Annotated in this window: 42 protein-coding genes; 16 read left to right on the top strand and 26 right to left on the bottom strand. The window is 64.3% G+C overall.

The window, feature by feature from the left end:
- Positions 1-147: 147 nt before the first annotated feature.
- The 6 genes from QZY03_RS16785 to QZY03_RS16810 all read right to left on the bottom strand — a co-directional run bounded on the left by QZY03_RS16785 (position 148) and on the right by QZY03_RS16810 (position 5,590).
- Positions 148-1,107, bottom strand: a complete 960-nt coding sequence (locus tag QZY03_RS16785) for a hypothetical protein (RefSeq protein WP_295583044.1) — start codon at positions 1,105-1,107, stop codon at positions 148-150.
- Positions 1,108-1,189: 82 nt separating this feature from the next.
- Positions 1,190-1,939 carry an S-methyl-5'-thioinosine phosphorylase gene (locus tag QZY03_RS16790; protein ID WP_295583045.1) on the bottom strand — a complete coding sequence of 250 codons (750 nt, stop codon included), beginning with the start codon at positions 1,937-1,939 and terminating at the stop codon, positions 1,190-1,192.
- A 242-nt stretch (positions 1,940-2,181) separates the two neighbouring features.
- Positions 2,182-2,625: a hemerythrin domain-containing protein gene (locus QZY03_RS16795; RefSeq protein WP_295583047.1), complete on the bottom strand. Its 444-nt coding sequence runs from the start codon at positions 2,623-2,625 to the stop codon at positions 2,182-2,184.
- 197 nt (positions 2,626-2,822) lie between these two features.
- Positions 2,823-3,374, bottom strand: coding sequence for a hypoxanthine-guanine phosphoribosyltransferase (locus QZY03_RS16800; RefSeq protein WP_295583049.1), 552 nt, complete (start codon positions 3,372-3,374; stop codon positions 2,823-2,825).
- 8 nt (positions 3,375-3,382) lie between these two features.
- Positions 3,383-4,459, bottom strand: coding sequence for a beta-N-acetylhexosaminidase (gene nagZ / locus QZY03_RS16805; protein WP_295583051.1), 1,077 nt, complete (start codon positions 4,457-4,459; stop codon positions 3,383-3,385).
- A gap of 225 nt (positions 4,460-4,684) precedes the next feature.
- Positions 4,685-5,590, bottom strand: coding sequence for a PDZ domain-containing protein (locus QZY03_RS16810; protein WP_295583053.1), 906 nt, complete (start codon positions 5,588-5,590; stop codon positions 4,685-4,687).
- A gap of 259 nt (positions 5,591-5,849) precedes the next feature.
- Here QZY03_RS16810 and ftsH point away from each other — a divergent pair, with 259 nt between their 5' ends.
- From ftsH to QZY03_RS16825, 3 genes are all read left to right on the top strand, one after another.
- Entirely contained in the window at positions 5,850-7,772 is a 1,923-nt protein-coding gene (gene ftsH, locus QZY03_RS16815) for an ATP-dependent zinc metalloprotease FtsH (RefSeq protein ID WP_295583055.1), read from the top strand.
- Positions 7,773-8,089: 317 nt separating this feature from the next.
- The gene (locus tag QZY03_RS16820) at positions 8,090-8,716 is read left to right on the top strand and encodes a PAS domain S-box protein (RefSeq protein WP_295583057.1); all 627 of its coding nucleotides are present in this window, start codon (positions 8,090-8,092) and stop codon (positions 8,714-8,716) included.
- A gap of 141 nt (positions 8,717-8,857) precedes the next feature.
- Positions 8,858-10,507 (top strand): EAL domain-containing protein, encoded by a 1,650-nt coding sequence (locus QZY03_RS16825; RefSeq protein ID WP_295583059.1) that lies wholly within the window; start codon positions 8,858-8,860, stop codon positions 10,505-10,507.
- Positions 10,508-10,567: 60 nt separating this feature from the next.
- On the opposite strand, the gene QZY03_RS16830 is transcribed toward QZY03_RS16825, so the two are convergent.
- Positions 10,568-11,455, bottom strand: a complete 888-nt coding sequence (locus QZY03_RS16830; protein WP_295583061.1) for a hypothetical protein — start codon at positions 11,453-11,455, stop codon at positions 10,568-10,570.
- A gap of 262 nt (positions 11,456-11,717) precedes the next feature.
- On the opposite strand from QZY03_RS16830, the gene QZY03_RS16835 reads away from it, so the two are divergent.
- The 6 genes from QZY03_RS16835 (at position 11,718) to QZY03_RS16860 (ending at position 18,713) form a co-directional block, all read left to right on the top strand.
- Positions 11,718-12,131: a CopG family transcriptional regulator gene (locus QZY03_RS16835; RefSeq protein WP_295583063.1), complete on the top strand. Its 414-nt coding sequence runs from the start codon at positions 11,718-11,720 to the stop codon at positions 12,129-12,131.
- Between the two features lie 21 nt (positions 12,132-12,152).
- The gene (locus tag QZY03_RS16840) at positions 12,153-13,340 is read left to right on the top strand and encodes a PHB depolymerase family esterase (protein WP_295583065.1); all 1,188 of its coding nucleotides are present in this window, start codon (positions 12,153-12,155) and stop codon (positions 13,338-13,340) included.
- Positions 13,341-13,404: 64 nt separating this feature from the next.
- On the top strand, positions 13,405-14,010 hold the full coding sequence (locus QZY03_RS16845; protein WP_295583067.1) for a nucleoside triphosphate pyrophosphatase: 606 nt from the start codon (positions 13,405-13,407) through the stop codon (positions 14,008-14,010).
- 215 nt (positions 14,011-14,225) lie between these two features.
- Positions 14,226-16,112 carry a transglycosylase SLT domain-containing protein gene (locus QZY03_RS16850; protein ID WP_295583069.1) on the top strand — a complete coding sequence of 629 codons (1,887 nt, stop codon included), beginning with the start codon at positions 14,226-14,228 and terminating at the stop codon, positions 16,110-16,112.
- A gap of 639 nt (positions 16,113-16,751) precedes the next feature.
- On the top strand, positions 16,752-17,948 hold the full coding sequence (locus tag QZY03_RS16855; RefSeq protein WP_295583071.1) for a class I SAM-dependent rRNA methyltransferase: 1,197 nt from the start codon (positions 16,752-16,754) through the stop codon (positions 17,946-17,948).
- A gap of 216 nt (positions 17,949-18,164) precedes the next feature.
- The gene (locus QZY03_RS16860) at positions 18,165-18,713 is read left to right on the top strand and encodes a L,D-transpeptidase family protein (RefSeq protein WP_295583073.1); all 549 of its coding nucleotides are present in this window, start codon (positions 18,165-18,167) and stop codon (positions 18,711-18,713) included.
- 571 nt (positions 18,714-19,284) lie between these two features.
- Here QZY03_RS16860 and QZY03_RS16865 read toward each other — a convergent pair.
- The 18 genes from QZY03_RS16865 to QZY03_RS16950 form a co-directional block, all read right to left on the bottom strand.
- The gene (locus QZY03_RS16865; RefSeq protein ID WP_295583075.1) at positions 19,285-20,067 is read right to left on the bottom strand and encodes a hypothetical protein; all 783 of its coding nucleotides are present in this window, start codon (positions 20,065-20,067) and stop codon (positions 19,285-19,287) included.
- Between the two features lie 118 nt (positions 20,068-20,185).
- Positions 20,186-20,980 carry a hypothetical protein gene (locus QZY03_RS16870; protein WP_295583077.1) on the bottom strand — a complete coding sequence of 265 codons (795 nt, stop codon included), beginning with the start codon at positions 20,978-20,980 and terminating at the stop codon, positions 20,186-20,188.
- Between the two features lie 81 nt (positions 20,981-21,061).
- Positions 21,062-22,483: a DUF1254 domain-containing protein gene (locus QZY03_RS16875; RefSeq protein WP_295583079.1), complete on the bottom strand. Its 1,422-nt coding sequence runs from the start codon at positions 22,481-22,483 to the stop codon at positions 21,062-21,064.
- Complete coding sequence (locus tag QZY03_RS16880) at positions 22,484-23,719, bottom strand: DUF1254 domain-containing protein (RefSeq protein WP_295583081.1); 1,236 nt, start codon at positions 23,717-23,719, stop codon at positions 22,484-22,486. It lies immediately after the preceding gene.
- 113 nt (positions 23,720-23,832) lie between these two features.
- A complete protein-coding gene (locus tag QZY03_RS16885; protein ID WP_295583083.1) occupies positions 23,833-24,018 on the bottom strand; it encodes a hypothetical protein in 186 nt (61 codons plus the stop codon).
- A gap of 42 nt (positions 24,019-24,060) precedes the next feature.
- Positions 24,061-24,396 carry a hypothetical protein gene (locus QZY03_RS16890; RefSeq protein WP_295583085.1) on the bottom strand — a complete coding sequence of 112 codons (336 nt, stop codon included), beginning with the start codon at positions 24,394-24,396 and terminating at the stop codon, positions 24,061-24,063.
- Positions 24,397-24,595: 199 nt separating this feature from the next.
- Positions 24,596-24,949, bottom strand: coding sequence for a hypothetical protein (locus tag QZY03_RS16895; RefSeq protein WP_295583086.1), 354 nt, complete (start codon positions 24,947-24,949; stop codon positions 24,596-24,598).
- Between the two features lie 166 nt (positions 24,950-25,115).
- Positions 25,116-25,658 carry a hypothetical protein gene (locus QZY03_RS16900; RefSeq protein WP_295583088.1) on the bottom strand — a complete coding sequence of 181 codons (543 nt, stop codon included), beginning with the start codon at positions 25,656-25,658 and terminating at the stop codon, positions 25,116-25,118.
- Positions 25,659-25,766: 108 nt separating this feature from the next.
- A complete protein-coding gene (locus QZY03_RS16905) occupies positions 25,767-25,955 on the bottom strand; it encodes a hypothetical protein (RefSeq protein ID WP_295583090.1) in 189 nt (62 codons plus the stop codon).
- A 289-nt stretch (positions 25,956-26,244) separates the two neighbouring features.
- Positions 26,245-28,746 carry a mechanosensitive ion channel domain-containing protein gene (locus QZY03_RS16910; RefSeq protein ID WP_295583092.1) on the bottom strand — a complete coding sequence of 834 codons (2,502 nt, stop codon included), beginning with the start codon at positions 28,744-28,746 and terminating at the stop codon, positions 26,245-26,247.
- A 10-nt stretch (positions 28,747-28,756) separates the two neighbouring features.
- The gene (locus tag QZY03_RS16915) at positions 28,757-29,824 is read right to left on the bottom strand and encodes an AraC family transcriptional regulator (RefSeq protein ID WP_295583094.1); all 1,068 of its coding nucleotides are present in this window, start codon (positions 29,822-29,824) and stop codon (positions 28,757-28,759) included.
- 176 nt (positions 29,825-30,000) lie between these two features.
- Positions 30,001-30,252 carry a hypothetical protein gene (locus tag QZY03_RS16920; protein WP_295583096.1) on the bottom strand — a complete coding sequence of 84 codons (252 nt, stop codon included), beginning with the start codon at positions 30,250-30,252 and terminating at the stop codon, positions 30,001-30,003.
- 89 nt (positions 30,253-30,341) lie between these two features.
- Positions 30,342-30,731, bottom strand: a complete 390-nt coding sequence (locus QZY03_RS16925) for a hypothetical protein (RefSeq protein WP_295583097.1) — start codon at positions 30,729-30,731, stop codon at positions 30,342-30,344.
- A 527-nt stretch (positions 30,732-31,258) separates the two neighbouring features.
- Positions 31,259-31,960, bottom strand: a complete 702-nt coding sequence (locus tag QZY03_RS16930; RefSeq protein ID WP_295583100.1) for an HAD family hydrolase — start codon at positions 31,958-31,960, stop codon at positions 31,259-31,261.
- 177 nt (positions 31,961-32,137) lie between these two features.
- Positions 32,138-33,352, bottom strand: coding sequence for an acetate/propionate family kinase (locus tag QZY03_RS16935; RefSeq protein WP_295583101.1), 1,215 nt, complete (start codon positions 33,350-33,352; stop codon positions 32,138-32,140).
- A 315-nt stretch (positions 33,353-33,667) separates the two neighbouring features.
- Positions 33,668-35,827, bottom strand: a complete 2,160-nt coding sequence (pta, locus tag QZY03_RS16940) for a phosphate acetyltransferase (protein WP_295583103.1) — start codon at positions 35,825-35,827, stop codon at positions 33,668-33,670.
- 360 nt (positions 35,828-36,187) lie between these two features.
- A complete protein-coding gene (locus QZY03_RS16945; RefSeq protein ID WP_295583105.1) occupies positions 36,188-36,676 on the bottom strand; it encodes a DUF2442 domain-containing protein in 489 nt (162 codons plus the stop codon).
- 134 nt (positions 36,677-36,810) lie between these two features.
- Complete coding sequence (locus QZY03_RS16950) at positions 36,811-39,309, bottom strand: SUMF1/EgtB/PvdO family nonheme iron enzyme (RefSeq protein ID WP_295583107.1); 2,499 nt, start codon at positions 39,307-39,309, stop codon at positions 36,811-36,813.
- A gap of 280 nt (positions 39,310-39,589) precedes the next feature.
- Between QZY03_RS16950 and QZY03_RS16955 the strand changes: the two genes are divergently transcribed.
- From QZY03_RS16955 to QZY03_RS16985, 7 genes are all read left to right on the top strand, one after another.
- Complete coding sequence (locus QZY03_RS16955; RefSeq protein ID WP_295583109.1) at positions 39,590-40,768, top strand: aspartate aminotransferase family protein; 1,179 nt, start codon at positions 39,590-39,592, stop codon at positions 40,766-40,768.
- A gap of 64 nt (positions 40,769-40,832) precedes the next feature.
- Positions 40,833-41,759, top strand: coding sequence for an ornithine carbamoyltransferase (argF, locus tag QZY03_RS16960; protein ID WP_295583111.1), 927 nt, complete (start codon positions 40,833-40,835; stop codon positions 41,757-41,759).
- Positions 41,760-41,834: 75 nt separating this feature from the next.
- On the top strand, positions 41,835-42,515 hold the full coding sequence (locus tag QZY03_RS16965; protein ID WP_295583113.1) for a TIGR04211 family SH3 domain-containing protein: 681 nt from the start codon (positions 41,835-41,837) through the stop codon (positions 42,513-42,515).
- 779 nt (positions 42,516-43,294) lie between these two features.
- Positions 43,295-44,647, top strand: a complete 1,353-nt coding sequence (locus tag QZY03_RS16970) for a DNA cytosine methyltransferase (RefSeq protein WP_295583115.1) — start codon at positions 43,295-43,297, stop codon at positions 44,645-44,647.
- A gap of 117 nt (positions 44,648-44,764) precedes the next feature.
- Positions 44,765-45,622, top strand: a complete 858-nt coding sequence (locus QZY03_RS16975) for a hypothetical protein (protein WP_295583116.1) — start codon at positions 44,765-44,767, stop codon at positions 45,620-45,622.
- Between the two features lie 411 nt (positions 45,623-46,033).
- Positions 46,034-46,345 (top strand): hypothetical protein, encoded by a 312-nt coding sequence (locus QZY03_RS16980; RefSeq protein WP_295583118.1) that lies wholly within the window; start codon positions 46,034-46,036, stop codon positions 46,343-46,345.
- Between the two features lie 71 nt (positions 46,346-46,416).
- Positions 46,417-46,977 (top strand): Uma2 family endonuclease, encoded by a 561-nt coding sequence (locus QZY03_RS16985; protein WP_295583120.1) that lies wholly within the window; start codon positions 46,417-46,419, stop codon positions 46,975-46,977.
- Positions 46,978-47,205: 228 nt separating this feature from the next.
- Here QZY03_RS16985 and QZY03_RS16990 read toward each other — a convergent pair.
- Positions 47,206-48,079, bottom strand: an 874-nt coding sequence (locus tag QZY03_RS16990; RefSeq protein WP_295583122.1) for a U32 family peptidase C-terminal domain-containing protein, incomplete at its 5' end; no start/stop codon positions are given.

Here is a 48,079-nt window from a genome sequence, read left to right on the forward strand (position 1 = left end):
AAAACGACAACGATTACGACAACGACAACGACAACGACAACGACAACGACAACGACAACGACAACGACAACGACAACGACAACGACAACGACAACGACAACGACAACGACCGAGACGCCGAAGGCGCTCCCTAATGTGATCGACTGCTCAGCGCGACGGCACGTAGGGCGCGGGCCCATAGCCCGGCGGGTACCCCGGATAGCCATAGGGCGGTGCCGGCGGGCCCCAATAACCCCAGGGTGTCGGCACCGCCATCGGCGGGGCCTGAGGTCCGCGCGCGGGAGCCGCAGGCGGGCGCGGGCGCGACGCCGTGGCCCGCTCCGGCGCAGGCCCGGAAGGGGCTTGCGCCGCGGGCGCGGGGACAAGCACCGGCGCCGCGGGCGCTGGGGGCGCCGCGGAGACCACCCCGGAGACCGGAGGGGCCGTCGGCACGGCGGCAGGCATATCCTGGGGCACCGCGACCTGAGGCTGCATGTCCTGAGGCTCCCCAACCTGAGGCTCCGCAACCTGGGGCTCCGCGACCCGGGGCTCCGGCACCTGGGTGATGCCGGGCGCGTCGGCGAGGGGCTGGTCCGCAGTGAACGCTGGTTCGGCTGCCGGCTGAGGCGGCAAGAGCACATCGAACCCGGTCATTGCATCGACATCAGCATCAGCATCAGCATCAGCATCAGCATCAGCATCAGCATCAGCATCAGCCGGAACCTGCGGCTCTGGAACAGAACGGCCGCTCATCAGGGTATTGGCGAAGGCCGCCGATTCCGCCGCCGCCACCGGAGCCGGAGCCGGAGCCGGAGCCGGAGCCGCGACCGGCGCTTGCACCACGGTCGGCGGCGGGACCGGGACCGGCAGGGCGACGGACGCGGGACCCGCGGTCGGTGCCGCAGTCTCGACCGCGCGGCCACCGACGATCTGAGGCGGGGCCGACACCACCGCCGACGGGGCCGTCGCTTCAGGGGGCGTCGGAGTCGTGCGCGGATGCAAGGCGCCGACCTCGGTCTCAGGACGCTTGATCGACCCCAGGTAGAGCACGCCAAACACCAGTACCAACAACCACAGCATCAGCCTGGCCCACCAGCCGAGACCCACAACCGCGGCAGACTTCGTCATAATTCGGTGCCTATAAGATAAAAGATGATGACAGCATTGAAGACGGACAAAGGTTCAGAGGGCGCGGCACGGGTGCGCGGCCTCAGGGCGCGCCGGAACCGGCCGCAAGGGCCGCCAGGATCGGCCCCGACCGCTCGGCACAGAAGCCAAGATGCCCTTCGATCTCGGTCATGGTGATCGCTCCCTCCCCCTTGCCCGCGGCCCAGTTAACCACGAACGCGAGACTCGCGTAACACAGACCCAGCTCGCGGGCCAGAGCGGCTTCGGGCATCCCGGTCATACCCACCAGATCACAGCCGTCACGCTCCATCCGCGTGATCTCAGCCGCCGTCTCCAGGCGCGGCCCCTGGGTCACACCGTAGGTCGCATCATCGATCGCGGCAACCCCGGCGACCGCGCAAGCGTGCAACAGGTCCATGCGCAACTCCGGGCAATAGGGATCGGTGAAATCCACGTGAGTCACCGCGACCGCGTCGTCATCATGAAAACTCTGGTCGCGGCCATGGGTGTAATCGATCACTTGATCGGGGACCGCAAAGACCCGCGGACCGAAACGCGCGGTGATTCCGCCGACAGCCGCCAGACCGAGCACGCGCTGCGCACCGCCGACGTGTAGCGCCCACAGGTTGGCCCGATAGTTGATTCGATGCGGCGGCAACCGGTGACCCTCGCCGTGCCGGGGCAGGAACAAGACCCAATGGCCAGCGAGGCGACCGTACACGAGAGGCACAGAGATGGCGCCGAAGGGGGTGTCGAGCGGTTTCACCTCGACAACCTGAAGGCCGGGCAGGCGCTGAAAACCCGAACCCCCAATGATCGCGAGCAGACCCATCAAAACCTCTGGAACGTCACCTGGACAGGAAGGCGAGAGTCTACCTCAGAGACCGCGGAAGCAAAAAAAACCGGCGCCGCCACGAGCATGGGGCGTCGGCACGGTTTATACCCGTCGTTGTTGGTTTCTCGTTTTTCGTAACCCGATGCGTGATGGACAGTAACGAGAAACCGAAAACCCAAAACCGTTCCGTCTAACTGGCGCCGCCGTCGGTCGAACCGCGCGTCGGCAGTCCGAGCGGTCTAGATGCGCGTCTCCTGGAACATCCCGATCTCGACCAGCTTCGGAAAAAGCACCCGCTCCTCACGATCGAGACGCTGCCCGACCATGTCGAAAACCTCATGGGTCTCGGTCAGAAAGTCTTCGTTGAACGTGTAGTCGCAGTTCTTGAGCCAATGCTTGTGATAATCGTCGAAGGTTTTGCGCAACGGCCGCTCACCGCTGATGAACCCCCAAGCGATCGACTTGACCTTGGGATCTTCATGGATCAGCAGGCTGGGGTAGAGTCCGCGATCCTCTTCGGCCAGGTGTCTACGCACTTTTTCGCCGAGATCACAGAGCAACTCAAACGCGGTCTTGGCATTCGGGCGGATGCGCAGTTGATCCTTGGTCAAGATCGAACGCAGATCATCAATCATCTGCCGGAGTTCCGCATGCGTGCTGCGATAACCGTCTAGTGTATACATGAGCCATCCTCCTCGTTATTACTTCGCGAGCGTAAGGGGAAGACACTGCGCTTCCGCGACACCCACGACTCGGCACGTTTTCGAAGCGGTGCCGAACAAAGGTCGGAGCACGCGCGAACGTGTTGGCTAAGAAATACCGCAAAATTGCCCTGGAGTCAAAAAGGCCCTATTTATATCAGAGTTTTATCGAATACCAATCAACAGTCCTCGACGGCCACGGCGAAGACGCCAGGGACGTTTCGAAAGTAGTTCTTGTAGTCCAAACCGTAGCCGAAGAGGTAGCGGTCGGGAACCTGGACACCCACGAAATCGGCTTCACAGACATGGGGCCGCCGCTTCTCCACCAGAACCGCGACGTGTATTCCAGCGGCTCCGTCGTCACGGCAGGCCCGCACGATCGCCTCTAGGGTAACGCCCTCGTCCAGGATATCGTCCACGATCAGCACCTGTTCCCCGCGGATGGCTTCCGTCGGGCGGTAGTGCCAGACCAACTCGCCGCCGCTGGTCGCTCCCCGGTAGCGGCCAACGTGGACGTGACCCAGCCGCAACTGGAAATTCAGCCGGGGCAGCAGCAGGCCGGTGGCGATGACGCCCCCGCTCATGACACAGAGCACCAGGGGGTCGGTCCCGGCCAAGCGCTCGCTGATGGCCTCGGCCATGCGGTCGATCGCCTGCTCCATGGCGTCCTGGGTGATCAGGCACTCGGCACGGTCGGCCACCGCCGTGTAAGTCTCAGGGGAAAGTTTCATAGGTCGATTCACGTTGATGATGGTGGGCGGGTGGGGTCGTCGAGCGCCAGATCGAGGGTCGCCAGGTCCTCCAACAGGGCGACCTGACGCACACCCGCCTGCCAGCGCGGCGCTTCGTGCAATCGCGCGGGTTCGGGGTCACCGCGTCCGTGCATCCTCAACAGGCGTAACTGGCCGGCAGGATCGTGGTGTTCGCGAAACGCTTGGACGATCGCGAGCGCGGCCGGACGATTGTTGCAGATCAGCAGCATGTCACAGCCGGCGCGCGCGGCCGCCTGGGCGCGTTCCACATAGCCGCCGCCGACATCGGCCGCGGCCATATTGAGGTCATCGCTGAAGATGACGCCCGCAAAACCGAGACGTCCACGCAACAGGTCGCGCAACCAAACCGCGGAGAATCCGGCGGGCTCTGCCGCCACGCGGGGGTAAATGACGTGAGCCGGCATCACCGCCTCCAAGCCGTGCTCGATCAGTCGCGCAAAGGGGATAAGGTCATCGGCCAGGAGGTCAGCCAGATCGCGCTCGTCAAGCGGCAGCGCGGTGTGGGAGTCAGCCGCCACCCCGCCGTGCCCAGGAAAGTGCTTGCCCACCGCCGCCATCCCGGCCTGGCGGACCCCGGAGGTCCAGGCCGTGGCCAAGTCGACGACCTGGGTCACCCGCGCACCGAAGCCGCGGTCACCGATCACCTGACTGATCCCCCGATCCAGGTCCAAGACCGGGGCGAAGCTGAAGTCCACTCCCGCCGCCCGTAACTCGGCCGCCATCAACCAGGCCACGTCGGCGCAGGCCGCACAGGCACGCCGCGGGTCGGCGGCATAGAGTGCGCCAAAACGCCCCGCCGCCGGCAGCCGGGTGAAGCCGTCGCGAAAGCGCTGGACCCGCCCGCCCTCCTGATCCACGCCGACCAGCAGGCGCGGTTCCCGCAGGGCATGGATCGCCGCGGTCAAACGCCCCAACTGCTCAGGCGAGGCGTAGTTGCGGGAAAACAGGATGACACCGCCCACGGCCGGGTGACGCAGCAACTCGCGATCCTCGGCGGTCAACTCCGGACCGGCCAAATCCACCATGATCGGACCCAGTGACATCGCTATGCCTCCTGGGCGCAGCACGCGGCCCGACGCGAACCCATCGGGACGATGTCAATCGGGGTCTCGATCGGGGCGTAGACACTGGACTCTGGCATCGGTTGGCTCGCGGCGCGGGGCCGGGGACGATCGCCCGGCGCAAGATCACTTTTTTAACACAGGGCGCTGACCTGGGCCAGCACCCGCAAGTCTGAGCGCCGCATTGCGCCCCGGTTGACCGCCACGTCACGGCAACGGCTCGGCCCGCGTCATGTCGAGCCGGATACCCAGGGGTCCGCGCGGTACCCAGGCCTCGACGATCCCGCGGCCGCGCCGCACCCGCACCGGGACCAATTCTCCGGATTCTCCCTGGGTGGTGCCATCGCGCAGTGCGTCGGCGGCGTACATCCGCTCGCCGGCATAGGATTCAATCAGATCTCCCGCCTGGAGTCCGGCCGCCTCGGCCGCCGAGCCCGGAATCACCGCGGCAACCGCGACCCGGTTGTCCTCACCCGTCAGATACAGATAACGGTCATAGGCAAGGTCGCCGATCTCCTCGCGCAACGGTCGCGGCTCCCCGCCGAGCTGACCCGACGCCTCGCGATAGCGGTCAGTGCCGATCCAGCCTTCGCGCACCGCCCGATCGCGCAGGGCCAGCCGCTCCAGCTCCAATCGCGCTTCCTGCCAGATGATGTCCTCCGCAAGCCCGGCGTCGACCCCGGCCGCAACCAGTGCGCTACGCCGCTCATCGGGGGTTCGCGGCGCGGTCGGGCGGTCCATGCCCGGGTCGCCCGCCGCGATCCGGCCTGCCAGCGTCTGCTCGACCTGGACCAACCGCGCCTGAAGGTCAGCCAGACGCGCCTCGGCGTCGCGCCAGGCGGCAAGCAAGGTCGCGACCCGCGGATCTGCCGTCGGCTCCGGCGCCGCGGCCACGACTGGAGCTGACGGCACGACCGGCGCAGACACGGCCGTGACCTTCATCACCGGTACAGACGCGGGTAGTGCCGACACCGCGGGGGTGCTTTCGGCGGCGGTTGTGCCTGATCGCAAGGCAGGCACCTCGGCGGAGGCGAGTAATCGGCCGTAACCCAAGGCACCGATGAGGGTCCCAGCGACAAATCCCAGGGCAGTGAGAGTCCAAGTGGGTTTCATTAGCTTCTACTTTAGGTCAGTATTGCGGTTCTGAGACGGTACTTCGATAGTCTGAGAGTGTGTCCGCGACCCTTCGGACAACAGGGTGCGGGCGGACGTTCCTTTCTGATCTGTCGGGTCTTTGCGGGCATGACTGTCGCCTAGGCGATCGGTTGGGTTTTCGCCACGTTGCCCCGATGTAGATTGCAAGGCAACTTCACCACGCTTACAACAAAACGGCGCGCCGATTCAGCGCACCGAGTGAGGATCGAGACAGGACATGAATGCGAAATACTTCAACATTTTGCTCTGGGTCGGTGTATCCCTGTGGTTAGTAATGATGTTCAACGGGATGAGCGCGCCCAGTCAGATCGAGGCACGGAACCTGAGCTACAGTCAGTTTCTGAGCGAGGTGTCCGATGGTGCGATCCAAGAAGTACGCATCCAGGATCAAACCATCAAGGGCACCCGCACCGATGGCTCGCGCTTCGAGACCTTCAACCCCGATGACCCCGGCCTGGTCGCCGATCTCCTGAAAAACGGCGTGGTGATTCATGCCGAACCCCCGGCGCAACCCAGTGTCATGGTCCAGATGCTGGTCGCCTGGCTGCCCTTCCTGCTGCTGGTCGGCGTCTGGATTTGGTTCATGCGCCGCAACTCCGGCGGCGGCGGCCCCGGCGGGATCTTCAGCTTCGGCAAGAGTCGCGCCCGTCAGCACGCGGAAGGCGACGTCAAGGTGACCCTGCGCGATGTCGCCGGGGTCGAGGAGGCCAAGGAAGAGGTCGGCGAACTGGTCGACTTCCTGCGGAACCCGCAGAAGTTCTCGAGCCTTGGCGGGCACATCCCGCGCGGCGTGCTGATGGTCGGCCCCCCCGGTACCGGTAAGACCCTGCTGGCGCGCGCGATTGCCGGCGAAGCCAAGGTGCCGTTTTTCAGCATTTCCGGCTCCGACTTCGTTGAAATGTTCGTCGGCGTCGGCGCCTCGCGCGTCCGCGACCTGTTCGAGCAGGCCAAGAAAAGCGCGCCCTGCATCATTTTCATTGATGAAATCGACGCGGTCGGCCGCCGCCGCGGCGCCGGCCTGGGCGGTGGGCACGACGAGCGCGAGCAGACCCTTAACCAACTGCTGGTGGAAATGGACGGTTTCGCTGGCAATGAGGGCATCATCGTCATCGCCGCCACCAACCGGGCGGACGTGCTCGATCCGGCGCTGCTGCGGCCCGGTCGTTTCGACCGCCAGGTGGTCGTCGGTCTGCCGGATCTGGCCGGACGCACCGCGATCCTGGAGGTGCACATGCGCAAGGTACCCCTGGCCGAGGACGTGGTCGCCCGCACCATCGCCCGCGGCACGCCCGGCTTCTCCGGCGCCGACCTGGCCAATCTGGTCAACGAGGCCGCCCTGTTCGCCGCGCGCGCCGGGCTCACCGCCGTGAACATGCAGATGTTCGAGAAGGCCAAGGACAAAATCATGATGGGCGCGGAACGGCGCAGCATGGTGATGTCCGAGACCGAGAAGAAGCTGACCGCCTATCACGAGGCCGGTCATGCCATCGTCGGCCGGCTGGTGCCCGAACATGACCCGGTGCATAAGGTCAGCATCATCCCGCGCGGCCGGGCGCTCGGTGTCACCCTCTTCCTGCCGGAGCGCGATCGCTACAGCATGAGCAAGCGCCAACTGGAGAGCCAGATCTCCAGCCTGTTCGGCGGGCGCCTGGCGGAGGAGCTGATCTTTGGGCCCGAGCATGTCACCACCGGGGCGTCCAACGACATCGAACGCGCCACCGCGATTGCCCGCAAGATGGTGACCCGCTTCGGGCTCTCCGACAACCTGGGGCCGCTGGCCTATGCGGACGAGGAGGGCGAGGTGTTCCTCGGCCATTCGGTGACGCAGCAGCGTCAGATTTCCGCGGATACAGCCCAGTCCATCGACCAGGAGGTGCGGATCATCATCGACCGCAACTACCGGCGTGCGCAGGACCTGCTCAACGCGAACATGGACAAACTCCACGCCATGGCCGACGCCCTGCTGCGTTTCGAGACCATCGACCGGGATCAGATCGACGACATCATGTCCGGCCGGCCGGCCCGCGAACCGGTCGAGGACACCGGACCCACACCCCCGCCCCGCGGCAGCAACCCGGCCACCGGCGGCAAGCCGCTGCCGGAGCCGCCGATCGCCGGACCCAGCGTGCGGGGGATTTAACCGCAGACCGCCGGGGTCCGATCACCCCGGCCCGACCGCGCGCAGCAATCACTAGGGCCGCTCATGCGGCCCTTTTTTCTGTGGCGCGAACGCATCGCACTCACCCACCGACCTCGGGGGCAACGCCACACCTGAAGAAGGGCCACGGCGCCCGCCCCCGTCACACGGCACATCACGTCAGCCACACACGGACAGACTGCCGGCCCCGGCTGACACGCGCGACATCACCCCATTACCCGATACAATGAGGATTCACGCTCGGCAGGCGACCGCCGCTGAGCCTTCTCGGCCCTACGCGCAGCACGCACATCATCAACATGACCGCAGTCCGTACGCGTCGATCCTGGTCCGCGCCCACCCTGGTCCACGCGGTCCTCGTCCTCGCCTGTGCCTGGTGGGTCTGGCTACCCGGGCCGGTGCGCGGGGAGACCGCGACAGCCGCCGACCGCGCCACCGCCGCTGAGACACCCGCGCCGCGCACGGCCGGCGGACCCATCGCCATCCATGGACGCTCGGACGACCCGCGACCACGATCAATGTTCGCGGCCGCGCTCGCGGCCAACCTGATCCTGACGGCCATCGTCCTGGCCGGATATCAGCGGCACCTGCGTCACACCCGCGCCAACCTGCGGACCGCCACAGCCAGCGCCGAGGCGTTGGAACAGCAACTACGGCAAGGACTCGAATCGCTGGGCGAGGCCCAAGAGACCTTTTGGCGTCTGACCGATGCGACCCAGGGCGCGATCATCGTCACCGACGGCGAGGGGCGCGTCACCTACTGGAATACGACGGCCGAGCGGCTGTTCGGCTACAGCGCCACCGAGGCCTTGGGCAGCGTGATCCACGACCGGCTCGCCCCCCCGGAAAACCCGCACCGACGCGCTAACCGACGGCACCCACTTTTTCTCCAACGAAGAAGGTCCGAGCGGCGACCGCTCCCATGAGATCGAGGCCCTGCACCGGGACGGCCGACACATTCCGGTCGAGATTTCCGTTGCGTCCATCGCGCACGACGGCCGCTGGGGGCCATCAGCATCCTGCGTGACTGCTCCGCGCGACGCCTGGCACAGAACCAGATGCAGCGCATGCAGTCGAGCTTCAGCAACGTGGTGCTCAAGAATCATAGCGGCATCCTGGTGGTCGACCGCCAGGGACTGATCCGCTTCGCCAACCCGGCGGCCCAGAAATCGCTGGGGCGCAACGCTGCGCAACTGGACGGACTGCCTTTCGGTCTGCCCAGCATCGGCAGTCAAACGGAACTCGACATCCTGCGTCCGGACGGCAGCTACGGGATCGCGGAGGTCACCGCGACCGAGACCGAATGGGAAGGCCTCCCGGCTTCCCTGATCATGCTGCACGACATCACGGACCGCAAGCGGGCCGAGGACCAGGTCCAGCACCAGGCCACCCACGACACTCTCACCGGTCTACCCAACCGGAGTATGTTCCTGAATTGTCTAGAGCAGGCACTGCTGGACGGGCGCCGCCACCGCGAACCGCTGGCGGTTCTCTTCCTCGACCTCGACCGTTTCAAAGAGGTCAACGACACCCTGGGTCACCGGGTCGGCGACGCCCTGCTCGAGGCGGTCGCCCTGCGGCTCAAGCGCATCCTGGGCAACCAAGACCTGGTCGCACGCCTGGGCGGTGACGAGTTCACGGTGCTCGCACGACGCGTCGGCTCGGCCAACGGTGCCGGGGAACTGGCGGCGCGGATCAGCACCGCCTTCAGCACCCCCCTGGACGCGGCCGGTCATCGGCTCTACTCCCGTCCCAGCATCGGCATCGCCCTGTTCCCGGAGCATGGGAACACGGGGGAGACCCTGATGCGCAATGCCGATACCGCCATGTATGAGGCCAAACGGCGTCCCGGCATCGAAGGCTTCGCCTTCTATCAGCCCGAACAGACGCAGCGCTCCCGCGAGCGCCTGGATCTGGAAACACGCTTGCGCACCATCTTGGCCGCCGGCGGCCTGCGGCTGCGCTACCAGGCGCAGGCCGATCTGCGCACCGGCCGACTGTGCGCTGCCGAAACCCTGATGCGCTGTGTCGATGCACAGGGACGGATCCTCCTGCCCGGGCAGTTCATTCCGGTGATGGAGCAGACCGGCTTGATCCGCGAAGCCGGTGATTGGGCGCTCGGCGCCGCCTGCATGCAAATTCGCGCCTGGCTGGACCAGCAGTCGACCCACGCGGACAGGCCCGCCTGCACCCCGCCGCCGCTGGCCATCAATCTATCCGCCGTCCAGCTCGACGACGCGAACCTCCCCGACCGGATCGCGGAGCTCCTCGACCGCTACCGGCTGGCACCCGATCGGCTCGCGCTCGAGGTCACCGAGAGCGCCCTGATGGACAAGGCCGATCGGGCCCGCACCATCCTCGAACGCCTGACGACACTGGGCGTCAGCTTGCACCTGGACGACTTCGGCACCGGTTACTCCTCACTGGCCCTGCTCGGCGAACTGCCGTTCAGCGTGATCAAAATCGACCGCGGCTTCGTCAGCCAGGTACCCGGGTCCGAAAAGCACATCGGGCTGATCGCGGCCATGATCGCCATGGCCCACCGCCTGCACCTGCGGGTGGTCGCCGAAGGCGTGGAGACCCCGGATCAGTGGGCGCTGCTGCGTCAATTAGGGTGCGACATGGCCCAAGGCTACCTGATCAGCCGGCCGCTGCCGCCAGCGGCGTTCGCGCGGCTCTGCATGGGGCATCGCGACCGCCCGGTGAAGCACGGCTAGTCCCTGGTTCCATCGAAACGGTGCGGGCAACCCGCCGTCGTCATTCCGGCAGGATGCCGATCAGCGCGTCGGTCCCGGCAGCGGCGGCAACCCCGCCGATCCCTGGGGCTCGGCCAGGACAGGCGGCAGTCCCTCCGGCAGAGGCTCCATCCGCGACAGCGCGCCGGGGCGCTCAGCCGCGCGTCGGCGTCCGCCCAAGTTGCGCCCCAGTTCCTGGAGGCGGCCGTCCAACAGCACCTTCCAGTCCTTGCCCTGGGGCAGCAGCGAGACCACCTCGATGCGCTCACTGGGCGACGCGTCGGCAGGGGTCGCGCTGCCGACGGGACCTGGGCCGCCAAGTCCGAGTCGCACCAGCACATGCAATTGCGCGCCCTCGTGCACCACGCCGATGGGTGTCAGGCTCGTGAAGCGCGGGACGGCGTCCGGCTCCCGCACCGCGATCAGCCGGGCGAAACGCGTCAGAAACTCCCTTGGGTCAGCCGCGGCAGCACTGTCATAGCCTGCATCACGCCCGAAGGTGGCGTTCAGGAGGTTGCGGTGACCGCGCACCTGCTCGTCCTTCAGAGCGGGCATCACCAGCGCCTTGAAGCGCGCCATGGCGGCCGGGTGCAGATAGGCCGGGGCGGCGGCAATGCCTTGTTCATTCAGCGCGTTGAGATAGGCCATCGCGACCAGGATCGCGGCCTTCGTGGTGGCGGCGTCCACCACCGTCGGTCCGCTCGCGGTCACGGCCGGCGACGGCGCCGCACCGGACCCGGCGGCGGCGTCCCGCACCTGCGTGTCGGATCGTGCGGCCACCGGCGTTTGATCAGACCCCGACCGACCGGCCGCCTGGCCGGCATCGACCGCTTGGACGCCACCATCCGGCACTCCCGTGGCCTCCGCCGCCTGAGTTCCAACCAACGGCAGCATCAATAACCCCAGCAGGGGCAGCGCATAGCTCAGCATGAGAGTCTCTCCCGGCGATCGATTCACTGGTGCGGACAGGGCTGGTTCAACTCGACCCATCGGCCGGACGGTTGGCGGCCGGACGGTTGGTCATCTCCGGCGCTGCGTTCGAATCACTTCCAGAATACCCGATCCGCACGCTCTCGCGTCCGGAGAAGCACCTACACAGAAACCTGGTGCACCTTGACAAGCACCCGTTTAAGCTTAGAATACCATCCATATGGATGGTTAACAGATGTTCTTTGGATGGTGCATAACGAAAATGAGCGTACACGATATTCGTCCTAAACTCAGCGACACCGAGAAGATCACGATCAATCTCGGACCGGTCGATCTCGGCCAGATCGACCTCCTGGTGCAGGAGGGCTTTTACTCCAATCGCACCGATCTGATTCGTACCGCGATCCGCAACCAGTTGGCCAAGCACGCCGATTCGGTTCACCAGACGATCGCCCGCAAGAGTCTGGTGCTCGGGATGCAGCATTATTCGCGCGCCGATCTCGAGGCGGTGCAGCGGGCGGGAGACCAACTGCAGATCCAGGTCCTGGGTCTGGCCAGCATCGGCACCGATGTGTCGCCGGAACTGGCGCTCGCCACGATCGAATCGGTCGTGGTCCTGGGCGCCCTGCACGCCAGCCCCGCCGTCAAGAGCGCGCTCGCCGGGCGCATCAAATGACTCAAAAACAGGAAAATCGCTATGAAGATCAATGCAAAGATGCTCTCCGGAATGCGCGAGGCGATGGCCCGACTGCAGCGGGACGGTCCTGCCGCCGCGACCACCAGCATTCAGCAGACACTCTTTGACCTGATGCCGCGCGGCACGCCGGGTGAACGCGATCCGGCGCCCCGCGGCCACGGCGACGCGGCCGGCGCGCTTGGCGGATTCGTCCCGGACCTGCTGGCCCGCTTGGGGCTCAGCACGCCGCCGGATGGGTCGCGCTTCCTACGCCCCGCCTTCGCACCGCAAGGCGCTGCGCAACCGGACGTCGACGCACCTGCATCGGGCGAGTTTCTCGCCGGCGGCTATACCAATCAAGCCGGTACCCGTGACTACAAGATCTACATCCCAAGCGCCTACGCGGGTCAGGCGCTGCCGCTGGTGGTGATGCTGCACGGCTGCACCCAGGGTCCGGATGACTGCGCCGTCGGCACCCGCTGGAATGCCATCGCCGAGGAATGGCCCTGTCTGGTCCTGTATCCGGCGCAATCATCCGCGGCCAACCCGACGCGCTGTTGGAACTGGTTCAATGCGGATCATCAGCAACGTGACATCGGCGAGCCATCCCTGATCGCGGGGATGACGCGTGAAGTGATCGCGAACTATCACGCCGATCCGGCACGGATCTACATCGCCGGCCTGTCTGCCGGGGGCACCATGGCCGTCACGATGGGCACCCTCTATCCGGAACTCTATGCCGCGATCGGCACGCACTCCGGCGTCCCCTATGCGGCAGCCAGTGACTTGCCGTCGGCCTTGGGTGTCATGCAAAGCGCGGGCGCACCGACCGCGACCCCAGCGGGAGCGGGAACGCCGATCATCGTGTTCCACGGCGACCGCGACCAAACCGTCCATCCGCGCAATAGCGATCACATCATGAGCCAGTGCGTACCGCCACGAACGCGTGCACAGACGCAGACGCGGCAGGCCGAGGGGGCTGAGCGTACCTATACGCAGACGATTCACCAGGGACCCGACGGCGCAGTGGTCGCGGAGCACTGGCTGGTCCATGGCGCTGGTCATGCCTGGTTCGGCGGCGACCGGCGCGGCAGTTTCACCGATGGCACCGGACCCGATGCATCACGTGAAATGATGCGTTTCTTCGCGGCACATGCGCAGCCCAAGGCGGCGCTTGCCACGGCCCGGAATGAATCCGAACAGGGTTAGGAACCGTTCACCACCATTCGGGAACGCCTGCGTCTCGGTCGTTGTTCAATTTATCGGAGTCTCCATGAACCAACCGCTGGTACTCGCGTCCACCTCACCCTTTCGGCACGCCCTGCTGACGCGGCTGGGCCTGCCCTTCATGACCGACTCACCGCAGGTCGATGAAACCCGACGGCCAAACGAGCCGCCGCAGGTCATGGTCTTGCGCCTGGCGGAGGCCAAGGCGAACGCCGCGGCCCTGCGTCACCCGGACGCCATCATCATCGGCGCCGATCAGGTTGCCTGTATCGACGATCTGGTGCTCGGTAAGCCGGGCAACCGCGAACAGGCGATCACCCAACTGGAACGAGCCTCCGGACGCACCCTGGTCTTCCAGACCGGACTCTGTCTGCTTAACGCCATCACCGGGCGCACCCAAACCCTGGTGGAACCCTTCCATGTGCACTTCCGCCCGCTCACGCGCCGCCGCATCGAGGCCTACCTCGATCGCGAACAGCCCTATGACTGCGCCGGGAGCTTCAAGTCCGAGGGACTGGGCATTGCGCTCTTCGCCCGCCTGGAGGGCGACGACCCCAGCGCACTCATCGGTCTGCCCTTGATCCGCCTGATCACCCTGCTGGAGTCCGAGGGGCTGGACCCCTTGGGGGGTAACGAGTCAACAACAAGTTAAACACGAACACAGTCGTTGTCGTTGTCGTAATCGTAGCGCCGCGGACCCTCTCGCACCGCGAGGCTTCACTGTCCGAGTCCGGTTTCGGCTGACAACACACGCGTACCCCGAAGTGGTCTCATGGATTGCTTCCAAGACGCTGATCAGCGAAGATTTCACCCTGCGTCATTCCGGCGCACGATCAGCGATCTAAGGCTCGGGGGGGAGTACGGACCATGGCTGCGGCTTCATCGAACACCATCTCGCCACGCGCGTGGCGTCGGCACTGGCTAGCTTATGCGGTTGGGGGCCTGACGCTGACCGCCATCCTGGCCTTGGGAGGCTGCGGCGGGGGCGAGAATCAGCGCGACGACACCGGCGGATACGAGCCCCCGGCAAGCGGTTACCGCACCTCGGGTGAATTTCCGGTCCCGTCGGAAATTGAGCCCAACGTGGACTTCTGGCGCCATGTTTACGGCATCTGGAGCCGCAATCAGGTCGCCTTCCACGACGACGAGCACATGGGCGTGATCTACGAAGTGGTGCGTCTGCCGGAAGCGGGCAGTGACGGCTACACCGAATCGCAGAAGGGCTTTGTCCGCTCCCGCCAGCAGTACCACGAGGACCGGGTGCGTGACCTGGAGCGGCGGGTGACCACGAATCAGCCGCTGAGCGCCCAGGATAAGGAACTTCTAGCCAAATTCGAACGCGCCGGCGGCACCCGGGCACTCTATGGAGCCGCTGAGCGGGTGCGCAGCCAACGCGGCCTGCGCGAGCGTTTCCGCCGCGGCATGGAAATCAGTGGACGCTACGAAAAGTCCTTCCGCGAGATCATGCGCTCCGCCGGCCTGCCGGAGGATCTGGCCTACCTGCCCCATGTCGAGTCGTCCTACCAAACCAACGCCCGTTCCAGCGCGGGTGCCGCCGGGGTCTGGCAGTTCATGCCGGCGACCGGACGTGTTTACATGAAGGTCAACAACGTGGTGGATGACCGCTACGACCCGATCATCTCCGCCCAGGGGGCGGCTCGCTACCTCTCCGAGGCCCACAACCGCCTGGGTAGCTGGCCGCTGGCGGTCACCAGCTACAACCACGGTCAAGGCGGCATGGCGAATGCCAAGGCCCAGCACGGCTACAATTTCGGGCACGTCGTCCGCCACTATAAGGGTAAGTATTTCAAGTTCGCCTCCCGGAACTACTATGCCGAGTTCCTGGCGGCCCGCGAAGTGGCCGGTAACCCGAGCCGCTACTTCCCCGAGGGCGTGGCCTACGAAAAGCCCTGGTCCAGCGACCGACTGGTGCTGCGCGACAGCATGCCGGCGGACCACGTGGCGCGGCATTACGGAGTCTCTACCGCCAGCCTCGCCGGCCTGAACCTGCATTGGCGGGAACCCGCCCGTGACGGACGCGCCAACCTGCCCGCGGGCACCACGGTGTGGCTGCCCGGCGGCAGCATGAGTCGGGTCGCGAGCCAGCCGCCGTCCTATTCCGGATCGGCGCTGGCGTCACGCACCGCGCCGCCGCCGACCAAGACCGCGGCGACCGCCATGGCCTTCCAGGCGGTGAGCGCCAAGCCGATCGCGACGGTCGCGTTCCGCGAAAGTGCACGGATCGAATCCGAGGACGAACCGCGAATCGCCAAGGCTGAACCCAGGACGGCAATGATGGCACAGCCGGCTCCCAGGCCCCACTCCAAGGTCGCCAAGACTGCGCCCAAGTCCCTACCGGTCAAAGAAATCCAGGCCAGTCCGCCGCCCAAGGCCGCGAAGGCTGAGACCAAGACCGCAAAGACCGATGGAAACAAGGCGAAAGCCGCGACCAAAACAGCCAAGGCAGAGGCGAAGCCAACGAAGACCGAGCCCAAGGTCGCCAAGGCGGCGGCCAAGACCACCAAAGAGGCGCAAACATCCAAGTCCGGGGGCACGCCGGCCAAGGCGGAGCCGAAGACCGCGCAGGCAGACAAGTCAGCCAAGACCAAGGTGCACGTCGTCAAACCCCAGGAGACCCTGTTCCGGGTCGCCAGCGGCAACGGACTCTCGGTCGCAGAACTGCGTAAGCTGAACAAGATGGGACCCAACGACAACAGCATCCGCCCGGGACAGAAGCTCAAGGTCGGCAGTTGATCCAGACCCCCGGCCGCCGGAACGGCTGCTGAGCCGTTCCCCGCCGCGCGTGCGCGTGGTGCGCTCGCGGCGACCAGCGAGGCACTGCCATGGCACACGCAACTGAGGCAACCGTCCCGCGCCTGGACGAGACGTCCTATCGGGACTACCGTCTGGTACCGGTTTACCGGCATACTACAGCCGTCCAGCGCGCCGCGGCCATCGCCTTCTGGTTCAAGCACAGGGCGCTGACCGAGTCCTGCCTGGCCGAACGCCGCAGCCATGAACTAGTCTACCTGGCATTGGCCGAGGACGAACGGATTGCCGGACTCACCTCGGTCAGTCTGGGTCGGCGCGGGACTGACCGACGTAGTATCTATGATCTGCGCATCTTCATCGCGCCCGATGATCGGGTCGCCTATCTGATGCGCGAACTCACCAATCGCACCCGTGATCTACTGCGCGAAGACAGCCGCACCACCCCGGCGAGCGGGATGCGACTGGTCGCCGACAACCCAAAGCTGCATCGACCCGGTCTGCGCCGCTATCTTGAACGCCAAGGCTACTGCCCGCGGGGCCGCAACCGCCATGGCATTGACCAGTGGTTCGCCGCCTTCGATCCAGATCCTCCTCCCACCGACTCCGACCAAGGACCCCCCCATGAAGCCCATGCCGCTGCAACTGCGCAAAGACCAGGAGCGCCGTCTACTCGCCGGACATTGCTGGATCTACAGCAACGAGGTGGACACCGCGGCCACCCCCTTGAAGGATCTGGCGCCCGGTCAGGCGGTGGAGGTCCGCAGCGACCATGACCGCTGGATCGGCCACGGCTATGTCAATCCACACTCGCTGATCTGCGCCCGGCTGGTCAGCCGGGACCATGCGCGTCCGCTGAGCCCGGCACTCTGGGTCGCGCGGCTCCACAACGCCCTGGCGCTGCGCGAACGGCTCTACCGACGCCCCTTCTATCGCCTGGTCTTCGGCGAAAGCGACGGCCTGCCGGGGCTGATTGTCGACCGCTACGGCGACCTGCTCTGTGTCCAACTCACCACGGCCGGGATGGAGCGGGTCCGCGGCGAGATCCTCGCCGCCCTGGAACAGGTGCTGCGGCCCAGCACCATTCTGCTGCGCAACGACACGCCGATGCGCGAACTGGAGGGCCTGACCCAGGGGGTCGAAGCCGTTCTGGGCGATCCGGCGGACGACCTGATCCTCACCGAACAGGAAATCGATTTCCAGGTCGCCCCGCGGAGCGGCCAAAAGACGGGCTGGTTTTTCGATCAGGCGGAAAATCGCGCCCGCCTGGCCCGGTTTGGCGTTGGCGCGCGGGTCCTTGATGTCTGCTGTTACACCGGGGCCTGGGGACTGCGCGCGGCGGCCCTTGGCGCGGACGAGGTCACCTGCGTCGACAGCTCACTGAACGCCCTGGAGCGGGTCGCGGCCAACGCCGAGCGCAATCATCTGGGCGAGCGGGTTCACCCCGTCCAGGGCGACGCCTTCGAGGTCCTGCGCGGACTGCGCGACGACGGGCGGCTGTTCGATACGGTCATCCTGGACCCCCCAGCCTTCATCAAGCGCCGTAAGGACGAGAAGGAAGGTCTTCAGGCCTATGCCAGGCTCAACCGGCTCGGCATCGAACTCCTGGCGCCGGGCGGGCTCCTGGTCACCTCCTCCTGTTCCTTCCACATGGATCGTGACACCTTCCTGCGTACCGTCGGACAGGCCGGTCGGCGGGCCGGACGCTTCCTGCAACTGCTGGAGACCGGTCAGCAAGGACCCGATCACCCGGTGCATCCGGCAATCCCGGAGACCGCCTATCTCAAGACCCTGTTTCTGCGCGTGCTGCCGGGCATCTAAACCGCGCCCAGCGCGGTACGCGATGTTTTTGGATGGGATCGGCTCCGGCAGATTCGACGATTGCTGGAGCTGGCGCGGTTTACAACGCGACATTGTTTCCAACCAGCCGGTTAGCTAGAATTCCGTTAGTCGTTTCTAGTTCAGGTGCGCCCTGACACACCCTTCAGGATCCAAACCATGCCTGATCGCTTAGCCCAGAACGCTCGCTTGCCGTCCGTGGGCCGCGCCGCGCCGATCGGAAACCGCAGGCTCGGCCGCGCGCTCGCCGCGACCCTTGCCATGATCGTTGCCCTATTGTTCGTTGGTTGCGGCGGGGAAACCACGAGCCAGGCCAACTATGCCGATCGCGTGGTGGTCAAGAAGTCCGAACGCAAGATGCAATTACTCAATCGCGGCAAGGTGCTGCGTGAATACCGCATCGCCCTCGGCGATAATCCGCGGGGTCACAAGATGCGTGAAGGCGACGAAAGCACACCGGTCGGCGATTACCTGCTGGATTGGCGCAACCCACGGAGCAATTACTACAAATCGATCCACGTGTCTTACCCCAACGAGCGGGATCGTGCACTTGCCAAGCTGCTTGGCGTGGACCCGGGCGGCATGATCATGGTGCACGGAATGCCCAATCACATCCGCTCCGAAACGGTCAGGGCGGAGTACCGCAGACGCGACTGGACCAATGGCTGCATCGCCGTCCAGGACCACGAGATGGACGAGATCTGGCGGTTGGTGCGCGACGGCACGCCCATCCGCATTCAGGAATAGACGGGCCGTCTCTCTTGAGCGAATAATCCGGCCCCACTTGGATAGGGGGATTTGGGGACAGGATGCTTAAACCAAGTTTAACATCCGATTATTTGTCTCTTGATATCATTAGCTTATAGCGGAAAAAATCGGTCAGTGGCACTACAGCCGTGAAATTTTGTGAAGCGGGACGATTCAGACAATCATTTTTCACCTCCGCCATGGCCCACAGCGCCACCGACTCCACGCCCAAGCGGCGCGGGCGGCCGAGGAGCAGCCCGAAGCCAAATACGCGGCGCACGCAGTTGGGGCCTGCCCGGATTCTGATCGCTTCAACAGGGTGTCTCTGCGCTGATCGTGGCCCAAGGCTTGACCGTTATGGCGACCGCCGCCCATGCCCGACTGCGTCTTAAGCCCGTCGGCTGGGAGCCATGTGTCCCAGCCGACGGCGCGGGCTCAGGCCAGGAATAGCGCTATCGTTACCTCACCGCTCTTATGGGCGGAAATTGCTGTAGGCGCCGCCAGCGCGGTCATAGGTGTTCAACAGATCATCCTGCACGATCCACGCGACACCGTTGTCGGCTATCCCTCGCTACGGCTTGAAGTTGCTGTAGGGCCCGCCCACACGGTCGTAGGTGTTGCCGAAGTCGTCCTGCGTGATGTGCGCGATGCCGTTGTCCGGCGTGAGGACCAGGTCCCGTTCGAGCACCGGCGCCCGGAACTTCCAGCCTGGGGGAAGCGTCAGGCGGCTGCCGAGTGTCGGGAGCTCGTCGAACTTCTGATCTGGATGGGTGATGAGGCTGAAGGACTTCATGGCCCACGAGTTGCCCTCCGGATCATCCAGGATGAATACCTGCTTGCCCTTGTCGAAGCCGAACTTGGTGTGGCGCCCAACCGTGATGTTCTTGTAGTCGCCGCCTCCCGGTTTGAGACTGAGACCCTTCAGGTCCAACCAGTTCACCCAGCGCGCTTTCATGCCGCCAAAGTCCAACTCCTTGCCCATCTCGACCTCGATCCAGTCAAGTGTCCACATGCGGGGACCGTTCTTGAACGAGGCAAGCACGTGATACTGGTCCTTGAGCTCATTGACGTCGACCTTGTCCAGCAGCGCGGCGGGACATGAATCCCCGGTGGTGGCGCCGCCGTTGAGACCGTAGGTGTTGTAGACGTTCGCAGTGAGATCCTTGGTGATCGCATTCCCGCCGATGAGGAACATCTCGGTGTAGCGGTGACCACGCGTGTCCTTGAAGGTGAACGGCTTCGCGTCAGCGCCATCGTTCGGCAAGGTCACGACCAGCCGGGGATACAGGACGATGGCGGCGACGACGATGAGGGCGACGACGATGCCGAGCGCCCACTGGATGTTCTTGCTCATGTTCATGGTTCTCCACCTGTTAAAAAGCCATTGCGAAAGAGTCCGATCTTGCCTTCATCACGCTCTTGCTTCGACCTGCCGGTCGCGAGGGCCGCCGCCGTTGCGACGCCGATGGCGCCTATGGCACGTAGTTGCAGGCCGCGTCGTAGCCGCACCCCTGGTAGGTGTTGTTGAACTCATCCTGCGTCACCCAGGCCAGGTGGTTCGGCGCCGGCGGCTGGACGGTCAGTTCGCGGTCGAGCACCTTGGTGCGGAACTTCCAGCCCGGCGGCAGTTGCTTGAACTGGCTGCCCAGGTCCTTGAGGTTGGCCGCTGTCTCGCCTTTGTTCGTGAAGTTGGTCCAGGACTGCATGACCAGCACCTTGCCGTCGGGCAGGTCGAGCAGATAGACCCGGGTCCCCTTCTTGAACAGGTACTTGTTGTTGCGACTGATCTGGCCGGGGTGGTAGTGGCCGGCGCCGACCGCCTTCTTCATCACTTCCACCGGCACGACACCCATATAGGCCATCTTGACCGGCCCGAACTGCTTTTCCTCGCCGACCTCGTAGACCCAGAATTCGTCCCAGGTCCAGTAACGGGTGGGGTTGAGCCAGGCGTCTCTAGCGCCGTTGTCCTTGATGATCTGCGCCTTGTCCTTCTCGATCTGGGCGAACTGTTCAGGCGTGCAGTGGTCGATGCCGGTCGGGTTGTAGAAGTCCGCGACCGCGTTCTCCATGGAGGTCCCGTAGAACAGCCCCACCTCGCAGAACTGGTAGTTGGGCCCGGTCGCGTGGAGCTGTTTGCCGGGGATGAGGTGCTGCTTCTGTTGCGCGGCCATGTTCTGCTCGGCGGTGGCGCAGGCGCCGATGAAAGCGGCAGCCGATACGGCGGCCAGTACGGCCAGGCGGCGAGCTGTCTTTCCGACATGTTTCATTGGCATCTTCTCTGCTGTTGAATGTTGCGTCAGCACCTTGGTGCATCGGCTTGGAACCTGGGCGCCCGGGACGCGGTGGCTTCACTGCACCTTCTTCACCGGCGGCAACTGGTAGCTGCCGTCGAGCATCGCTTCCTGCGGCCAGAAGTCGCGCACCGTGAGGTTAAACGGGCCGCTCCCCGGCGCCGGCAGCCAGTTGGCTTCCTGGTCGGCGCCCGGCGAGGCGGACTGGATGTAGATGTCGAGCGACCCGTCGGCGTTGCGCTTGAGCGGCATCCAGGACGCGAGGTTGTAACGCTTGATCAAGTTGGGCACGTAGTAGCCGGCAGGGTCGTACATCGACACCGACCAGCCGACGTGCGTCGGTGGCGTCCGCCCCGGCTCGAAGTGCAGCAGATAGCGGTTGGCGGCGTCCAGCGGCTTGCCGTCGCCATCGTCGAACGCGGTCGGGTACGAGATGTCCACCGGCTGGATGCCGCCCAGGCCGATCAGCGCGATGCCGGCCCGCGTCTCGTAGTCGGTGCCATAACTGGCAAAGTCCTTCGGGATGACGATCCAGCCGTTGACGGTCTTGAGCTTCTTGACGCCCTTTTGCAGCAAACCGAAGGCGTCCATTGCACGCTGCAGGCCCTTCGCGGTGTCGGGATCGACCTTCGCGATGTCGAAGTCCTGGCCGGGCACGATGCCCAGCGTCTTGAGTTTCGCGACCATGGGGGCATCGGCGGGCGCTGGCGGGTTGTCCTTCATCAGCCGCGCCATACGCCCGAAGAAGGCGCCGGCGTCCATCTTCTGCACCAGCACGGTGGGCGGTGTCTTGGTGTCGGCGCCTGACGCCACCGGCACCGCGGCGGGCGGCCGGTAGGGCTTGCCCCAGGCCGAGAGCGGCGTCAGCTTGTATTGCCTTTGCAGTGCGTTGACCACGGCGTAGTCCTTGGGTCCGTTGGCCTGCATCTGGCCGTTGACCCACACGAAGCGCGTCGGCGAGCGGTAGACCTGCTTGAGATTGGCCGGCGGGGTGCCCTGCCAGCGCGGGCCGGCGATCAGGAAGCTCTGCGCGGTGGTGCCGGTGGTGCGCGGGCCGATCGATGCGAAGACGTTGCTCCACAGGTCGAACAACGCGATCACATAGTAGCGCCCGCCGGTGTCGGGCACCGAGAGCACCAGCGGCTCAGCGTCGAGGTCGGCCCAGGAGCAGGCGAACAGCGTGTCCAGGCCGGTGCGCGGCACGGCGCGAAACGATGCGTCCGGGTACTGCGTCATGACCGAGAACTGGTTCACCGGCGCGGTGAATTCGCCGGCGTTCGGCGCCGCGGTGGCGGCCTCCTTGGTGAGGTCCATCACGACGAGCGGGAAGCCGTAGACATAGGCCTGCACGCCGTAGAGCCAGTCCTCGCCCTCCTTGACCAGTCCGCAGCCGGCGGCAGCGGCGAGTAATGTCGCGCCGGCAAGCGCCAGCGCCGGGCGCCGCCGGCGTGGCGCGAGTACGTTCGAGCGAGCGACCATCTAGGGCACTCTCGTGACCGGCGGCGGCGTCCAGGTGCCGTCGAGGATCGATGGCGCCGATTGCTTCGGCGCATAGATACGCATCACGAGTTGGAACTTGCCCTTGGGCGCCGGCAGCCAGTTGGCCTCTTTGTCCTTACCCGGCGACTCGGCTTGCAGGTAGAACTCGACCGATCCGTCCGCGTTGGCGACGAGCCTGTCGCGCTGCGCCAGATCGTAGCGGTCGATCGCGTTCGGCACGAAGAAGAAGTCGCCGTCGTACATCGTGAGCGACCAGAACGCGTCGGCCGGCGGCAACTTGCCCTTCTCAAACCGGACCATGTACTTGTGCCTCTCGCCGTCGTATTCGTCGCCGCTTGCGTCCTTCTGCGACAGCGGATAGACGGCGTCACCGGGGCGGTTCCAGCCGGGGCCGAGCAGGTTGGCCATGCCCCGAGTCAGATAGTCGGTGCCAAAGTTGCCGACACCCTTGGTGAAGTAGAGCCAGCCGTTGGTGGTCTTCTGCTCCTTAAGGTGCAGGCCCATCTCCAGCAGGGCGAGCTTGGGGACCATCCGGATCGCCTCCCGGTCCAGGAACCCGAGCTTCTCCGGGTCGAATGCCTGGCCCGGGACCAGGCCGATCCTGGCCATGCGCTCCACCATGGGCGCGTCCTGTACCGTCGGTGGATTGGTCTTCATCAGCTCGGCGAGGCGTTTGAAGTAGTCGTCGATGTCCAGCGCATTGACCTGTTTACGCACCGCGGTCTTCATGTCGAACCCCCGGTCCACATTGCCCGGCGGCGGCGTGTAAGGCTTGCCGTAGGCGCTCAAGGGGACGACCGCGAACTGGTCCTGCAGGGCATGGACGGCCTGGTAGTCCTCCGGGGTGCCGGTGCTGTAGATGCGTCCGAGGAGCCACACCAGGCCGGTGGGCGACTTTACCTGCGTCGCCCCCTTGGGCAAGGGCCCCGACCAGCCCGGACCCGTAATGGCGTAGGTCTGCGCTTCGCCGCCCGTGGTGTAGGTGCCGGCCACCGCGATGACCTCCGACCAGCCGTCGAGCAGGGGCGCGATGTAGTACCGATCCCCCATGTCCGGGATGCTGAGGATCGCGGGCTCCGCGGAGACGTCGAGCCAAGCCTCCGTATACAGGGTGTCGGCGTTAGGTGCGGCGCAGCAGTGGTTGTCTACCGCCGGGTAGCTGCGCATCCGGATCATCTGCCCCATGGGGGCGTGCTCGGCATCCGGTTCGGCCACATTGGTCTGCTGCCGGTAACTTCTCAATAAGTCACGGCAAGCCCACGGGCTACCCTTGGAGAAACATAGACTTGCGGAGCCGCATCGGCTGTTTGCCGCGGGTTATTGAGAAGTTACTGCTGCCGGCGCGCCATGTCGAAGGTCACCAGGGGATAGCCGAAGATATAGGCGTCGGTGGCGATCTTGATCGCCTCCACCGCGCCCAGCCGCCCGGTCTCGGCCGCGCCGGCGGCGAGCGATAACGCCGCCAAGACCCCGCAGCACAGTGCGGCGGCTAAGCGCTTGATCGATATCATCATGGTTTTCATTCGGTGTCCTGCGACAGGGCGGCCGCAGCAGCGCTAGCGGCCGCGGTTGCCGACGGCACCCGGCTGGTTGATGCCGGGATCCCGGTGAACATTACCGGCCGCGCCGGGTTGGTTGATACCGGGGTCTCTGCCCGCTTCAGGATGAACATTTCCAGCCGCCCCGGGCTGGTTGATGCCGGGGTCGCGGTGTACGTTGCCGGCCGCGCCCGGCTGATTGACGCCGGGGTCGCGGTCGGCACCGACGGGGCCGTGGTTTCCGACTTCGCCCGGCTGATTGATGCCGCGGTCGCGTGCATGCAGCCCGGTGGAAACACTGGCCACCATGACCCCAAGGCACAGCGCGGCAGTCACGAGTTTGGTTGCTTTCATCGGCAGGCTCCTATGAGTGATTAAGAGACGTTCGCTTTACCACGGCGCCGAGCCACCCGGTCTGCGTCGCATTGGCGGCGAGCGGTCATGCCGCCAGCGCGGCGGCGCTGCGCTTGTACGCTTTCATCCGTGTCGCGACGCGCCATGGGTTTCCGAAAGCCTGCGCAGGCAGGGCAGTTGCCCCGCTCGGCGAGGCGGACTATTTCTTCAAGTCCTCGACCGCCTTCTGGTCTGCCGCCGCCTTGCCTTCCATGCCGCCCGCAACCGCGGCGGCGTCGACCGACTCCTGGGTCTTCAGCTTGGCGGCACGCTCATTGGCCGCGGTGGGGTCGGCTTTGGCCTTGGCCCGCGCCGCGGCGGCCTCTTGCGCCAGCTTGTCCGCCTGGCTTTGAAGGGTGTCAGCCTCCTTCTGTTCCGCGGCGGCGCCGGTGGTCACCGCGTCCGCCTTGGCGGCCGCCGCATCCTTTTCCTTGTAGGATTCCGCGGCAACGCTCCCGGCCAGGACGATCACAATGGCCGCAGTGGAGGTGACGATCAGATGTCTGAGATTCATTTGCGTGTTCTCCGATGTGTCAATGGTTGAGGGCGCCGCATTTCGGCGAGATACGACGAGATGCTAACTGAAGCCCATGGCTAGCAAGGTGAATGCGATTGGTCGGTTCATCAGTGACTCCTGCGTGCGGTTGAAGACCATTGCCTGACCAAGATGCGCCGGTGGGTCAACGCAAACCGACACCGCGTCCCCCGCGTCCGACACCATGGAAGCCGGGGCCGACGCCGCCCCCCACGCCGATCCAGTCAATGAACAGCGCGGTCGCCCCGCCTGACTTGGGCATGGGGCCTTCGATCAGCTTGTAGTTGTACACGATGTCATTGCCCTCGACGACCGGATGGCTGATCTCGACCACCGCCAGGGCGTTCTCTTTGCCCCCGGGCTCATAGACCGACAGCGTGGCGTTGGGCGGGTCGTTACTGAAGTTGTCCTTGCCGGCACTCGCCGTCCATTCCTCCAGATAGGCCGGCATGGCGATGTGTCCGGCGATGCGCACCGGGCGATCCGAGAAATAGACGGTCTGCTGGCCGACATTGACCAGACGCAGGGTCTTGTCGTCGGCCTTCAGATCGTCGGCGGTCTGCACGAACATCAGTTGCGGCTTGGGCTCCTGATGCTCTGCCGCACTGGCCAGAGGCAAACCGGTGGTGAGTGGGACGGCGGCCGTCAGCATCACTGCGGCAGCCAAGAATTTGCGTGTCGTCGTCATGTGTGAGCCTCTTTAAGCATGTGTGCGAGTCGAGTACCCAGGGGATCGGCCGGTCTCGTCAATTCGGGTCGAACCTGAACCTGGATCCGGGATAACCAAAGAAACACCTCACCAGCGGAATCCCAGGCCCAGGCCTGGACCACTGAAGGTGACATCGACGTCACCCTCGTCGAATTGGTACGAGAGGGCGCGCCAGGCGAGGGTGACTTCACCCCAGTCGAAGCGGTAACCCAGTCCCAGGATGGCCTGCCAGGTCCAGTTCGACGAGCCGGCCCCGATATCGGCGTAGAAGGGCATGAACCATCACTGGGGCTGGCGTCGGTGGCGGCAGCCCCGGCCATGGAACCCAGTGCGGCGAGCACCGCGGCCCCGGCCGCAAGCGGTTCGCGCAGGCGCAGGGCGAGTGGTCTGCGAGTGTGACTCATCTGTTTCCCCCCCCCCCCGTTCGCTTGGTTGTTCGGCAATGCCGCGATCGGTCCGTGACCACCGGCGGACCCCAGTGCTCATCCCCGGCGCTCACCTGCCGCGCCCCGGATTCTGGATGATTCGGCAGCCGGACCGATAGACATTTCGCGACATTCCTCCACTATCCCGCTGGGCTACTGGGGCTCGACGCCGGCGAATCCAGCAGGCGCGCCTCGCGTTGGGGAAAGGGGAAGCTCAACCCGGCCGCATACACCGCATCGTAAACGGCCGCCGCGAGATCGCTCTGCACCTGGTTTGCGGTGAAGTAGTCCGTCCAGGCCCGGAGCTCGAAGTTGATCGCACTGTCTGCATAGCCCTTGAACAGGCACCGGGGCGGCGGGTCTTGCAGGACCTGGGGATGGGCTCGCGCCACACCTTCGAGTAACCCGATCACCTCGGTCGGCGCCGCGCCGAAGCTCAGGCCCACCGGGAGATCCAGGCGCCGCTGCTGATCGCTCAAGGTCCAGTTGGTGACCTGCCCGGTGATCAGTTGGGCGTTGGGGATGATGACCTCCGACCCCTGCGCGGTGCGCACGATGCTGGCGCGGATGCCGATACGCCGCACCCGACCCTGCAAGTCCCCCACCTGGATCGCATCGCCGACATTGACCGGGCGCTCGAACAACAGGATCAGGCCGGAGACGAAGTTGTTGACCACGCTCTGCAGGCCAAAACCGATACCCACACCCAGGGCCCCCGCCAGCACGGTCACCTGGGTCAGGGTCACCCCCAACAGCCCAAGGGCCAGAAAGAAGGCGATGGCGAGGATCCCGTAATGGACGACGCTGGAGGCGGCATAGGACAGGCCGGCGGCAACCCCCACCCGTGGGTAGACCTCTTCCTGGAGCACGAAGCGGATCAGGGCCGACAACAGATAGGCCACCACCAGGGTGGCAACGAAGGCCAGGATGTCCCCGGCGGAGGTGCTGAAGCTGCCCAAGGCGTAGCGGGTACTGAGCAGCGTGTCGGCATGGGCCAGGGCGGGCTCCCACAGACCGAGGTAATTGAGGTAGCGGATCCACCAGCTCAGCACCGCCAGTCCGACAAGCAGTTGGTGCGCTCGCGCCTCGACCAGTGCCAGGTGGTGCTGCGCCATATGCAGGCACCGCAGGGGCCAGACACGCAGGGCATAGGCCGTCACCGCGGTCGCCACCGCGACCGCCGCATACAACCACAGGCCCTCGACGGCCCCCACCAGGATCGCCGGCGTCGTCAGGCGCGCCAGCCGCAGATAGCCCAGGAGACTGGCGAACGCGCCCAGCGCCAACCCCGCCAACAGCCCACCGGCCAGGACCCGCCGCAGCGGCGGTGTGCCCGGGCTGGCGGGCGCGTCCGTCGGCACTCGCCGTCGCTCGCGGGCGAGCCACCAAGCCAATAGGGTAACCCCGGCGACCGACTCCACGAACACGATGGCCTGGTCCAGGAGCGCCGGTATGCCACCGAAGGCGTGGCGCAAGGTATCCAGGGCGAACAGTGCTCCGACGGTATAAAGTGCCGGGGCCCAGCGGGGGCTGACCACCGGGCGGGCGATCAGGATGATCGGCACCAGCGCCAGGGCCAGGAACAGTTGCTTCACGCTCGCGGGCGTCGGGGCGGTGACCACCGTGGCGACCATCAAAGCGAGCAAGGCGGCGGCGGCGATGGGCCGATTCACGACCGGCGCGATCCGGGATACGTTACGACCGGCGGCGGCCCAATCGTCCACCTGGCCGCGCGCCGCCAGCAACGCGCCGAGGGCCACGATGAACAGACCGAGGTGCAGCGGCATCAGTTTGGACGGCTCCCGCAGGTACGCTCGCCAGTCCGTCCGATAGGCATCGACGACCTGGGACCAGCGGGTGGGCAGGGCCGCCCGTGCCTGGACCCACAGGCTGGGGCTCCACAGCGGCAGGTTATCGCGTGCCAGAACGCCCCCCACGGCGCCCTGTTGGAGCCTGGCGATCCTGGCCCTGGCCGTCTCGCAGCGCACCACCTCCAGGGCGATCCTGGCCTGAAGATCCAGTGTCTTGTCGCGCTGTGCCTGAACTCCTGGCAGGGCTGCGTCGATGGCGCCCAGAGTCGCCTGGACTTGTTGCAGGAGCGGCGCCGGGGCCTTCGTCATCTGACCCCCATCGCGGGTCAGCGCCCACCGCTGCTGGAGGGTGTCGAGCCGATCGCGCGACTGCTGGAGCCGGGTGACGCGGGCCGATACCAGGTCGAGCCAGGCGGTCAACTGGATCTGCTTGGCCCGCAACAGATCGTCCTGGGCCTGGAGCGTTTCGAGCGACGGGTGCTCGCCGAGCAGGGCCTCGGTGCGCTCCAAGGCGGTGCCAAGGTCCGCGCTGGCGGTGGTCAACGCCGCCTGGATGAGCTCCGCCTCGGGACTAGGCAGGGTGTGTTCCGCATCGATGCCGAGCAGGCGCGCCACCTCGGTGGCATTCGGGGCTATCTGCTCGATGGGAATTGCCGCGGGCGGGGCGTCCGCCGCCGGGACAAGGGTGCACCACAGGGTGAGGGCTGCGGCCAGCCAGGCGGCGGCTAAGACCGGCGAGCGGGAACTCCGGGGTCGGTGGCCCGGACATCGCAACCCCGCCAATCCTGCCCCTGACGCCCGCCAGGCCACCATCAATGCACGTAGACGCATCAGCCGTTACTCAGACGAGGGCATTGGCGGCGCGCCAGGCCAGCGGCGCGGTCCCGGACCAGCGCCGGAAGGCGCGGTTGAAGGCGCTGGGTTCAGTGTAGTCGAGTGCTGCTGCGATCTGCGCCACCGGCAGGCGGGTATCGCGCAGGAGCTGGCGCGCCATGTCGTAGCGCGTCACCGCGATCAACTCCTTGAAGCTGGTGCCCTGGTCCCGCAGGCGACGGTTCAGGGTGCGGGGATGGATAGAAAACAGCTTCGACACCTCCTCCAGGGAGGTCTCCGTTTGACCGGCACCGCCGACCAGCAGCCGGCGCAGCACGCGCCGCAATGGGTCGACGAAATCGCTACCGCCCTGTTCCGAAAGGGCGAGAATCTCCTGCATGGTCTGCTGATAGAGCACGGGGTCGGCGTCGTGCAGTGGGCGGTCGAGCCAAGCCGCGGCGAAGGCCACCGCGTTATGCTCGGCGCCAAACCTCAATCCGGTGCGGTAGAGGCGCTGGTAGGGCTCGCTATCGACGGGCCGCGGGCGGCACAGCCACACCTCGCTCGCCTGCCACCCTGGACCGGTCAGACCTTGCAAAATCCTGTAGATGATCGCCAAGGCGGCGTCATAGATTTGCTCGGTACCGGGGACCTCGGCCTGGTAGATCGTATAGCCCAACAGCGCCCGGTCGCCGCTGACCCACAGTGCGGGTACGGCTCCGCGGTCATGGATATGCAGAAACAGAATGATGTTGCGCAGGGCGGTGCCGAGATCGGGAGCATGGCGCGCAAGGTGCCCCAGGGCTCCCAGCACGGCCAGGTCTTGCCGCTCCCCGATCAGGAGTCCCAGATGAGGGCAACCGGTCCGGGTCGCGCACTGGGCAAGGAACCGGCCCCCGTCGGCAAAGGCGATGGTGTTCTCCGGGTCGGCGAAGAGGGCTGGGTCAAGCCGGGCCTCCGCGATCAACTGGCCCGGATCGTGGCCCATCTCCCTCAGCAACGCCGGTACCACGAGGAGCGGCGCCATGCGCACGCAACCCTCGTCCAAGAGGGCGAGATCGGCCAATGCGTGGCGACGGGCAGGGGATAGGCGCACCGTGGGATCGCTCCGGATGGCAAGTGGTAATTCCCTGTTCGTTTACCCTGTCTGTCGCGAAATGGCAAGGGCCCCGCGGATTGACATGCCATTGGTCAGCCAAGGGCTGGCGCTCAAGGCCGCGGTTCAGCGGCAGCGCGGTGTGTATCAATTGTCAGCCATAATCACCGCCCGCTCTAGTTCGCGGTCGCCGGATTTCTTTTAGCCGGTGGTGCCGACACGACTCTGGCGCCGACGTCCTTCAGCAATCGCTTGAACTCGGGCGAGTCCATGAGGATCGTTCCGGCCGCCGCGCGTAGGCGATCGACGGCCTCGGCGGGCAGCACAAACGACGTCGGCTGCTGATTCAGATAGTCCCGTTCCGCCTTGTCCTTCAGCATCGGGAACGACACGTCGATGGCGTAGATCTCGGCATCGGGAACGCGCAACGCAGCGGCGACCGCCGGGTTCTTGTTGGTCGCGAAGGCGGCCGAGTTGCGAATCCGACGTAACGTCTGCCACCTCGCCGCCGTGTCTCTCAGCAGTTTGATGGCCTCATAGGAGACGGCGTCGATCGGCGCGCCGGCGCGGCCTTGCGCAGAACGTCCGCGGTGCCGGGCAGGCTCTCGGACTGGTTCCAGTTGGTCGGCTGTCGAGCGCCTTGCCGTCGTACCCCAGGTGACCCGAACTCCGGCAGGACTGCCATCAGGTGCTCGCGCAGCGTCGCGATCATCCCGGTCACCATCCCCAGCGTTTCCTCCAATTCGATGACGTTGGCGAGACAGCGCAAGAAATTCCAACTCCCGGGCACCGCTGCGTGGGCCGCGTCCGCCGCCGCAGAGGCGATGGTCATCCGCCCCGTGTCGGCGTCCGGTACCAACTGCACCAGGGGATTCTTCTGGGTCGGACCCAGCCCGCCGGCAACCACCGGTGCCGGGAACCGCTTGCCTGGCCACCGTGGCGCACGCGCGCGACCGGTCCGACCACACTCCCGCCACCCGCCAGGGCGGCACAGTGCAACCCCTGGCCAGGGCAAACTCACCCCGCAACAGCCAACGCCAGCGCCCACCGGTGCTGACGCCGCCCGATGTCAGCCGGCAACAGGGTTATGCTTCAGGGCTGGGCACGCGGCGCGCACCTTGCGGAAGGCCTCCTGTTGTTGCTAGTCTGTCCGCTATGCCAGGTGAGGCGAGCGGGGCATGGAGCACGAGTGGGCGACTGGTCATCGCCTCGCTATGCTGATTGGAGTGAATGGCAATTGCCCACGCGGGGTGACGGCGGTCTGGGCGTCCCACTCGACATGCGCTCTACCCCCAAATGTATCGACGGCTATCGAGCCGGTGAAAGGATCCAGTTGGTGGTTTTACGCGCACCCTGTGGGTGAAGAATCAGGCGGAATTAGGGCGATTGCCGCCTTGCCCCCGACACCCTAATCGACGCTGGGCCTCCTGGCGATCATGCCACGGACTCGCCCCGCGGCTCCAGCCCGAAGGCATTGAGAACCCGGACACACAACTCCTGCGGGGTCCGCGCGATGACCTCGGCCGGAATGCCGTGCCGCGCGGTCAGCCGATCGAAATCCTCGAAGCCATAGGACACCATGAAGGGATACATGCCCGCACCCACGGCGGCCAGGTAATCCTTAGCCTCGTCGCCGCACGCATAGGCCCGGGCGGGATTGACGGCAAAGCGCGTGCGCAGGTCGCGGAACGCGGTGAGCTTCTCCTCGCTCAGCGGCAGATGCACAACAAAATCGAAACGGCCCGGATCGAACCCCTGACGGATAAACAGGCGCTCCAGGGTCAGCACGGGCTCGCGGGTGATGTTACGGGTGACGATCCCGATGCGCAGGTCCGGCTGTTGCGTGAGCTGCTGCATCAGATCCCTGATCCCGGCATAGAGCTCGGCCTGCTCGCGGTAGACGTCGGTCAGGGTGTCGATCAGCCGGGAGCGCTTGCGACCCGCGATCTGTTTGCGCAAATTGCGCGGAAACTCCTTGAGCCCCCCCAAATATTTGAACATGTTACGGCGTTTCTGGAAACGCACGAGCGGCCCGATGTCCATGCCGTGGAGGGCAAAGGTCTGGTCGATGGCGCTGAAGGCATCAATGGTGGTGCCGTCGGCGTCGAGGATCACCAGGCGGTCGTTGCTGTACATACTGGTCGGGTCCGGGGAGCAGGATATGCCGCCGCGTATTGTCCCCTTATGCCCGTCATCTTGTCACCGTTGAACCGAAAAAAGCTGTCGGCAGCCAGCTTTCCCCCGGACAGCCCCTTGTGTACGGGCGGGTTTGAAACCCGCCCCTACGTCCGGTTATCACGTCCGACGGCCATCCTAACCGCCCCCAGCCTCAGACACCGCCGCCAGCGCCTGGCGGGCGATGGCCAGTTCCTCGTTGGTGGGGATGACCAGGACCCGCACCCGGCTGTCCGCCGCGCTGATGGTCCGCTCGCCCCGTGCGGAGGACTGGTTGGCACCCTCGTCCAGTCGGATTCCCAGATTCTCCAGCCCCGTGCAGGAACGGCGGCGAATGTTCGCATCGTTTTCGCCGATGCCGCCGGTGAAGACGATGGCGTCCACCCGACCCAACTCGGCGTAGTAGGCGCCGATGTATTTCTTAATGCGCTGCGCGGTGATGCCGATGGCCAGTTCAGCAGCGTCATCACCATCGGCCGCCCGCCGTTGAATCTCACGCATGTCGTTGACTCCGCACAGCCCGAGGAGTCCGCTCTGGCGGTTCAGGAGATCGTCCAGCGCCGGTTCGTTCAACCCCAGTTGATCGGCGAGGTAGAACAAAATCGCGGGGTCGATATCCCCGCAGCGGGTTCCCATGACCAACCCCTCCAGCGGCGTCATCCCCATGGAGGTGTCGATGCTGCGCCCGGCACCAATGGCCGTGGCACTGGCCCCGTTACCCAAGTGCAAGGTGATCAGGTTGCACTGGTCGAAGGCCAACCCCAACACGGCGGCGGCGCGTTCCCCGACATAGTGATGGGAGGTGCCGTGAAACCCATAGCGCCGCACCCGGTAGCGCGTATACAGATATTCCGGGATGGCGTAGCGATAGGCGGTGCGCGGCATGGTTTGGTGGAACGCGGTATCAAAAACCGCCACCGAGGGCACCTGCGGAAAGAGCCGGCGCGCCACCAGGATCCCGTCAAGATTGGCGGGATTGTGTAGAGGCGCCAGCGCCGACATCTCGCGGATCGCCTCGACCACGGCGTCATCAACCACCGTCGGACGGTGAAAACGCTCGCCGCCATGCACCACCCGATGGCCGATAGCGGCCAACTCGGCCAAATCGGCCAGCACGCCGGCCGCCCGCAATCCGGCGATGATGTGGTCGATACCGTCCTGATGGCTGGGGATGGCGATGCCCTGCCTGCCGGTTTGCACAGGCCCATCCGGCGCTTGCCAAGTGTATTCGACCTCTCCTTCGGCCTCACCGATCCGGGAGACGACACCGGAGGCAATCACCTGCCAGCCCGAGCCCTCGAAGAGCTGAAATTTGATGGATGAACTACCGGAGTTCAGGACCAGAACCTTCATGTCGATTACCCTAAGCAACGCGTCAGAAATAAGTGAACCAACGGATACAATCGTTGTCGTTGTCGTAATCGGAGAACGATGCAATTCGTGATCATCGTTCCAGCCGGCCGCAGACGGTCCGCACCGCGGACGGTAACACCCTGATCTGTCAGGCCCGCTGTGCGGACCAACGGCCGCGCAGATCGCAAGGTGGCCGGGTTGATGACCAATGCCTCATAACCTCGATTACGACAACGACAACGACGGACGCAAATGCGCTTCCTAATGGACTCGTCTCGCTTATTCGTGAACGGTCCCTAGGGCGCGGTTGGCGGCTCAACCCGGCTCGCGCTGCACTTGGGCTTTCACTTGCACCAGAGCATCCGTCGTCACGCAAGCCGCTGATCGAGACCCGTCAGTCTGGGCCTGAATCGCGGTGATGGCGACGGTGTTGACGATATCGGTTACGGTGCAGCCGCGACTCAAATCGTTGACCGGCTTCTTGAGGCCCTGCAAAATCGGCCCGATCGCCACGGCCCCGGAGCTGCGCTGAACCGCCTTGTAGGTGTTGTTGCCGGTATTGAGATCCGGGAAAATCAGGACCGTCGCGTGCCCTGCGACCTTGCTCTCCGGCATCTTGGACGCGGCCACCCCGGGGTCCACCGCGGCGTCGTACTGGATCGGACCTTCGATCGCGATGTCCAGGCGCGACTCCCGAACGATGCGCACCGCCTCGCGCACCCGGTCCACGTCCTCGCCCTTACCGGAGGTTCCGCTTGAATACGACAGCATGGCAACCCGCGGTTCAACGCCGAAGGCGGCGGCCGTCTCCGCGGACGAAATGGCGATATTCGCGAGTTGTTCCGCGTTTGGGTTCGGATTGATTGCGCAGTCCCCGTACACCAGAACCCCGTTCGGCAGGCACATGAAGATGACGCTGGACACGAGTTTGGTGCCCGGCTTGGTCCGGATGGTCTCGAACGCGGGCCGGATGGTGTGCTGAGTCGTGTGGGTCGCCCCCGAGACCATGCCGTCGGCATCGCCCGCGTAGACCATCAGGGTGCCGAAATAGCTCACGTCCACCAGAGCATCGTTGGCCATCTCCTCGGAGATCCCCTTGTTCTTCCGCAGTTCGTAATAGATCCGGGCATAGCGCTCACGATCCGGGGAAACGGACGGATCGATGATCTCGATCCCTTCGAGCTTGAGACCGAGGTCGGTAACTCGCCGCCGAATCCGCTCCGGGTTGCCGAGCAGCGTCAAGTCAACCACCGAGCGGAGGGTCAGAATCTCCGCGGCACGCAGGATGCGCTCGTCGCCCCCCTCCGGCAGGACGATCCGGCGCCGGTCGGCCTTGGCCCGACGGATCAACTGATACTCGAACATCAATGGCGTAATCCGCCCGGACTGGCTCCCGCTGATCCGTGCGCGCAGGTCGTCCACGTCCACGTTGGACTCGAAGGCCCCCAGGGCCGTAGCGATCTTGCGCTCATCGCTGGGCATGATGGTCGCCTGGATACGGTTGACGTCCAGCACCGTGTCGAAGGTATCGGTCGGTACGCTCAGGATCGACAGCTTGGTACGCTCCAAGCCGGAGATCACGCGCTGCAGACTGGGCGCCGGGCGCAGACCGCCGGTCAGCAATAGCCCCGCAACCCGCGGACAGGAGATTGAAGCGTCGGCCGCCAGACACGCCAGGATGATGTCGGAGCGGTCACCGGGAGTGATGATCAGACAGCCGTCCTCGACATTATCCAGGAAGCCCGCCACCTCCATCGCGCCGACCTTGAAGGTGGCGACCGCCTGATTCAGGCTTTCACCCTCACCGCGCAGACACTCCGCCCCCAGGGCCTGGGCCACCTCACCCATGGTCGGCATCCCCAGGGCCGGGTCTTCCGGGATGATGTAAACATGCTCGTTCGCCAGCATCAGGGCGCGGATTCCCGCCTGCACCTCGGCCACGTGCTCCGGTGCGATCCCGTTGATGAAGCTGACGAGGAAGTCCCCGCCGCGATTGCGCATCGACGTGTGGGCCTGCTGCAGGGCGCGCAGGCACATATCCGGATTGCGCCGGAAGCCCTTGACTACCAGCACCAGGGCGCAGCCCAGATTGTTCGCCAGATCGGCGTTGAAGTCGAACCCGAGCGAAGGCACCTGCTCGTTGAAGTCAGTCCCGGCGCACACCACCAGGTCGCACGACTCCTTGAGCAAGGTGAATTTGTTGAGGATCAACTCCAGGAGATCATCGTAGCGGCCGGCCGCGACCAGTTGGCCCGCGGTCTGGGCGGTGCAGCCGTAGAGCATCTCCGGCGGGGATGGCAGGTTGTAACGGCCGCGGACCAGGTTGGTCAGGTTATCCTGCTCCACCCCCGCGGCGACCATCGGACGGAAAAACCCCAGGCGGAGATTCACCGTCGACAACATCTCCATGAATCCCAACACCACGGCCGACTTGCCACTGCCAAAACTGGCGCCGGCGATATAAACGCTTTGCATTGTTACACCTCAACAATAAGGAAGACGGCAACGCGGGGCGGACGGACCCTCGCGATGCTGCACTGCAACAATTGTCGCACGCGGACCCACCGGGCGACGAGCACTGTTCGCGTCCGCACGTTACAAAGACACGGCGGGTCCGCACGCTGTCAGGTTCCTGCGGACTTCAGCAACTCGAGCAATCGACAGGGGCGCTCCGCGACCTTGTTCATTGGATCACCGGAGACGAACAGGCTCACCGTCCCGTGAGCCGGAACCTGCATGTAGCCTTCGCACCGGATAGCCAGACAGACCCTTGGTGTCAGGGCGAGTATTAAACCTGCCCTTACGTCCGGTGATCACGTTCGACGGCTATAAACGTCAGGGGAGATCCTCACCATGCTGCCAAAGCTCGTGTTCGCTGAGATCGATATCGGCATTCCAGGAAACCGCGTACCCGCCCTGCTCGACCGCAACCCTCCCGAAGAGCGACTGATCTCTCAGTGGCGCAAACACCTCGTCATCGAGCAGAGGGGTGACGTCGTAGCGCTTGCGCCGCCCATCGGTGAAGGTCACGATCAAGCAATGGTTGGCCAGGGGCTCGACACTGACGATACGGGGCATACGCATCACATTGAGGGCTGTTTGCGCGCCTGAGTCTTCCACCGGATCTTCCACGGCCTGGGTCAGTGTGGCCCATTCAACGACCAGACTCTTCGCCCGGACGGGTAGGTGGCCGGCGATCATTTCCAGTGTCTCGACATCGAACAGGGCGTGGTCATCGCCGCAAATGACATGGAAATGGGGTGGCGAATGGTCGCCGGCGTACTGCTTGATCAGAATTCCATAGGGTCTGGCGATCTCTGGCATGTGCTCAAATCTCGTGTTACCGGGTCGGCGCGAGCCCTGCAGTGGTGGCCGCGACGCCAACTCGGATCGCACACAACGCTGAAGCGTCGGCGCTTGAAGGGGTCGTCTCGCGATTGGACCGGACATCGCGCTGTTTATTCGAGGTCACGGGCGTCCGTGACCAGCCGGAAGCTGCTGCCGCCCATCCGATCCTCAGGCAGGCCATCGAGGCGGAAATCGGCACGCGAAAAGCCCATGTTAACCCGCCAGGAGCCGCCGCGCAGAACTCGCGACTTATTCGGATCCGCGGTGACGATGCTGGGTTTGTCATACCGATTGCGACACCATTCCCAAGTGTTGCCGGCCAGGTCATAGACACCATGGGTGCTGCGGCCCGCGGGATACATGCCGACCGCGGTGGCACGGCCCACCCCGCCTTCATCGGTGTTCGCATGGTCCTCACGCCAATCCCTACCCCAGGGATAGATAAATCCGGGACGCGCGCCCTGCGCCGCCCATTGCCACTCCCACTCGTCCGGCAGGCGGATCTCATAACCCATGCGCGCACTGAGCCAGCGGCAAAAGGCCGTGGCCTCGAACCAGCAGACATAGGTGGCCGGATAGTTGCCGTGACGGCGCATGGCACCGCTCACCGGGGGGCTCTGACGCAGGTTTTCCCACCACCGGGGAGAGTCGAATCCGTCCTCGGCGTTCAGAAAGGTCTGAAATTGGCATTGAGTCACCGGATAGGCCGCGATCCGGAACGGCGCGACGGGGAAGAGTCCATGCCCCTCGATCCGTACCTCCCCCGCCGGAATCCGGCACCAACGGATGGACGGGAGGCCCGCCGCCACCCCGACCCCAGGCCGCGGATCACCGATCTGGGCGAGCCGCAAGCCGATTTCCTCGCGTTGGACCGGCTCTACTCGCGAGCACAACAGCTCACTGAGCAGCCACTCGGCCTCCGGGGTCAAAAACGCGGCAATGTCGAGGTTGCGCTCCAGGTCATCGAGCAGACCGGCCTCGGCCAGCAAGACACGGGATGATTCCAGGATCTCGTGGCGCCAGCGCAATTCCGGCGGGTAGCCGATCGCGGCCCAGGTACGCGCCTCCACGTCGATCAGCGCCTGGGTGGTCAGGGCCTCGCGACGGCGCTCGATCCAGTGGCGCAGGGCCGGCCACTCTTGCAACAGGGATTCGTGGACAAACTCGACCGTCCCGTGCTCACCTTCGCCGATCCGCACCAGTCGAGTGTCTTGCGCCGCCAGCGCCCGCACCAAGGCCGCGAGCTGCGGATTCTCGGCGAGTTGCCGCCATTCACCGCGCCGCCGGGCCACGGTGCCATCCTCGGTCACCGTCAGCAGCCGTGCGAAAAGACCGGGCAGGGCGCGCTGAGCCGCGGCTCCGGCGCGTTCGAGCGCGCGCTCCGCCCGCCTGGCGATCACGCTCTTGAGCCCATCCAGGCGTTGTTCCTCGTAGACGTCCAAGGCCATACGCCCGACCGATCGACTCTGGTCGTACAATTCCTTCAGGGTATCGGCCATCAGCGCCAGACCGCCGGACTGCGTGGTCACGTCGTGCAGGAGGCGCGTGACCAACGCGGGCTCGATCTGCATCGGCGCACCCAGTTCGACTTCGGTCAACGGCCCCAGGATCATCCGCTCCAGGGCTGGCCGGGTCGGCGGCGCCAGACAGTAAAGCCCGCCGCCATTGAGGATGCGCGTGAGGTCCGGCAGCGCGCAGCAGCGGTGCATCAGGTCCGCCCGCAGGGTACCGAGCACCCGCAGCCGCGGCAACTCGAGCGCATCGACCAGCATTTCGAGAAACTCCTCCGCCAGCTCAGGGTGAACCGTGGTGAAGAACTCTTCGAACTGGTCGATGATCAGCAGCCAGCAGGCCGCCGCGGGGCGCTCGGCCAGACAGCGCTCCAGCAGGTCGGACAGGGCTTCGGCGCCGTAACCCTTGAGCGCCGCCGCCTCGGTCGGCGCGTCGAAAGCGGGCGCCCCGGACTCGCGCGCCAGCCCATGCGTCAGCGCCAGGAAGGGATCGCCCCCTTTACCGGCCGGAAACATCATGCTGACTTGCCAGGCCCCGGCCTGAGGCACCCGCGGCAGGTCCCCGGCCGCGAGTCGCGCCCGCACGCCGGCCCGCACCAGGGACGACTTACCGCAGCCGAGCACCCCGGAGACCAGCGTCAACCGCGGACCCGCGGGGGCCGTCAGTCGGCGCAGGAGATCGCGAGTCTCGGCACGGCGACCGAAGAAAATCGGCGCCTGCCAGGCTTCCAGCGGCACCAGTCCCGGGTAGGGCTCCTGTTCCCAGCGTGATCGATGAGCGCCGCCTCCCGGCGCCGCGCGTTCGGCCGCGAGCGCAGCGGCAATCTCACTCAGGAGCCGCGACCCTCCCGCCCCGCCGGCCCCCAACTCGCGCAGGTTCTCCACCAGTGCGCCGGCTCCCACGCCGCCGCCCGCGGCAAGGATCAGATCGATCAGCAGGTCCGCCGCCGCCTCCGCAGTCGGCGGCACGCGCGCCGGGTCCGCGGGGGTGAGGTCCCAGATCAGATCGGCGAACAAGGCACGGCGGGCGTCGGCACCACGCCAGCGCGGCAGGCCGACGAGCAACTCGCGCAGGCTGTGGCGGATGTTGATGTGCATCGCAGCAGTTCCTTGGAACAGACAGGGCCGGAGAGAGCGCAGTGGCGGATAAGGACGCGCATCTTAGTCGTTTGTCACCCTCGCTGTCCGCGCCGGGCGGACCAAGCCGCCGAAAGTCCCGATGAAGGTCGGCAAACACTTGTATCGATTACGGGAGTCGCGCTATCTTTCGCAGCTTCGCCTATCTGTCAAGGCGGTTTCCGCGATCAGGAACCGCCTTTTCGTTTTTCAGGACGCCGCCCGCCGGGTGTCCCAGCGCCGATGAGGCAGGGCCTGCGCCATGAGCGAACCCTTGATGATGACCTACCAACGCCTGCCGGTGACCTTCGATCACGGCGCCGGCGTCTGGCTATGGGATGAGAACGGTAAGCGTTACCTGGACGCCTTGGCCGGCATAGCCGTGTGCGGACTCGGCCACGCCCATCCGGCGGTGCGCGACGCCTTATGCGAGCAGGCCGGGCGCCTGGTGCACACCTCCAACATCTATCGCATCGCGGAGCAGGAGCGCCTGGGTGCAATGCTCACCGCCTTGTCCGGAATGGATCGGGTGTTCTTCGGCAACTCCGGTGCCGAGGCCAACGAGGCGGCGATCAAGCTGGCGCGCCTGCATGCCCATCACCGCGGCATCGAGAATCCCGCCATCCTGGTCATGGAGAACAGCTTCCACGGCCGCACCTTGGCGACCCTGAGTGCGACCGGCAACCGCAAGGTGCAGGCCGGCTTCGAACCGCTGGTACAAGGGTTCGTCCGCGTGCCTTACGACGACCTGGCCGCGGTGGAAACCGCCGCCGCCAACCGTAAGAATATCGTCGCCATCCTGGTCGAACCGATCCAGGGTGAGGGCGGCATCAATATCCCCGCGGACGGCTATCTGCCTGGCCTGCGCGCCATCTGTGACCGTGAGGGCTGGCTCCTGATCTGCGACGAGATCCAGACCGGGATCGGCCGCACCGGCCGGATGTTCGGCTTCCAGCACACCGGCATCATCCCGGACGTCATCACCCTGGCCAAAGGCCTCGGCAACGGCATGCCGATCGGCGCCTGTGTCGCCCGCGGCGCGGCGGCCGAGGTCTTCGCGCCCGGTTCCCACGGCTCCACCTTCGGCGGTAACCCGCTGGCCTGCCGGGTCGCCAGGGCGGTTCTGGAAACCATCGCCGCCGCGGATCTGGTGGCCCATGCCGCCGCGCGCGGTGCCGCGCTGCTCAGCGCCTTGCGTGAGGCACTGGCCGGGATCCATGGCGTCGTCGCCCTGCGCGGACGCGGACTGATGCTCGGCATCGAACTCGACCGGCCCTGCGGCGCCCTGGTTGGTCTGGCCCTGGAAGAGGGCCTGCTGATCAACGTCACCGCGGAACGGGTGGTCCGACTCCTGCCTCCCCTGATTCTCGACGAGCCGGAGGCCGCCCACTTGGTCACGGGTTTGAGTGCCCTGATTAAGCGTTTTCTTGGGGCCCACTAGGGGCTCGAACCGGTGTCGCGCACCCATGGCGCGCACCCGATCCCATGCGGAGAATGGATCACCGATGCCAGCTACCCCGACCGCCTGTCGGCACCTCCTGTCCCTGTTCGACCTGAGCCCCGAGGAAGCGCGCACCCTGCTCGCCCGCGGTACCGAATTGAAGGCCATGCGGCGCCGTGGCGAAGACTATCGCCCGCTGCGAGACCGGACCCTCGCGATGATCTTCGAAAAATCATCGACCCGCACCCGCGTCTCGTTCGAGGCGGGAATGGCTCAATTCGGCGGCCATGCCATCTTCCTCTCGCCGCGCGACACCCAACTCGGCCGCGGCGAGCCCATTGAGGACGCCGCGCGGGTCATCTCACGCATGGTCGATGCGGTCATGATCCGCACCTTCGACCAGGAAACAGTCGAGTGTTTTGCGGCCCATTCCGTGGTCCCGGTCATCAACGGCCTGACCAACCGCCTGCACCCCTGCCAATTACTCGCCGACATGCAGACCTACTTCGAGCACCGCGGCGATATCCGCGGTCGCCAGGTGACCTGGATCGGCGACGGCAACAACATGTGCCAGTCCTACATGGAAGCGGCGCGGCTGTTCGATTTCTCCTTGCGCATCGGCTGCCCCGCGGGTTTCGAACCGGAGGCCCAACTGCTGAGCGCGGGCGCCGACCGCTTCACGGTGGTGCACGACCCGCTGGAGGCCGCCCGCGGTGCCGACCTGATCGCCACCGACGTCTGGGCCAGCATGCACCAGGAGGGCGAACTGGAGAACCGCCTGGACCTGTTCTCCCCCTTCCAGGTCACCGACGCGGTGATGGCAGCCGCGGCGCCGGACGCGCTCTTCATGCACTGTCTGCCCGCCCATCGGGGTGAAGAAGTCGCCGCCTCGGTCATCGACGGACCCCAATCCGTGGTCTGGGACGAAGCCGAAAACCGGCTGCATGTGCAGAAGGCGCTGCTGGAGTTCCTGCTCGTGCCGGGGCACTGAGTCCAACCGGATCGAACCGGATCGAACCGGATTCAACCCGCGAATACAACATCGCTCGCGCACCGAGAACGCCCAGTGAGACTACCCGCGCCATTCGTGCTGTGCCTTTACGCAGCACTCTTGACCCCGCTCCCGGCCCAGGCGGAGACCCGTTATGTCACGGACCAAATTGAAAGCACGCTACGCACCGGCGAGAGCACCCGCTTCAAAATCCTGAAGATGCTGCCGAGCGGCACGCGCGTCGAGGTACTGGACGTCAACCAAACCACCAAATACGCACGGGTCCGCACCGCGGACGGCGCCGTGGGTTTCGTGCCGGAAGCGCAACTCCAGAGCGAACCCGCCGCGCGCAGCCGCCTCGCCGAACTGGAGACACGCCTGGCCGAACTGCAGCAGGAGCCGGACGCACTCGCCGCCCGGCTCACCAAGGTCCAGAACGAACACGGCGCTCTGCAATCCGGCTATCAGACGCTGGAGCGGGAAAAGCAGTTACTGGAACAGCAATTGGCGACCATCCGCCACGCCTCCGCCAACGTCATGGACATCACCACCGATCGGGAGCGCCTGCGCCTCCAGGTTGCCAACCTCACCCGCGCCCGTGCCGACCTGGAACAAGAGAACCGCGATCTCAAGAACCAGACCAACCTGCGCTGGTTCCTGATCGGCGCCGGGGTCCTGATCGGCGGCATCCTGCTTGGGCTGCTGCTGCCGCATCTGCGGCTGGGGCGGCGGAAGAGTAGCTGGGGATCGTTGTGAGGTCGGCCTGCCATGATCGCCGTTCCGGCGAAAGTGACCGCCCGGATTTGTCCACAGATGTCACAGATGTTCACAGATGAAGAAAAACATGAGGCGAAATCGCCTCATAACACACGAACGGTGCAACGAGGAACGGCGCGCAAGAGCTTGACAATCCGGCAAAGCCTTGATCCAATTCAGGAAAGGTGACGAGTTATGGTGGTTCGTCCGCCTAAATGCAGTCTTAGGCGCCACGTCTTCATAGCTAACTTGCGAAACAATCGGTTGTTTGATGCGAATATATTTGGACGTATGCGCGTTTAATCGGCCGTTCGATGATCAGAAACACATCCGCGTACGCCTCGAGTTACTCAAGAAAACGGCGACCGAATCGCAAATTGTAGCAATCTCGCAGTTCCGGCGACAGTTTACTTAATTCCCGCTGGTTACAGATACCAAATTGAGTAAGCTGCCCCCGAAACTGGAAACCCTTACCCGACGCGGACTTACACCCAGCAAGAGACGCCGAGCTTTGCTCGGCGCTATAACTTTCGCTTCAAAAGCGAGCGCGCGCCACGGGCGTTGTGCTAACTTGTCATCTGGGGCGCGCGCCGCTTGGCCTTGATCGTAAATCCACTGAGACCTACTGATTCATGTGGGCGAGGGCTCGCAAGGCCATGTTCTGCAATGGGTAGGCGACCCTAGGGCCGAACGATGTGGGCGGAATTATGATCAAGGCCCGCCGCTTTAAGCTGAACGTTGGGCACCATATCTCGCTAGTCCGGAGTACACTCTGTTCCATGTCTAACCATGCCCCAGAAAAATATCGTGTGCTTTCCCTTTTCTCCGGAGGAATGGGGCTAGACCTTGGGCTTGAAAGTACTGGTCGCTTCAGAACAGTTGCTTGCATTGAAAAGGAGTCAGCTTTTTGCGAAACCATCCGGCGAAACAGAGATACAGGCAGACTCCCGAGAGACTTACAGGTTATCGAAGCGGACTTATCAAGGTTGGATCCAGCGTCAACGCTTGAAGAGCTTGGACTCGAAAAAACTGCGATAGATGTTGTCGTCGGCGGCCCACCATGCCAATCGTTCAGTACCGCTGGAAGGCGCGGAACAACGCAAGATCCTAGGGGAACTTTACTATGGGACTTCCTGCGATTTGTGTCTTATATAGAGCCAAAGTTTTTCCTTATGGAAAACGTCCGTGGCCTTCTTTCAGCCGCATTAAAGCATCGCCCGATTGCCGAGCGTCCCGAGAAAGGCGGTTTGCCACTTGCTGAAGAAGAAGAGCCGGGCTCAGTTGTTCGTTTATTCGCTAAAGACTTGTCTGCGGTAAATGGCGGTTATCATTTGGATATATTTGAGGTGAATGCCGTCAACTACGGTGCACCACAGCTTAGAGAACGGGCACTTTTTATTGGTAGCAAATTTGGAGAGCAAGTTGAGTTTCCGGCACCTACACATGGTCCCATCGAAAAGGATGAGATTCAAGGAGATCTGTTTGAGACTCCGCGTCTTATGCCGTGGCGGACTTTAGGCGATGCTTTGAATGGTTTAGAAGATCCAGATCCGAAAATTATGGACTTTAGTCCCCGTAAGAAGAGTTTTCTCGCAATGGTTCCAGAGGGTTCAAATTGGCGTAGCCTGCCTGAAGATGTTCAGAAGGAATCAATGGGACGCGCATGGCATGCTAAGGGAGGCCGGTCTGGTTGGTGGCGAAGATTGACTTTTGATCTTCCTTGTCCAACGTTAGTCACGATGCCTAACCATGCAAGTACATCGCTCTGCCATCCCAAAGAAACACGAGCTTTGTCGATTCGGGAATACGCCCGTATCCAAGAGTTTCCGGATGACTGGTTATTTAGTGGCACGTTATCTCAGCAATATGCTCAGGTCGGAAATGCCGTACCGACTCGCTTAGGGCGAGTCGCAGGTCAGGTAATTGCGGAGGCCCTTGATAGAGTACTAATAGAAGGCACCCCGGCTAACATGATGAACTGCTTTGAGCCACGCATCGTTTATTTACAGTCGCACATACGTACCCGCCAGTGGTTTAAAGCGGGAGAGACTTTAATCTGGGAAAAAGGCGATGGGAACGAGAGAATACGATACTCTAAGCCGAAAACCGTCCGAAAGCTTAGATGTGTGTAGAACATGGCACGAGGTCATCCCGGTCTACCACGCGCTCAGAATCGAACACTGTCTCGGCAACGCTTGCTCGGACAGCTACAGCAGATTGACAACGATCATGAGCATCGAGCAAGAGTGTTGCGCCTTGAGAATTCGTTTCGGAACAAGATTGAAACACATATATCCTCACTTCCGGCTCAAGATGCAATTTTCCAGAAATTTAACACTAGCCCTTACGTACTACTGATACACGCGCGTCAACGAGGCTATTCCAAAGTCAGCGAACTTGAGGGCGACATTCTTCCGGCAAAGCAGTTCTCGTCCATGGAAACGTCTGCCGGCCGGATGGTTGAAGAAGTAGTTCTTCCAGAATACGGCTGGGAATGCGTTGCTAGCGAAATGCACACATCAAATTCGGCTTTGGACGGTAAGCGTTTGGAAACAAGCGTTTACCACCTTGCCACGTTAAAGAGCGGACCTCGATGCCTGAATGACGAAATGAGCGAGAATTTTGCCGATGCAGTCCTTGCCAACTATGCATCTTGGTCTAATGAATCAGGCCGAACTAGAATTGATTTTACATATGGGGTGCTGTACGGAACAGAGAAACTCTCCAACAAGAAAGACTGGCACATACTGAGGAATATTGATCAGAAATTCGGCGCTGATCTGACAGTTTCTCCAGATAGCCAATGGACCTGCCAATTTGTCAAAAATGGTGTAACAGTTGATGTGACTATACGAATTGGCCTCGATTGGTGGCATCATTTGGGAGGTGAGTTTTGCTTCATCGAAGTATTCACGGCGCTAATTCGAGCCTGCGTAAACGTCGGAATTTCCGATTCAAACAGTTATGTATACACGATTAGCGATTTGAACGATATCGTTTCGACGTACTGCATTCGTGAGGACTACAACGTCTCGTTGCTACAGCGAAGTCAGCTTCCGTGGCTTTTCTTAATGGCCAGACATTTCTGCGATGAACTCACTGATTGAAAATCGAGCCCAACACGCCCTTCAAGCCGGGACTAATAGGGGACAGACCAGAATGGCGTTAAGTTACGATTACGGTGACAGTTTACTACGATTACGGTGACAGTTTACTAAATGCATTCTTTACTTGATTCCAGAACCGAGAAAAGCATAAAGAATGCCTCCGGCGTAGGGACTTCGGTAGCCCGACGCCCCCGCCACAGACCCGGACGTGCAGTTTTCCCGCATCCGGTTCCTCGGTCGTACTCGCTTTCGCGCGAGTGCGAGGTTTCATGCGAGTTCCGGGGACAGTTCATGAGTTCCGAGTTCCGAGTTCCAGTTCCGCCAGTTCCGCCAGTTCCGGGGACAGTTTACTTATCTCCCCGCTGGTTACAAATACCGAATTGAGTAAGCTGCCCCAGAAATCGTAACAAAATGATTGACCTACCGTACTCACTCATTATTGAAACGACTGATGAGCCGGATTTCTTCAGCTATTTTTCGCCAGATCTTCCGGGTTTCTCCGGCGTAGCTCACTCAGTCGAAGGCTGCATCTACCAGGCAAGGCTCGGGATGCTGGAACATATTGATCTCTTGCGGGGGGTAAATGGGCCAAGCTCAATTGAAGTTTCCTCTGCGTGCCGGGTTTTATTGAGCCTGCCCCTTATCCTCGCTGAACCCGGCAATGACTCGCACAAAGACACGAAGCACACCCAGAAAAACGGATCATCGAAAGCGTCGGGCTGATCACCGCGCGAATAACCGGTGCGACTGACCTATCGCGTTGAAAATCTTTCGCCACCGACGGAGCCCACGCCATGCACCAACCCGCACTGAAGCAAGACCGCTTCACCTACGGCGACTACCGCCGCTGGCCGGACGATGAACGCTGGGAGTTGATCGACGGTAGGGCCTACGACATGTGCCCGGCCCCGAGCCGGGGTCATCAGGCGATGGTGGTCGAGTTGGTCAGACAGATCGGCAACTTCCTGGTCGACAAACCCTGCGAGATCTATGTCGCACCCTTTGACGTGCGTTTGCCGAAGGCCAAGGAAGCCGACGACCAGGTGGACACCGTGGTCCAGCCCGACATTGCCGTAATCTGCGACCCCGAGAAGCTCGACGAGGCCGGCTGCCGCGGTGCGCCCGACTGGGTGGTCGAGGTCCTGTCCCGCCGCACCGCCGCCAAGGACCAGGGCGAGAAGCGCGACGCCTACGAACGGGCCGGCGTCCGGGAATACTGGCTGGTCCACCCCACCGACTGCACCCTGATGATCTACCGCCTCGCGGACGGTGCCTACGGCCGCCCCGAGGTCAGGCCGCTCCTCGGCGAGACGGCGGTCGGGGCCATCGCCGGGCTCACTGTCATCTGGCCCTGATTCGGCGTACCCGGCCCCGCATCGTTGACGAAGGATGGGGCCGTCGGCGGGGCTGATGGTCGATGCGCTACGCTTATCCACCACAAAACCGGCGCCGCTGTAGGGTGAATAAGGCGCGCCGCACGGTGTTTGGGAGCCGGCACATCGGTCGTGCGCGCCACATCCACCAAGGATCGCCCCAGAAGACCGTGGTGGAAATGGGCTGGTGTCGCGTACGACGGCCTCGCGTCAGGACGTTATCGTTTCGTCCTGTTCCACATAACGCGTCAGGAGCCCCAGCCCGCCATCGCCGCCGACCCGCGGGATGCACACCCGCCAGCCGGCACCGGGTGCGACGGTCAGGGACTCGCCCTCCAAGGTCTCCATGTGTTCGAGCCGGAAACGCCGGTTCCCTGTCGGGGTGAGCAGATGCAGCTCATCGCCGACGGCGAAGCGGTTTTTGACCTCGATCGCCAGCCAATCCGGACGCGCCGCCGCGTCCGGCGCGATGACCTCACCGACAAAGATTTCCCGATCGGTGCGCGACACCCCATCAGCATAGTTCTGAATCTCGGCTGCGGCATGGCGGCGGTAAAACCCTTCCGTGTAGCCACGGTTGGCCAGACCCTTCAGTTCGGCGAGCAGTTCGCGGCGGAAACCGCGTCCGGCGAGTGCGTCGTCGATGGCCGCCCGGTAGACCTGGGCCGTCCGCGCGGCGTAATAATGTGACTTGGTCCGGCCCTCGATCTTCAGGCAGTCGATCCCCATGGCCACCAGCCGATCGACATGCGCCACCGCCCGCAGGTCGCGCGCGTTCAGGATGTAGGTTCCGTGCTCGTCCTCGAAAATCGGCATGGTGTCGCCGGGCCGCTTCCCCTCGGTGAGCAGATAGACATCATCCGCCCGCGGGTGCCGATTCTGACCGCCCCCGCACTGCCCCGCCTGGTCCGCCGGCGCATCGGCCAATCCATCGTCCGCCGCAGCGGACGCATCCAACTGGTATTCCCAGCGACAGGCGTTGGTACAAGAGCCCTGATTGGCGTCACGGTGGTTGAAATACCCCGAGAGCAGGCAGCGCCCGGAGTACGCGATGCACAGCGCGCCATGCACGAAGACTTCCAAC

The organism is uncultured Lamprocystis sp., from assembly GCF_903933125.1.
Taxonomy (GTDB): Bacteria; Pseudomonadota; Gammaproteobacteria; order Chromatiales; family Chromatiaceae; genus Thiodictyon.

What these genes read in the sequence shown, in the direction of transcription:
- QZY03_RS16785 (WP_295583044.1), bottom strand. Translation starts at nt 1,107, where the DNA reads ATGACGAAGTCTGCCGCGGTTGTGGGTCTCGGCTGGTGGGCCAGGCTG.
- QZY03_RS16790 (WP_295583045.1), bottom strand. Translation starts at nt 1,939, where the DNA reads ATGGGTCTGCTCGCGATCATTGGGGGTTCGGGTTTTCAGCGCCTGCCC.
- QZY03_RS16795 (WP_295583047.1), bottom strand. Translation starts at nt 2,625, where the DNA reads ATGTATACACTAGACGGTTATCGCAGCACGCATGCGGAACTCCGGCAG.
- QZY03_RS16800 (WP_295583049.1), bottom strand. Translation starts at nt 3,374, where the DNA reads ATGAAACTTTCCCCTGAGACTTACACGGCGGTGGCCGACCGTGCCGAG.
- nagZ (WP_295583051.1), bottom strand. Translation starts at nt 4,459, where the DNA reads ATGTCACTGGGTCCGATCATGGTGGATTTGGCCGGTCCGGAGTTGACC.
- QZY03_RS16810 (WP_295583053.1), bottom strand. Translation starts at nt 5,590, where the DNA reads ATGAAACCCACTTGGACTCTCACTGCCCTGGGATTTGTCGCTGGGACC.
- ftsH (WP_295583055.1), top strand. Translation starts at nt 5,850, where the DNA reads ATGAATGCGAAATACTTCAACATTTTGCTCTGGGTCGGTGTATCCCTG.
- QZY03_RS16820 (WP_295583057.1), top strand. Translation starts at nt 8,090, where the DNA reads ATGACCGCAGTCCGTACGCGTCGATCCTGGTCCGCGCCCACCCTGGTC.
- QZY03_RS16825 (WP_295583059.1), top strand. Translation starts at nt 8,858, where the DNA reads ATGCAGTCGAGCTTCAGCAACGTGGTGCTCAAGAATCATAGCGGCATC.
- QZY03_RS16830 (WP_295583061.1), bottom strand. Translation starts at nt 11,455, where the DNA reads ATGCTGAGCTATGCGCTGCCCCTGCTGGGGTTATTGATGCTGCCGTTG.
- QZY03_RS16835 (WP_295583063.1), top strand. Translation starts at nt 11,718, where the DNA reads ATGAGCGTACACGATATTCGTCCTAAACTCAGCGACACCGAGAAGATC.
- QZY03_RS16840 (WP_295583065.1), top strand. Translation starts at nt 12,153, where the DNA reads ATGAAGATCAATGCAAAGATGCTCTCCGGAATGCGCGAGGCGATGGCC.
- QZY03_RS16845 (WP_295583067.1), top strand. Translation starts at nt 13,405, where the DNA reads ATGAACCAACCGCTGGTACTCGCGTCCACCTCACCCTTTCGGCACGCC.
- QZY03_RS16850 (WP_295583069.1), top strand. Translation starts at nt 14,226, where the DNA reads ATGGCTGCGGCTTCATCGAACACCATCTCGCCACGCGCGTGGCGTCGG.
- QZY03_RS16855 (WP_295583071.1), top strand. Translation starts at nt 16,752, where the DNA reads ATGAAGCCCATGCCGCTGCAACTGCGCAAAGACCAGGAGCGCCGTCTA.
- QZY03_RS16865 (WP_295583075.1), bottom strand. Translation starts at nt 20,067, where the DNA reads ATGAGCAAGAACATCCAGTGGGCGCTCGGCATCGTCGTCGCCCTCATC.
- QZY03_RS16870 (WP_295583077.1), bottom strand. Translation starts at nt 20,980, where the DNA reads ATGAAACATGTCGGAAAGACAGCTCGCCGCCTGGCCGTACTGGCCGCC.
- QZY03_RS16875 (WP_295583079.1), bottom strand. Translation starts at nt 22,483, where the DNA reads ATGGTCGCTCGCTCGAACGTACTCGCGCCACGCCGGCGGCGCCCGGCG.
- QZY03_RS16885 (WP_295583083.1), bottom strand. Translation starts at nt 24,018, where the DNA reads ATGATGATATCGATCAAGCGCTTAGCCGCCGCACTGTGCTGCGGGGTC.
- QZY03_RS16890 (WP_295583085.1), bottom strand. Translation starts at nt 24,396, where the DNA reads ATGAAAGCAACCAAACTCGTGACTGCCGCGCTGTGCCTTGGGGTCATG.
- QZY03_RS16895 (WP_295583086.1), bottom strand. Translation starts at nt 24,949, where the DNA reads ATGAATCTCAGACATCTGATCGTCACCTCCACTGCGGCCATTGTGATC.
- QZY03_RS16900 (WP_295583088.1), bottom strand. Translation starts at nt 25,658, where the DNA reads ATGACGACGACACGCAAATTCTTGGCTGCCGCAGTGATGCTGACGGCC.
- QZY03_RS16905 (WP_295583090.1), bottom strand. Translation starts at nt 25,955, where the DNA reads ATGCCCTTCTACGCCGATATCGGGGCCGGCTCGTCGAACTGGACCTGG.
- QZY03_RS16910 (WP_295583092.1), bottom strand. Translation starts at nt 28,746, where the DNA reads ATGCGTCTACGTGCATTGATGGTGGCCTGGCGGGCGTCAGGGGCAGGA.
- QZY03_RS16930 (WP_295583100.1), bottom strand. Translation starts at nt 31,960, where the DNA reads ATGTACAGCAACGACCGCCTGGTGATCCTCGACGCCGACGGCACCACC.
- QZY03_RS16935 (WP_295583101.1), bottom strand. Translation starts at nt 33,352, where the DNA reads ATGAAGGTTCTGGTCCTGAACTCCGGTAGTTCATCCATCAAATTTCAG.
- pta (WP_295583103.1), bottom strand. Translation starts at nt 35,827, where the DNA reads ATGCAAAGCGTTTATATCGCCGGCGCCAGTTTTGGCAGTGGCAAGTCG.
- QZY03_RS16945 (WP_295583105.1), bottom strand. Translation starts at nt 36,676, where the DNA reads ATGCCAGAGATCGCCAGACCCTATGGAATTCTGATCAAGCAGTACGCC.
- QZY03_RS16950 (WP_295583107.1), bottom strand. Translation starts at nt 39,309, where the DNA reads ATGCACATCAACATCCGCCACAGCCTGCGCGAGTTGCTCGTCGGCCTG.
- QZY03_RS16955 (WP_295583109.1), top strand. Translation starts at nt 39,590, where the DNA reads ATGAGCGAACCCTTGATGATGACCTACCAACGCCTGCCGGTGACCTTC.
- argF (WP_295583111.1), top strand. Translation starts at nt 40,833, where the DNA reads ATGCCAGCTACCCCGACCGCCTGTCGGCACCTCCTGTCCCTGTTCGAC.
- QZY03_RS16970 (WP_295583115.1), top strand. Translation starts at nt 43,295, where the DNA reads ATGTCTAACCATGCCCCAGAAAAATATCGTGTGCTTTCCCTTTTCTCC.
- QZY03_RS16980 (WP_295583118.1), top strand. Translation starts at nt 46,034, where the DNA reads ATGATTGACCTACCGTACTCACTCATTATTGAAACGACTGATGAGCCG.
- QZY03_RS16985 (WP_295583120.1), top strand. Translation starts at nt 46,417, where the DNA reads ATGCACCAACCCGCACTGAAGCAAGACCGCTTCACCTACGGCGACTAC.